The 56,923-nt window shown below is 68.9% G+C and carries 56 protein-coding genes and 1 tRNA gene (1 of these 57 running past the window's edge); 33 read left to right on the top strand and 24 right to left on the bottom strand.

The genetic code is table 11. From position 1 onward, the window contains the following. Positions 1-60: 60 nt before the first annotated feature. The 6 genes from CVV72_RS40500 to CVV72_RS40475 all read left to right on the top strand — a co-directional run bounded on the left by CVV72_RS40500 (position 61) and on the right by CVV72_RS40475 (position 6,987). A complete protein-coding gene (locus CVV72_RS40500) occupies positions 61-462 on the top strand; it encodes a nitroreductase/quinone reductase family protein (RefSeq protein ID WP_219150033.1) in 402 nt (133 codons plus the stop codon). A gap of 278 nt (positions 463-740) precedes the next feature. Then, on the top strand, positions 741-1,412 hold the full coding sequence (locus tag CVV72_RS40495; protein WP_034311162.1) for a FadR/GntR family transcriptional regulator: 672 nt from the start codon (positions 741-743) through the stop codon (positions 1,410-1,412). 4 nt (positions 1,413-1,416) lie between these two features. Beyond that, complete coding sequence (locus CVV72_RS40490; protein ID WP_219150031.1) at positions 1,417-2,859, top strand: amino acid permease; 1,443 nt, start codon at positions 1,417-1,419, stop codon at positions 2,857-2,859. After that, positions 2,856-3,809 carry an asparaginase gene (locus CVV72_RS40485; RefSeq protein ID WP_219150029.1) on the top strand — a complete coding sequence of 318 codons (954 nt, stop codon included), beginning with the start codon at positions 2,856-2,858 and terminating at the stop codon, positions 3,807-3,809. The genes CVV72_RS40490 and CVV72_RS40485 overlap by 4 nt, the downstream gene beginning before the upstream one ends. Before the next feature lie 10 nt (positions 3,810-3,819). Further along, a complete protein-coding gene (aspA, locus tag CVV72_RS40480; protein WP_219150027.1) occupies positions 3,820-5,208 on the top strand; it encodes an aspartate ammonia-lyase in 1,389 nt (462 codons plus the stop codon). A gap of 156 nt (positions 5,209-5,364) precedes the next feature. Continuing rightward, a complete protein-coding gene (locus CVV72_RS40475; protein ID WP_219150025.1) occupies positions 5,365-6,987 on the top strand; it encodes a CocE/NonD family hydrolase in 1,623 nt (540 codons plus the stop codon). Here the strand turns inward: CVV72_RS40475 and CVV72_RS40470 are convergent. Together CVV72_RS40470 and CVV72_RS40465 are read right to left on the bottom strand one after the other, a co-directional pair. Then, positions 6,984-7,745, bottom strand: coding sequence for a metallophosphoesterase (locus CVV72_RS40470; RefSeq protein WP_219150023.1), 762 nt, complete (start codon positions 7,743-7,745; stop codon positions 6,984-6,986). The two genes, CVV72_RS40475 and CVV72_RS40470, sit on opposite strands and share 4 nt — an antisense overlap. Positions 7,746-7,749: 4 nt before the next feature. Further along, positions 7,750-8,379: a GntR family transcriptional regulator gene (locus CVV72_RS40465; RefSeq protein ID WP_219150021.1), complete on the bottom strand. Its 630-nt coding sequence runs from the start codon at positions 8,377-8,379 to the stop codon at positions 7,750-7,752. A 46-nt stretch (positions 8,380-8,425) separates the two neighbouring features. Here CVV72_RS40465 and CVV72_RS40460 point away from each other — a divergent pair, with 46 nt between their 5' ends. Further along, positions 8,426-9,604 carry an aminotransferase class V-fold PLP-dependent enzyme gene (locus CVV72_RS40460; protein ID WP_219150019.1) on the top strand — a complete coding sequence of 393 codons (1,179 nt, stop codon included), beginning with the start codon at positions 8,426-8,428 and terminating at the stop codon, positions 9,602-9,604. On the opposite strand, the gene CVV72_RS40455 is transcribed toward CVV72_RS40460, so the two are convergent. Continuing rightward, positions 9,601-10,092, bottom strand: coding sequence for a DUF1453 domain-containing protein (locus CVV72_RS40455; protein ID WP_219150017.1), 492 nt, complete (start codon positions 10,090-10,092; stop codon positions 9,601-9,603). The two genes, CVV72_RS40460 and CVV72_RS40455, sit on opposite strands and share 4 nt — an antisense overlap. Before the next feature lie 63 nt (positions 10,093-10,155). Between CVV72_RS40455 and CVV72_RS40450 the strand changes: the two genes are divergently transcribed. From CVV72_RS40450 to CVV72_RS40440, 3 genes are read left to right on the top strand one after another with little or no spacing between them, the layout of a single operon-like run. Continuing rightward, positions 10,156-10,764, top strand: a complete 609-nt coding sequence (locus CVV72_RS40450; protein WP_219150015.1) for a TetR family transcriptional regulator C-terminal domain-containing protein — start codon at positions 10,156-10,158, stop codon at positions 10,762-10,764. Beyond that, entirely contained in the window at positions 10,761-12,257 is a 1,497-nt protein-coding gene (locus CVV72_RS40445; RefSeq protein ID WP_219150013.1) for an AMP-binding protein, read from the top strand. Before CVV72_RS40450 ends, CVV72_RS40445 begins: the two co-directional genes overlap by 4 nt. Before the next feature lie 41 nt (positions 12,258-12,298). Then, positions 12,299-12,718: a cupin domain-containing protein gene (locus tag CVV72_RS40440; protein ID WP_219150011.1), complete on the top strand. Its 420-nt coding sequence runs from the start codon at positions 12,299-12,301 to the stop codon at positions 12,716-12,718. On the opposite strand, the gene CVV72_RS40435 is transcribed toward CVV72_RS40440, so the two are convergent. Continuing rightward, positions 12,715-13,233, bottom strand: a complete 519-nt coding sequence (locus tag CVV72_RS40435) for a MarR family winged helix-turn-helix transcriptional regulator (protein ID WP_219150009.1) — start codon at positions 13,231-13,233, stop codon at positions 12,715-12,717. The two genes, CVV72_RS40440 and CVV72_RS40435, sit on opposite strands and share 4 nt — an antisense overlap. A 14-nt stretch (positions 13,234-13,247) precedes the next feature. On the opposite strand from CVV72_RS40435, the gene CVV72_RS40430 reads away from it, so the two are divergent. Beyond that, positions 13,248-13,751: a carboxymuconolactone decarboxylase family protein gene (locus CVV72_RS40430; RefSeq protein WP_219150007.1), complete on the top strand. Its 504-nt coding sequence runs from the start codon at positions 13,248-13,250 to the stop codon at positions 13,749-13,751. A 342-nt stretch (positions 13,752-14,093) separates the two neighbouring features. On the opposite strand, the gene CVV72_RS40425 is transcribed toward CVV72_RS40430, so the two are convergent. Together CVV72_RS40425 and CVV72_RS40420 are read right to left on the bottom strand one after the other, a co-directional pair. Next, entirely contained in the window at positions 14,094-15,053 is a 960-nt protein-coding gene (locus CVV72_RS40425; protein ID WP_219150005.1) for a GNAT family N-acetyltransferase, read from the bottom strand. A gap of 53 nt (positions 15,054-15,106) precedes the next feature. Beyond that, a complete protein-coding gene (locus CVV72_RS40420) occupies positions 15,107-15,640 on the bottom strand; it encodes a helix-turn-helix domain-containing protein (protein WP_219150003.1) in 534 nt (177 codons plus the stop codon). Positions 15,641-15,699: 59 nt separating this feature from the next. Here CVV72_RS40420 and CVV72_RS40415 point away from each other — a divergent pair, with 59 nt between their 5' ends. Next, entirely contained in the window at positions 15,700-17,028 is a 1,329-nt protein-coding gene (locus tag CVV72_RS40415; RefSeq protein ID WP_219150001.1) for an erythromycin esterase family protein, read from the top strand. A 168-nt stretch (positions 17,029-17,196) separates the two neighbouring features. On the opposite strand, the gene CVV72_RS40410 is transcribed toward CVV72_RS40415, so the two are convergent. The 3 genes from CVV72_RS40410 to CVV72_RS40400 all read right to left on the bottom strand — a co-directional run bounded on the left by CVV72_RS40410 (position 17,197) and on the right by CVV72_RS40400 (position 18,280). After that, positions 17,197-17,271 (bottom strand) — tRNA-Val (locus CVV72_RS40410). A 39-nt stretch (positions 17,272-17,310) separates the two neighbouring features. Then, the gene (locus CVV72_RS40405) at positions 17,311-17,772 is read right to left on the bottom strand and encodes a peroxiredoxin (protein WP_037342406.1); all 462 of its coding nucleotides are present in this window, start codon (positions 17,770-17,772) and stop codon (positions 17,311-17,313) included. Positions 17,773-17,848: 76 nt separating this feature from the next. Further along, positions 17,849-18,280, bottom strand: coding sequence for a DUF3052 domain-containing protein (locus CVV72_RS40400; protein WP_034311133.1), 432 nt, complete (start codon positions 18,278-18,280; stop codon positions 17,849-17,851). A gap of 402 nt (positions 18,281-18,682) precedes the next feature. Here CVV72_RS40400 and aceE point away from each other — a divergent pair, with 402 nt between their 5' ends. Together aceE and CVV72_RS40390 are read left to right on the top strand one after the other, a co-directional pair. Next, a complete protein-coding gene (gene aceE, locus CVV72_RS40395) occupies positions 18,683-21,478 on the top strand; it encodes a pyruvate dehydrogenase (acetyl-transferring), homodimeric type (RefSeq protein ID WP_219149999.1) in 2,796 nt (931 codons plus the stop codon). Positions 21,479-21,594: 116 nt separating this feature from the next. Beyond that, the gene (locus CVV72_RS40390; protein WP_007032785.1) at positions 21,595-22,806 is read left to right on the top strand and encodes an alpha-hydroxy acid oxidase; all 1,212 of its coding nucleotides are present in this window, start codon (positions 21,595-21,597) and stop codon (positions 22,804-22,806) included. Between the two features lie 73 nt (positions 22,807-22,879). Here the strand turns inward: CVV72_RS40390 and CVV72_RS40385 are convergent, their stop codons facing one another. Both CVV72_RS40385 and CVV72_RS40380 read right to left on the bottom strand, forming a co-directional pair. Continuing rightward, positions 22,880-23,518 carry a nicotinamide mononucleotide transporter family protein gene (locus CVV72_RS40385; protein WP_219149997.1) on the bottom strand — a complete coding sequence of 213 codons (639 nt, stop codon included), beginning with the start codon at positions 23,516-23,518 and terminating at the stop codon, positions 22,880-22,882. 206 nt (positions 23,519-23,724) lie between these two features. Then, entirely contained in the window at positions 23,725-24,462 is a 738-nt protein-coding gene (locus CVV72_RS40380; protein ID WP_219149995.1) for a hypothetical protein, read from the bottom strand. 390 nt (positions 24,463-24,852) lie between these two features. Between CVV72_RS40380 and CVV72_RS40375 the strand changes: the two genes are divergently transcribed. The 5 genes from CVV72_RS40375 to CVV72_RS40355 all read left to right on the top strand — a co-directional run bounded on the left by CVV72_RS40375 (position 24,853) and on the right by CVV72_RS40355 (position 29,913). Beyond that, the gene (locus tag CVV72_RS40375) at positions 24,853-26,067 is read left to right on the top strand and encodes a CdaR family transcriptional regulator (RefSeq protein ID WP_005164946.1); all 1,215 of its coding nucleotides are present in this window, start codon (positions 24,853-24,855) and stop codon (positions 26,065-26,067) included. Between the two features lie 382 nt (positions 26,068-26,449). Then, on the top strand, positions 26,450-27,328 hold the full coding sequence (locus tag CVV72_RS40370; RefSeq protein WP_255632821.1) for an ACP S-malonyltransferase: 879 nt from the start codon (positions 26,450-26,452) through the stop codon (positions 27,326-27,328). Beyond that, the gene (locus CVV72_RS40365) at positions 27,325-28,308 is read left to right on the top strand and encodes a beta-ketoacyl-ACP synthase III (protein ID WP_125673101.1); all 984 of its coding nucleotides are present in this window, start codon (positions 27,325-27,327) and stop codon (positions 28,306-28,308) included. Before CVV72_RS40370 ends, CVV72_RS40365 begins: the two co-directional genes overlap by 4 nt. Before the next feature lie 68 nt (positions 28,309-28,376). After that, positions 28,377-28,622, top strand: a complete 246-nt coding sequence (locus CVV72_RS40360; protein ID WP_004559006.1) for an acyl carrier protein — start codon at positions 28,377-28,379, stop codon at positions 28,620-28,622. A 40-nt stretch (positions 28,623-28,662) separates the two neighbouring features. Continuing rightward, complete coding sequence (locus CVV72_RS40355; RefSeq protein WP_125673102.1) at positions 28,663-29,913, top strand: beta-ketoacyl synthase; 1,251 nt, start codon at positions 28,663-28,665, stop codon at positions 29,911-29,913. Between the two features lie 220 nt (positions 29,914-30,133). Here CVV72_RS40355 and CVV72_RS40350 read toward each other — a convergent pair whose 3' ends face one another. From CVV72_RS40350 to CVV72_RS40335, 4 genes are all read right to left on the bottom strand, one after another. Continuing rightward, the gene (locus tag CVV72_RS40350; protein WP_219149991.1) at positions 30,134-32,494 is read right to left on the bottom strand and encodes a cation-translocating P-type ATPase; all 2,361 of its coding nucleotides are present in this window, start codon (positions 32,492-32,494) and stop codon (positions 30,134-30,136) included. Positions 32,495-32,559: 65 nt separating this feature from the next. Next, complete coding sequence (locus CVV72_RS40345) at positions 32,560-33,153, bottom strand: hypothetical protein (protein ID WP_219149989.1); 594 nt, start codon at positions 33,151-33,153, stop codon at positions 32,560-32,562. A 42-nt stretch (positions 33,154-33,195) separates the two neighbouring features. Further along, the gene (locus CVV72_RS40340) at positions 33,196-33,699 is read right to left on the bottom strand and encodes a DUF3145 domain-containing protein (RefSeq protein ID WP_091599164.1); all 504 of its coding nucleotides are present in this window, start codon (positions 33,697-33,699) and stop codon (positions 33,196-33,198) included. A 303-nt stretch (positions 33,700-34,002) separates the two neighbouring features. Further along, entirely contained in the window at positions 34,003-35,475 is a 1,473-nt protein-coding gene (locus tag CVV72_RS40335) for a S8 family serine peptidase (RefSeq protein WP_219149987.1), read from the bottom strand. Positions 35,476-35,667: 192 nt separating this feature from the next. Between CVV72_RS40335 and CVV72_RS40330 the strand changes: the two genes are divergently transcribed. After that, the gene (locus CVV72_RS40330; protein WP_219149985.1) at positions 35,668-37,098 is read left to right on the top strand and encodes a hypothetical protein; all 1,431 of its coding nucleotides are present in this window, start codon (positions 35,668-35,670) and stop codon (positions 37,096-37,098) included. Here CVV72_RS40330 and CVV72_RS40325 read toward each other — a convergent pair. Next, positions 37,095-38,468 carry an NAD(P)/FAD-dependent oxidoreductase gene (locus CVV72_RS40325; RefSeq protein WP_255632417.1) on the bottom strand — a complete coding sequence of 458 codons (1,374 nt, stop codon included), beginning with the start codon at positions 38,466-38,468 and terminating at the stop codon, positions 37,095-37,097. The genes CVV72_RS40330 and CVV72_RS40325 overlap by 4 nt on opposite strands. A gap of 173 nt (positions 38,469-38,641) precedes the next feature. On the opposite strand from CVV72_RS40325, the gene CVV72_RS40320 reads away from it, so the two are divergent. Then, on the top strand, positions 38,642-39,340 hold the full coding sequence (locus tag CVV72_RS40320; protein WP_255632416.1) for a histone-like nucleoid-structuring protein Lsr2: 699 nt from the start codon (positions 38,642-38,644) through the stop codon (positions 39,338-39,340). Positions 39,341-39,443: 103 nt separating this feature from the next. Here CVV72_RS40320 and CVV72_RS40315 read toward each other — a convergent pair whose 3' ends face one another. From CVV72_RS40315 to CVV72_RS40295, 5 genes are all read right to left on the bottom strand, one after another. Beyond that, positions 39,444-40,193: a lipoate--protein ligase family protein gene (locus CVV72_RS40315; RefSeq protein WP_219149979.1), complete on the bottom strand. Its 750-nt coding sequence runs from the start codon at positions 40,191-40,193 to the stop codon at positions 39,444-39,446. After that, complete coding sequence (locus CVV72_RS40310; RefSeq protein WP_219149977.1) at positions 40,190-41,575, bottom strand: NAD(P)(+) transhydrogenase (Re/Si-specific) subunit beta; 1,386 nt, start codon at positions 41,573-41,575, stop codon at positions 40,190-40,192. Before CVV72_RS40310 ends, CVV72_RS40315 begins: the two co-directional genes overlap by 4 nt. Continuing rightward, positions 41,572-41,871: an NAD(P) transhydrogenase subunit alpha gene (locus tag CVV72_RS40305; protein WP_007032801.1), complete on the bottom strand. Its 300-nt coding sequence runs from the start codon at positions 41,869-41,871 to the stop codon at positions 41,572-41,574. Before CVV72_RS40305 ends, CVV72_RS40310 begins: the two co-directional genes overlap by 4 nt. Beyond that, positions 41,871-42,977, bottom strand: a complete 1,107-nt coding sequence (locus CVV72_RS40300; protein ID WP_219149975.1) for a Re/Si-specific NAD(P)(+) transhydrogenase subunit alpha — start codon at positions 42,975-42,977, stop codon at positions 41,871-41,873. The genes CVV72_RS40305 and CVV72_RS40300 overlap by 1 nt, the downstream gene beginning before the upstream one ends. 180 nt (positions 42,978-43,157) lie before the next feature. Beyond that, positions 43,158-43,814, bottom strand: coding sequence for a TetR family transcriptional regulator (locus tag CVV72_RS40295; protein WP_219149973.1), 657 nt, complete (start codon positions 43,812-43,814; stop codon positions 43,158-43,160). 89 nt (positions 43,815-43,903) lie between these two features. Between CVV72_RS40295 and CVV72_RS40290 the strand changes: the two genes are divergently transcribed. The 5 genes from CVV72_RS40290 to CVV72_RS40270 all read left to right on the top strand — a co-directional run bounded on the left by CVV72_RS40290 (position 43,904) and on the right by CVV72_RS40270 (position 48,413). Beyond that, a complete protein-coding gene (locus CVV72_RS40290; RefSeq protein ID WP_219149971.1) occupies positions 43,904-44,995 on the top strand; it encodes a ferredoxin reductase in 1,092 nt (363 codons plus the stop codon). 13 nt (positions 44,996-45,008) lie between these two features. Next, positions 45,009-46,124 (top strand): acyl-CoA desaturase, encoded by a 1,116-nt coding sequence (locus CVV72_RS40285; protein WP_034311090.1) that lies wholly within the window; start codon positions 45,009-45,011, stop codon positions 46,122-46,124. Between the two features lie 10 nt (positions 46,125-46,134). Beyond that, positions 46,135-46,338 (top strand): hypothetical protein, encoded by a 204-nt coding sequence (locus tag CVV72_RS40280; protein ID WP_219149969.1) that lies wholly within the window; start codon positions 46,135-46,137, stop codon positions 46,336-46,338. A 159-nt stretch (positions 46,339-46,497) separates the two neighbouring features. Beyond that, a complete protein-coding gene (locus CVV72_RS40275; RefSeq protein ID WP_219149967.1) occupies positions 46,498-47,760 on the top strand; it encodes a sensor domain-containing protein in 1,263 nt (420 codons plus the stop codon). Positions 47,761-47,768: 8 nt separating this feature from the next. Continuing rightward, complete coding sequence (locus tag CVV72_RS40270; RefSeq protein ID WP_034311085.1) at positions 47,769-48,413, top strand: response regulator transcription factor; 645 nt, start codon at positions 47,769-47,771, stop codon at positions 48,411-48,413. A 57-nt stretch (positions 48,414-48,470) separates the two neighbouring features. On the opposite strand, the gene CVV72_RS40265 is transcribed toward CVV72_RS40270, so the two are convergent. Beyond that, complete coding sequence (locus tag CVV72_RS40265) at positions 48,471-48,761, bottom strand: hypothetical protein (RefSeq protein ID WP_255632415.1); 291 nt, start codon at positions 48,759-48,761, stop codon at positions 48,471-48,473. A gap of 316 nt (positions 48,762-49,077) precedes the next feature. Next, positions 49,078-49,608 carry a GNAT family N-acetyltransferase gene (locus CVV72_RS40260; RefSeq protein ID WP_219149965.1) on the bottom strand — a complete coding sequence of 177 codons (531 nt, stop codon included), beginning with the start codon at positions 49,606-49,608 and terminating at the stop codon, positions 49,078-49,080. A 31-nt stretch (positions 49,609-49,639) separates the two neighbouring features. Between CVV72_RS40260 and CVV72_RS40255 the strand changes: the two genes are divergently transcribed. The 3 genes from CVV72_RS40255 to CVV72_RS40245 are packed head-to-tail and all read left to right on the top strand — an operon-like array spanning position 49,640 to position 51,439. Continuing rightward, positions 49,640-50,203 carry an XRE family transcriptional regulator gene (locus CVV72_RS40255; protein ID WP_219149963.1) on the top strand — a complete coding sequence of 188 codons (564 nt, stop codon included), beginning with the start codon at positions 49,640-49,642 and terminating at the stop codon, positions 50,201-50,203. A 10-nt stretch (positions 50,204-50,213) separates the two neighbouring features. Beyond that, on the top strand, positions 50,214-51,023 hold the full coding sequence (locus CVV72_RS40250) for a DUF3626 domain-containing protein (protein WP_219149961.1): 810 nt from the start codon (positions 50,214-50,216) through the stop codon (positions 51,021-51,023). 5 nt (positions 51,024-51,028) lie between these two features. After that, positions 51,029-51,439 (top strand): secondary thiamine-phosphate synthase enzyme YjbQ, encoded by a 411-nt coding sequence (locus CVV72_RS40245; RefSeq protein ID WP_034311078.1) that lies wholly within the window; start codon positions 51,029-51,031, stop codon positions 51,437-51,439. Here the strand turns inward: CVV72_RS40245 and CVV72_RS40240 are convergent. Further along, positions 51,377-52,375 (bottom strand): ABC transporter permease, encoded by a 999-nt coding sequence (locus CVV72_RS40240; protein ID WP_219149960.1) that lies wholly within the window; start codon positions 52,373-52,375, stop codon positions 51,377-51,379. The two genes, CVV72_RS40245 and CVV72_RS40240, sit on opposite strands and share 63 nt — an antisense overlap. A 127-nt stretch (positions 52,376-52,502) precedes the next feature. Here CVV72_RS40240 and CVV72_RS40235 point away from each other — a divergent pair, with 127 nt between their 5' ends. The 4 genes from CVV72_RS40235 to CVV72_RS40220 all read left to right on the top strand — a co-directional run. Continuing rightward, positions 52,503-53,189 (top strand): HAD hydrolase-like protein, encoded by a 687-nt coding sequence (locus CVV72_RS40235; RefSeq protein WP_219154423.1) that lies wholly within the window; start codon positions 52,503-52,505, stop codon positions 53,187-53,189. A 103-nt stretch (positions 53,190-53,292) separates the two neighbouring features. Then, on the top strand, positions 53,293-54,207 hold the full coding sequence (locus tag CVV72_RS40230; RefSeq protein ID WP_219149958.1) for a hypothetical protein: 915 nt from the start codon (positions 53,293-53,295) through the stop codon (positions 54,205-54,207). Next, complete coding sequence (locus tag CVV72_RS40225; RefSeq protein ID WP_219149956.1) at positions 54,204-55,055, top strand: hypothetical protein; 852 nt, start codon at positions 54,204-54,206, stop codon at positions 55,053-55,055. Before CVV72_RS40230 ends, CVV72_RS40225 begins: the two co-directional genes overlap by 4 nt. A gap of 71 nt (positions 55,056-55,126) precedes the next feature. Continuing rightward, on the top strand, positions 55,127-56,923 hold the 5' portion of the coding sequence (locus CVV72_RS40220) for a bifunctional lysylphosphatidylglycerol flippase/synthetase MprF (protein WP_219149954.1). The gene runs 378 nt beyond the window's last position; 1,797 of the gene's 2,175 nt are visible here — the first part of the coding sequence; the start codon lies at positions 55,127-55,129; its stop codon lies beyond the right edge, outside the window.

Here is a 56,923-nt window from a genome sequence, read left to right as displayed (position 1 = left end):
CCTGGGCGTGGATGTGCAGACTGGCCAGCCGCCAAGATCAACCGAACGCCCGGAGAGTTGATGATCGACCTGCAGGCCATGAACGAGCGCGTGATCGCGGAGTTCCGCGCGAACGGCCGCCACGGCGACGGTCTCCCGACGTTGCTGCTCACCACCACCGGCGCCCGCACCGGACGACGGCACGTGACGCCGATGTTGTTCCTGGCCGACGACGATCGCTACATCGTCTTCGCCGCCAACGGTGGCGCTCCCAGGCATCCGGACTGGTACCGCAACCTGGTCGCGGAGCCGTCTGTCGATGTCGAGGCCGACGGAGAGGCCTTCACCGCGCACGCGGTCGAGATCACAGGAGCGGCTCGGGACCGTTTGTACGCGAAGCAGGCGAAGGCGTTCCCGCGGTTGGCCGAGCACCAGTCGAAGACCACGCGGCCGTTCCCGGTGATCGCGCTCCACCGCGTATGACGTTCGCGGCGGCGTCGGTCGCAGGCGAGTCCGTACTGGACACCGGTCTTGTGACACTGGCCACTCGCGCTCGGGAATCCCGTGTCCTCAGGGAGCTCCATGCCTGCGAAGGTGCCCTGTACGGGTTCCTCTTACCTCGCCGAAGGGCGCCTCGCAGGGTGGATCGGGGCGCTCGCCCCAACGCTTGACAAAGCGTTGGGCCGACCGCACGATCTCGTCTCATGAACCTGTCTGACAGCCAGACAGCCGGACACGGTGGTCCACGACGCGTCAGCGCGATGGAGGCCGTTCTGGCCCACCTTCGCGGTGCCATCGAGCGCGGCGAGTACCCCGTCGGCGAGAAACTGCCGTCGGAATCCGCGCTCGGCAAGGAGTTCGAGGTCAGCCGTTCGGTCGTCCGCGAAGCGTTGCGGGGGCTGCAGGCACTCGGGCTCACCGTGTCCAAAACGGGCAAAGGGACCTTCGTGACCGCCACCGGGCCGGTCGAGAACCCCACCTTCGGGACTTACTCGGCCCGTGACCTGTTCGAGGTCCGGCGGCACGTCGAGATCCCCGTCGCCGGTTACGCGGCCTTGCGCCGCAGCACCGACGACCTGGATCTGCTCGGTCACCTCGTCGAGCGGATGGATCTCGAAACCGACAACACCGCGTGGGTGGCGCTGGACTCGCTGTTCCACATCACCATCGCCCAGGCCTCGGGCAATCCGGTGTTCGGCAAGGTCATCGAAGAGATCCGGGACGCGCTGGCCCGGCAGTCGTCCTTTCTCAACCAATTGGGGGACCGTCGGACCCGCTCGAACACCGAGCACCGTGAGATCGTCACCGCCATCGCCGCCGGCTCCGAAGCCGACGCCGTCGCGGCGATGACCTCCCATCTCGAACACGTCGAGTACGCGCTCACCACCATCGTGCGGCCGGGCCACACGACGCAGCAGGACAAGGACGACTGACATCGTGACCGAACAGACCCTCAGCGCGGACGACAGCAAATCCGCGCCGGTGCTCGCCGACGCCGGTGACGCCGGCTACGACAAGGCGCTGAAACCCCGCCACGTCAACATGATCGCTATCGGCGGCGCCATCGGGACCGGCCTGTTCCTCGGCGCGGGCGGCAGGCTTGCGCAGGCGGGCCCGGCACTCGCGATCGTGTACGCGGTCTGCGGCCTTTTCGCGTTCTTCGTGGTGCGCTCGCTCGGCGAACTCATCCTTTACCGCCCCTCTTCCGGCGCCTTCGTTTCCTACGCCCGGGAATTCATGGGTGAGAAAGGCGCATTCGTCGCGGGCTGGATGCACTTCCTGAACTGGTCGACGACCGGTATCGCGGATATCACCGCGATCGCGCTGTACGCGCATTTCTGGTCGTTCTTCACCCCGATCCCGCAGTGGGTGCTGGCGCTCATCGCACTCGCGGTGGTGCTGGCGCTGAACATGGTTTCGGTGAAACTGTTCGGCGAGATGGAGTTCTGGTTCGCCATCATCAAGGTCGCCGCGCTGGTGACCTTCATGGGAATCGGGATCTTCCTGCTGGTCACCCAGCAGCCGATCGACGGCACCACGCCGGGCTTCTCGCTGATCTCCGACCACGGCGGGATCTTCCCCGCGGGCCTGCTGCCGATGGTGCTGATCGTCCAGGGTGTCGTGTTCGCCTACGCCTCGGTCGAACTGGTCGGCGTCGCCGCCGGCGAGACGGAGAACCCGCGCAAGATCATGCCGAAGGCGATCAACTCGATCATGTGGCGGATCGGGATCTTCTACGTCGGCTCGGTCGTCCTGCTGGCGATGCTGATGCCGTGGGACTCCTATTCGAAGAACGAAAGCCCGTTCGTCACCGTGCTCTCGCACATCGGGGTGCCGCAGGCGGGCAACGTCATGAACCTGGTGGTGCTGACGGCGGCCCTGTCCAGCCTCAACTCGGGTCTCTACTCCACCGGCCGCATCCTGCGGTCGATGTCGCTGGCCGGATCCGCGCCGAAGTTCACCGGTGTGATGAACAAGAACCACGTGCCCTACGGCGGGATCCTGCTCACCTCCGCGGTCTGCGTGGTCGGTGTCGGGCTGAACGCCGTCGTGCCGAGCCAGGCCTTCGAGATCGTGCTGAACTTCGCCGCCATCGGCATCCTCGGCACCTGGGCGATCATCGTGCTCTCGCATCTGCTGTTCGTCCGCAAGGCCAAGCTCGGCGAGGTCGAGCGTCCCTCGTACCGGCTGCCCTTCTCCCCCTACACCGAAATCGCGACGCTGATCTTCCTCGTCGCCGTCGTGGTGCTGATGGGCTTCGACGAGGTCGGCCGGATCACCCTGTACTGCCTGCCGATCATCGGGCTCGCGCTGGTGGCGGGCTGGTTCGGGGTCCGCAAGCGGATCAACATGGACGTGTTCGAAAAGACGAAGCTGTGATCCCGGAGACCCGCGTTCCCGCGCACGAGCCGCTGGTGCACCTCCTCCGCGACGGAATGGTCGAGGGGGTGCACCACGGTTCGGCCGTGGTACTCGCTCCCGACGGCCGCGTGCTGTTCGCCGCGGGTGACATCGAGGCGGCGTTCTATCCGCGTTCGGCGGCGAAACCCCTGCAGGCCACGGCGATGGCACGGCTCGGCGTCGACCTGAGCCCCGCCGGGTTCGCCGTCGCGGCGGCCAGCCATTCCGGCGAAGAGATCCACCTGACCGAGGTGGGCCGGACGCTCGACGGCGCCGGGCTCACCACGGAGGATCTGCGGACGCCGGACGACCTGCCGTTCGACCCGGTCGAGCGCGACGCGTGGGTCGCTTCGGGAAGGACGGCTTCGCGGGTTGCGCACAACTGCTCCGGCAAGCACGCCGCCATGCTCGCCACCTGCCGCCTGCACGGATGGTCCACAAAGGACTATCTGGATCCCGGCCATCCGCTGCAGCGCGCGATCGCGGAGTGCGTCGAAGACCTGACCGGGCAACGCGTCCCGAAGGTGGCCGTCGACGGCTGCGGCGCTCCCCTGTTCGCGGTCTCTCTGCGCGGGCTCGCCCGCGCGGTCGGCAAGATCGCCGCGTCGGCGCCGGGGACACCCGAATACCTTGTCGCCGAAGGGATCCGGAAGCATCCGGAGCTGGTCGCCGGCACCCGTCGCGACGTCACCGCGCTCATGCGCGCGGTACCCGGCCTGATCGCCAAGGACGGTTTCGAAGCCGTCCAGGTCGCCGCTCTCCCGGACGGGACGGCGATCGCGATCAAGATCGCCGACGGTGGCGACCGCGCGCGGCGCCCGGTGCTCGCCGCCACGCTCGCGCTGTGCGGTGTCGATCCGAACGTGCTGGAACCCACTCCCGGCCTGCGCGTGACCGGCGCGCTGGCCGAACTCGACCTCGCCGCCTGAGGAGCCTTCGATGCACCGCGTGGAACACGATCTGCTGGGGGACAAGGAAGTCCCCGCCGACGCCTACTGGGGTGTGCACACCGCGCGCGCCAGGGAGAACTTCCCCATCACCGGCACCACGATCTCCGCGTACCCGCATCTGATCGAGGCGCTCGCCTCGGTCAAGGAGGCCGCCGCCCAGGCCAACGCCGACCTGGGGTTGCTGGAGCCGGACGTCGCCGACGCGATCCGCCGGGCGTGCCGCGAGATCCGCGAAGGCGCGCTGCACGACCAGTTCGTCGTCGACGTCATCCAGGGCGGCGCGGGCACCTCGACGAACATGAACGCCAACGAGGTGATCGCGAACCGCGCGCTCGAACTGCTCGGACACGAGAAGGGCGACTACGCCCGCGTCCACCCGAACGAGCACGTGAACCTCGGGCAGTCGACCAACGACGCGTACCCGACCGCGGTCAACGTCGCGACGATCATCGCCGTCCGTGAACTGGCCGACGCGATGGTCGTGCTGGAGCGGGCTTTCGCGGCCAAGGCCGTCGAGTTCCGCGATCTGCTGAAGATGGGCCGGACGCAGTTGCAGGACGCCGTCCCGATGACGCTGGGGCAGGAATTCGGCACTTACGCGGTCATGCTCGGCGAAGACCGGCTTCGGCTCACCGAAGCGGTGACGCTGCTGCACGAGATCAACCTAGGCGCGACCGCGATCGGTACCGGGCTCAATGCCGCGCCCGGGTACGCCGAAGCCGCGGTCGCGCATCTGCGCGAGATCACCGGCCTGCCCGTGGTGTCCGCGGCGGACCTCGTCGAGGCGACGCAGGACTGCGGCGCGTTCGTGCACCTTTCCGGCGTGCTCAAGCGGATCGCGGTGAAACTCTCCAAGAGCTGCAACGATCTGCGGTTGCTTTCGTCCGGGCCGCGGGCGGGGCTCAACGAGATCAACCTGCCGCCGGTGCAGGCCGGGTCGTCGATCATGCCCGGCAAGATCAACCCGGTGATCCCCGAGGTGGTCAACCAGGTCGCGTTCGAGGTCATCGGCAACGACGTCGCCGTCACGATGGCGGCCGAGGCCGGGCAGTTGCAGCTCAACGCGTTCGAGCCGCTGATCCTGCACTCGCTTTCGGAGAGCATCACGCATCTGCGGTCGGCGTGCCTCGTGCTGGCGGAGCGCTGTGTCTCCGGGATCACCGCGAACGCGGACGTGATGCGGGGCTACGTCGAGAATTCGATCGGACTGGTGACCGCGCTGAACCCGAAGATCGGGTACGCGGCGGCGACCGAGATCGCCAAAGAGGCGCTCCGGACCGGGCGCGGGGTGGCGGAACTCGTCGTCGAGAAGGGGCTTCTGCCCGCCGAAGAGCTGGCGAAGCTGCTGAAGCCGGAGACGCTGGCCCGGCTCTCCTGAGACCCGCGGGGCGGTACCGGGCGGTCCGCCCCGCGCCAGGAAAGCGTCCTTCATCGCAGCTTTCGCGATGAAGGACGCTTTCCTTTCAGGCGGGTGCGGAGCCACGCGAGTACGGTCGTAAGCGGAAGGTGATCCTCCGCACGAAAGGCGGCCAGCGTGCTCGACCGACTTCTCGACCGGTACCTCGGGCTCCCGCCCGCCGAAGGCCCCCGCCCGTCGGTGACCAAGGCGATCCCCGTCCCGATGTCCGATGGCGTCCGGTTGCTCGCGGATCGCTACGCCGTCCCGGGCGACGAGCCGCGGCCGGTGGTGCTGATCCGCACGCCGTACGGCCGCAAGGGCCTGATGGGCAGGATCTTCGGCGAGACGTTCGCGCGGCACGGGCTGCAGACGGTCCTCCAGAGCACGCGTGGGACCTTCGGCTCCGGCGGCGAGTTCCGGCCGTTCCATCTGGAGAAGGAGGACGGCCTCGCCACCGTCGCGTGGCTGCGCGAGCAGCCATGGTGTGACGGCCGGGTCGCGATGGCCGGCGCGAGCTACCTCGGCCACACGCAGTGGGCCGTCGCGCCGTACCTCGACGAGCCGCTCGAAGCACTGTGTCTCGGCGTCACCGCTTCGGAGTTCGTGTCGACCTTCTATCCCGGCGGGATCCTCGCCGTCGACAACATGGTCTCGTGGTCGGCGCTGATCGGCCGCCAGGAAGGCCGGTTCGCCGGTCTGCCCAATCCCTGGCAGACGAACAAGACCCGTCGCGCCATGGCCCATCTGCCGGTTTCCGGGGCCGACGTGGCGGCCATCGGCAAGCAGGTGCGGTTCCTGCAGGACGTCTCCGCGCACGCCGAACCCGGCGACGACTTCTGGGCGCCGTCGGATCACAGCGCCGAGGTCGCCGCGCTCCGGACCCCGGTGTCCATGGTGACCGGCTGGTACGACCTGTTCATCTCCGCCCAGCTGCGCGACTTCAAGGAACTCGCCTCGGCCGGACGCGCACCGCGGATCACCATCGGACCGTGGGCGCACGGCGAGCCCGCCAGCCTGAAAACCCTGATCACCGACCAGATCGGCTTCCTGTCCGCCCACCTCCTCGGCGACCGCGCACCGCTGAGGCAGTCACCCGTGCGCCTGTACCTCCAGGGCTCCGGGCGGTGGCTCGACTTCGAAAGCTGGCCGCCGGAATCCGGCGCCACCCCGTACTTCCTGCGTCCCGGCGGGCTTTCCACCGCGGGACCCGTCGAGTCGAAGCCGGGAACGTTCACCTTCGATCCGGCCGATCCGACGCCGGCCGTCGGTGGCCCGCTGCTGTCGGGCGTGCGGAAACAGCAGGACAACAAGGACGTCGAGGCGCGGCCGGACGTGCTGCTGTTCACCGGTGACGTGCTGAAGCGCGATCTCGACGTCATCGGCGAGATCTCCGCTCTGGTGCACGTCCGGACCGACATCGGGCACGGCGACGTCTTCGTCCGCTTGTGCGATGTGGACCGACGTGGTGTCTCGCGCAACGTCACCGACGGGATCCTCCGTCTCCGGCCCGGCCAGCCGGAGTCCGATGTGGACGGTGTGGCCGCCGCCGAGATCCTGCTCGACCCGACGGCGTACCGGTTCCGGCGCGGGCACCGCCTGCGGGTGCAGGTCGCGGGCGGCGCGTTCCCGCGCTTCGCCCGCAACCACGGCACCGGCGAGCCGGTTTTCAGCGCGGTGGACGGGAAGCCCGCGCGGTTCGAGATCTTCCACGACCCCGCGCGGCCGTCCCGGCTCACGCTGCCGGTGTTCGAGGGTTAAGCCGGGACGACCCGATGATGCGTGGTCAGCCTGCCGTCGTCGTGCAGTACGTGGAACAGCAGCGACGGCGGCAGGTCGTAATCGACCGGCCCGCCTTCCCCCCAGGACCGCAGCCCGTTCCGCTCCCACGGGAACAGGATGCTCGACCCGACCGACGGCGCCGACCGCAGCGGCACTCCCGCGAACGTCGTCGACGCCGCGGCGTGGACGTGCCCGCAGAGCAGGGCGACCACGCGCGGGTGACGCGCGAGCACCTCGGCCAGCCGTTCCTCGCCGTACTGGCGCATCGCGTCCACCAGCGGCAGCCCGAGCGCGACCGGCGGGTGGTGGAAGGCGATGAAGGCAGGCCCGTCGCCGTCGCCGAGTACATCGTCCAGCCAGGCCATGGTCTCGTCGTCGAACTGCCCGTCGGGTTTGCCGGGGATGGTCGAATCGGCCATGACGAAGGTGACGTCGCCGACGGTGTGCGCCGCGTTGACCGGGGAGTCGCCCGGCGCCTGTCCGAGCAGCCCTTCGCGGAACGGGCCGCGCTTGTCGTGGTTTCCGGGGCAGACGAACAGCGGGACATCGGTCTTGAAGAGCTCGGCCGCGCGCCGGTATTCCTCCAGCGTGCCGTGGTCGGTGATGTCGCCGGTCACCAGGATCGCGTCGGCCGGTGTCGCCAGGTTTTCCAGGTACCGCATGACCCGTGCGGTGCGTTCGTCGGCGCGCTCCCCGCCGTCGAGATGGTTGTCGCTCAGATGTGCCGTCACGAACATCGTGTCACCCCATGTCTTCCAGATATGCCAACGTTTTCACCCAGTTCCGCACGAGCAGCTCCACCGCCGTCGCGAGGTCGGAGACGCGGATCGCCTCGGCGATCCGGTGGTGTTCGTCGATACTCTCCCCCGCGCGTTCGGCGCCACCGAAATAGCGCGCGTCATAGCGTTTCAACAGCGGCTTCGTCTGCTCGAGCAGGCGCAGCAGATGCGGATTCGTGCACCGGGAGACGAGCAGCGCGTGCCACTTGTCGTCCAAAGTGGACAGATCACCCTGCCGCGCGAGTTCCGCGGCCATCTCGGCGGTGATCCGGTCCAGTCCGCCGGTGAGCCCGGCGAGGTCCTGCGGCGAACTCCAGCGCAACGCGAGCGATTCGAGCTCGGCGACGAGCGGGTACAGCTGCCGGGCCTCGTCCGGGTCGAACGGCGGCACGAGGAAACCGCGCCCCGGCGCCGAGACGAGCAAGCCTCGGTCGGCGAGCCCGATCAACGCCTCGCGCAACGGGGTCCGGCTGACCCCCAGTTCGCGGGCGAGGTGCACCTCGTTGATGCGGCTGTCCGCGGCGATGCGGCCGTCGAGCACGCGGGCGGTGATCTCCTCCGCGAGGTCGCGCCGGAGCAGGTTCCTCGTCATCGGCGCAGTATTGCATGCACTTCGACCGTACTGTATTCAGTTAGGCATGACGGACTTCGATGTGCACCGCGCCCGCGCCGAGACACCGGGCTGCGCGGAGGTGGTCCACCTCAACAACGCCGGATCGTCGCTGCCACCCGCACGGGTGACCGACACCGTCGTCGGCTACCTGCGGGAAGAAGCCCTGACCGGCGGATACGAGCAGGCCGCGGCGACCGTGGAGCGGATGAACGGCGTCTACGCCTCGGCCGCGCGCCTCGTCGGCGCCGCCCCCGAAGACATCGCCCTGACCGACAACGCGACCCGGTCCTGGCAGGCGGTCTTCTACGCGCTCCCGTTCTCGGCGGGAGACCGGATCCTGACGGCGAAATCCGAGTACGCGAGCAATGTCATCTCCTTCCTGCAGATCGCGAAGCGCACCGGCGCCGTCGTCGAGGTGGTCGACAACGACGAGTCCGGGCAACTCGACGTCGAGGACCTCAAGCGCCGCGTCGACGGCGACGTCAAGCTGATCGCCGTCTCCCACGTGCCGACTCAGGGCGGGCTGGTGAACCCCGCCGAGGAGATCGGCGCGGTCGCGCGCGAGGCCGGGATCCCGTTCCTGCTGGACGCGTGCCAGAGCGCCGGGCAGATCGACCTCGACGTCGCGCGCCTGAACTGCGACGCCCTCAGCGTCACCGGCCGCAAATATCTGCGCGGCCCACGGGGCACCGGGTTCCTCTACGCGCACCCGCGGCTGCGCGAGCGCGTCGAGCCCGCGATGCTCGACCTTCACTCGGCGGCGTGGACCGCGCCCGAAACCTACGAAGTCGATCCGACGGCGAAGATGTTCGAGGTCTGGGAACGCGATCACGCCGCCCTGCACGGTCTCGGCGCGGCGATCGACTACGCCCTCGAATGGGGCTTGCCCGCCATCGAAGCCCGTGTCGCCGCCCTCGCGGCGAAACTGCGCGACGCGCTGCGCGAGATCCCCGGCGTCCGCGTCCACGACCAAGGCACGCGGCAGTGCGGGATCGTCACGTTCAGCGTGGCGAAAACACCGTCGCAGGAGGTGAAACAGCACCTGGCCACGGCGAAGATCAACGTCAGCGTCACGGAAGCGACTTCCGCCCAGTTCGATTTCGCCGAACGTGGATTGCCGCCGCTGGTCCGGTCTTCGGTGCACTACTTCAACACCGAAGACGACATCGCCCTCCTTGTCGGCGAAGTCAGGAAACTGGCTTAGCGGCGCGAAAGCAGCGACTCGGACGGCGGGGCGTACGGCAGCCCCGTCGTCTTCGCGCGCTTACCGAGCACCAACGCCTCCCCCAGCAGGCTGACGCCGATCGACAACGTCACCGGCCGGGCGTCGGGATGCGCCCCGGCCATCGTGGCCAGGAAGCCGATCCCGAAGTTCACCACGAGCGACAGCACCCAGACTCCGAACGTCCAGCCGGTGTAGCGCAGCCACAGCACGCCGTCGCGCTCGAACAGTTTCGTGGTGGCGGCGCGCACCGCGCCGAACCCGCATCCGACGGCGGACCCCAGCACGAGCCAGGCGCCGTCGGTGAAGGTGAAATGGTCCAGCTTGGCCAGGCCGTAGACCCCGATCGCGAGCAGCACCACCGGCGCCCCGAACACCTCGCGGGCGACCAGTGGTTCCCCGCGCAGCCTGCGCACCACGATCACGATCACGACGGCGACCACCAGCGCGATCAGCAACCAGGTCCTCATGAACTCCCCCTTTGTAGCATGACTGTGCCAAATAAAATAGCAAGCTCGTGCTATAAAGGCAACATGCCCAAGATCGTCGACCCCGACGCCCGGCGCCTGGAAATAGCCGAAGCCGTCTTCCGGGTGATCCAGCGCGACGGTCTCGCGCAGGCGTCGCTCCGGAGCGTGGCCGAGGAGGCCGGTCTCGCGATCGGTTCGGTGCGGCACTACTTCCGCGGCCACGACGAGCTGATCGTGTTCGCCATGCGCTCGCTCGGCGACCGGCTCGAGGCGAGGCTGCTCGGCCATCTCCCCGCTCTGCTCGACCCCGCGACCCCGCGCTCGCGGCGGCAGGAGATCACCGAAGAGCTGCTCGGCGAACTGCTTCCGCTCACCGAGCAGACCCGAGCCGAAACCGATGTCTGGCTGGCTTTTTCGGCCGCCGCGAAGAACCGGCCGGACCTCGCCGAGGAGGCCGCCCGCATGTACGACGGGGTCCGCGCCCTCGTCCGGCGGGTGCTCGACGGTGCGAACGAAGCCGGCGGTCTCCTCGAAGGCCTCGACCTGGCCGTGGAGACCGAACGGCTGGCCGCGCTGTTGGACGGGCTCGCGTTGTCGACGGGCCGGACGTCGCCGGAGCTGATGCGCACGGTGCTCCGGCGGCATCTGGAGACCTTGCGGTGCCCGGAATGAGCACGTTCTACGAGGTCGCCGCCCACGACCCCGGCCGAGTCGCGGTGATCGACGCCGACGGGCACGAGACGACCTTCGGCGACCTGTCGGCGCGCGCGAACCAGCTGACCCACGCCTTGCGCGCGCTCGGTCTCGGTGAAGGCGACGGCGTCGTCGCGATCATCCACAATGGACTCACCTATTACGAGCTCCTGCTGGCGACCTTGCAGGCGGGGATGTACTTCACCCCGGTGAACCACCGGTCCTCGCCGGCCGAGATCGCCTACATCGCGGCCAACAGCGGCGCCAAGATCGCCGTCGCGGACGCGGACATCGCCGCCACGTGCACCGCGGAATTGCAGGGCCTGCACCGGTTTTCGCGCGGAGAGACGCCCGGCTGGGCGGACTACGCGGCGTGGGGCGCGGACCGGCCGGCCACCACGCCGGAGCGGCGGACCGCGGGCCAGACGATGCTCTACACCTCCGGGACCACAGGGCACCCCAAAGGCGTCCGGCGCGCCCTGCCCGGGCGGCCGCCCGCGCTGCACCCGATCCACGCGAACGTCCTCGAACGCGTGGACGTCCGGCCGGGGCACGGCGTGCACCTGGTCGCCTGCCCGCTCCACCACGCGGCGCCGGGCATGTTCTCGACCGCGATCCTGCATCTCGGGCACACGCTCGTGCTGACGGACCGGTTCGACGCCGAGGAAACGCTGCGGCTCACCGAAGAACACCGCGTCACGAGCACCCACCTGGTGCCGACGATGTTCCACCGCATGCTGCGGCTGCCCGAGGACATCCGCGCGCGGTACGACCTGTCGAGCCTGACTTCGGTCGTCCACGGCGCCGCGCCGTGCCCGCGGGAGATCAAGGAGCGGATGCTCGCCTGGCTCGGACCGGTGGTCCACGAGTACTACGGCGCGTCCGAGGGACTGATCACGGCCGTGCACGCGCGCGATTGGCTCGCGGAGCCGGGTACGGTCGGCACCCCACTGGACGGCGTGCGGGTCAAGGTGCTCGACGACGACGGCGCGGAACTCCCCGCGGGCGAAACCGGGACGCTCTACTTCAGTTCCGCGCACACGAAATTCGACTACCACGACGACCCGGACAAGACGGCCGCCGCGCGCTCCGGGGAGTTCGTCACGGTCGGGGACGTCGGTCATCTCGACGCCGCGGGGCGGGTGTTCCTGTGCGACCGGCGGACGGACCTCATCCTTTCGGGTGGCGTGAACATCTATCCGGCCGAGATCGAGGCGCGGCTGCTGGGCCATCCCGACGTCGCCGACGTCGCGGTGATCGGGGAACCGGATCCCGAGTGGGGACAACGGGTCGTCGCGGTCGTGCAACCGGTCGAAGGGACGGCCGGGGACTCCGCGCTGGCGAAGCGGCTCGAAGAGCACTGCCGAGCCGAGCTCGCCGGGTTCAAGACGCCGCGCCGGTTCGATTTCCGCGAACGGCTGCCGCGGACCGAGAGCGGCAAGATGCTGCGGCGGACGCTTCGGGCGGAATGAACGGCCCTTTCGGGCAGTGCCGATCGCGGTACGGTTCGCCCATGCGCCTGCGGTCCGTGACCACACTGCTCGCCGCCCTCGTTCTCGCCCTGGCCGTCCCCGCGACGGCCGAGGCGACGCCCGGATCCGGCGTGACCGGGACGATCTTCCATCAGAAGACGGTCGGGGACACCGATTACGTGCTGCGCGAGGTCGTCATCCAGCCCGGCGGCTACACCGGCTGGCACTACCACGACGGCACGCTGCACGCGTACGTCAAGGCCGGAACGCTGACGCACAACTCGGCCGATTGCGGGCTCGACGGCTCGTACCGCAAGGGCGCCGTCTTCACCGAGCCGAGCGACACCGTCCACATCGGACGGAACCTCGGAACGACGCCGGTGGTGCTGGAGGTGCTCTACGTGCTGCCGCACGGAAGCCCGCTGTCGCAGGACGCGCCGAACCCCGGTTGCCCGTTCTAGGCGCCGAACCAGCCCGCGACGTCCAGGCGGAAGCCGTCCGCGGGCGCCATCGTGCGGAGGTCCGTCTCGAGCGCGCGGACCCTTTCGGCGCCCAGCGTGGCGACCCACTCCTTGCGCAGCTCCTCGAAGATCGCCGCCGTCCGGCCGAGTGAGTCGAACCCACGGGCGGTGAGCCGCACGACCTTGCGCCGCGCGTCGGCCGGGTCGTCGACGCGGGCGACGTAGCCGAGCTGCTCCAGCTTGTCGACGGTCTTGCCCGCCGCCTGCTTGCTGACGCCGAGCCGCCGCCCGATCTCGCTCGCCGTCGCGCCCTCGCGGCCGATCGCCTGCATGGCGAAGCCGTACGCCGGGCGGACGTCGGAATGTCCCTGTCCGGCCAGCTCGGCGTGCATCCGGTCGATGATCGAGCGGAAGCCCGCGAACAGCAGGAGCGGCAACTCGAAGCCGGGCGGACCGGAATCGCGCTTGCCAGGATCGACAACTTGGTTTACCTTTTCGTCAACCACGTTGACCATCTTAAGGGGAGCCCTTGTTCACCGACCACACCGTCGAAACCGCACCCGAAGCCTCGCGTCGCTCGATGAAAGCGACCATCCGGAAGTTCGGCCACCTCCCCACCGCCGTCGCCCGGCAGGCGTCGTCACCCGAACTGCTCGACGGATTCCTGAAACTGAGCGCGAGCTTCGAGCGGACGACACTCGAACCGCTCGCGCGGGAGACGGTCGTGATGACCGTGGCGACCCGCAACGGCTGCGACGTGTGCATCGAGATCCACACCGGCAAGCTGAAGGGTCTCCACGCGGACGACGACGTCATCGCGGCGCTTCGCTCCCAGGAGCCGGTGCCCGACGAGCGGCTGGAAGCCGTCCGGCAGTTCACGCTCGCGGTGCTCGAAACCGCCGGCGGTGTCGACGACGACACGCTGCGGACCTTCTTCGGGCACGGATACACCGAACGGAACGCCCTCGAAGTCGTCATGGGCATCGGGGCCTACACGATGTCGACCCTGGCGAACAGGCTCATCCGCGCCTAGTCGCTCTGCGTGATCGCCCCTCGCGGCCCGGATCACTCCAATGGCCGCCGATCTTGATGTATCTGGGCAGTCCCGACCGCCTCTTCTCTTGTGTAGCCGAAAGTTCGCCACCCGCGGCGCGGCGCACACCGGCGGTCTGGCCTGCCGAGGGGGCAGACCAGACCGCCGAAACCGAAACGTTCCACAGGTGTTGGGGGTGCGTGAAGGCCCCCTTCTCCCGGCCGAGCCGGGCGAAGGGGGCCTTCACGTGTCCTGAGCGCAATTCCCGGCATCCCACGCCACATGTGCACCAGCGGCCACCGTGCCGTGTACGGGCACCGATATCGAGTGGGCGACCCATCGTCAAACTTCGAGTGCCCAGCGGACGTAGCGCATCGTCGGCACGAAGCCCGCCTTCTCGAAGACCCCGGGCGCCCCGGCCGGATCGGCCGAGTCCACGTTCGCACTCACACGGTCGTAGCCCTGCTCGACGGCGGCCCGCAGCGCGTACCCCATCAGCGCGCTCGCCACACCCCGCCGCCGGTACTCCCGAAGCGTTCCGATCACCATGAAGTGCGCGTCGCGGACGCCGGTGGCGTCCGTGTCGGCTTCCCACCACAGGGTCACCAGCATCCCCACCGAGGCACCCGTCGCCTCCTCACGGAGCAGGAAGCTGACCTCGGGCCGGAAAGTCTGATTGGTGATCTTGTTCCGCCAGAGCTCGACGGGCATCGGCACCGCGCCCCAGCAGTCGCGGTAGGCCTCGTTCCTGACCGTCCGGAAGTCCTCGTCGTTCCGCTCCGACCACGGCTCGACCCGGAACCCTCGGGGGATCACAGGACCGTTCAAGCCGCCGAGCGAGTGCTCCATCCGCTGGAAGTAGCGCACCGGCACGAACCCCCGGGAGCGGACGAGTTCGGCCAGGCCCGCGATGCGCTCGGGCCGGTTGACGTCCACCACGAGTTTCGAGTCGGGGTGGTGCAGCGCGTGCACCGTCTTCGCGGCCGCCACACCCGCATCGACGAGCGCGCCGCCGATCCCGCGGCGGCGATACGCGGGATGGACTCCCCCGTCGAGGAAGACCCGATGGACTTCCTCCGCGGACGGTTTGAAGCGGATCTTCATGTAGCCGGCCATCACGTCACCGTCGAGGGCGGCGAGACTCGCCCGCTCCAGGTCCGCGTACGGGTCGATCAGCTCCTGAAGGGTGTCCTCCTCGGTGTAGTTCTCACCGATCCCGTCCACCGTCTCGATGGCGTTGAGGAGGTCGGCCGACGCCTTGGCGTCCTGCGGGGTGAGAGGTCGCCAGGTGAGGTCGCGCACACGCTCAAGGTAGCCCCGCACATGCGAGCTGTCGCTTCGTTTACGGCAGGACGCTACGAGGGGTCCGCGACAGGGAAGAAGATCGGGCTCAGCAAGTACGCGCGGCGCCCTTCACCGGGTGTGTTGCGCGCTCGCGCCGCGAGCAGGTCGCCCAGCGCGCCGACCATCTCTGCCAGTTCGTCCTCGTCGAGCCAGAGGACACCCTGCCGATAGCCGACCGAGTCGGCGACGGGGCCGGCGCCCTCCTGGTCGAGATAGGCATTGAACTCGGCCAGCAGCGTGGCGACGGCCGCGGCGAACCCTCGGCGGTGGTCGTCGAGCGACAGGGACGCGGCCGTGTCGCTGTCGATCGTCGCTCGCTCGCGGCGGAGCCGGTAGCTGCGTTCGACGGCGCCGTGCACCCGTTTCTCGTCCACCACCTCCAGCAATCCCGCGTCCGCGAGCAGTCCCACGTGCCGGTAGAGGGAGGTCTTGGGCACGTCAGGCAGGCGGGCACACAGCTCGGACGTGGTGTGGACGCTCTCGCCCGCCATCGCGTGCACGACGCGCATCCGCACCGGATGCAGGAGCAGGTCAACCGTTTTCACGAGTCCACTTTCCCATATCTGGTACCTTTCCCAAAAATGGGAATGCACGAGAGGGAGTCATGGGGACCATGAACCCGTCACGGCTGAGCGGCCGGGCGATACGACCATTGACCACTTTGGATCCGGCCGGTCCATGGGACGATCTCGGGTGGCTCGATCAGGCGATCGGCGACGCCCGCGTGGTGGCCATCGGCGAGAGCGCGCACTTCAATCGCGAGTTCTACCTGCTCCGGCATCGCCTACTGCGCTATCTGGTCGAGAGGCACGGATTCAGCGCCTACGCGATGGAGTCGGGCTTCCCCGAGGGAACGCTCGCCGACGCGTGGGTACGCGGAGGCGACGAGCAGCCCGGCCGGGTCCTGGCCACCGGGATCACCACGCTGATGGGCCTGTGCACCGAGATGCGCGCGCAGCTGGAATGGATGCGCGAGCACAACTTCGCGGCCCCGGACCAGGTCGGATTCCACGGCATCGACCTTCCCGGCTCCAGCGTGTCCCTGCTGCCGGGACTGGACGCGGTGACGGCCTACCTCGCCGAGGCCGACCCCGGACGGGACGCCGGCCCACGCCTCCGCGAGACGGCCGCGAGCCTCGCGGCGGTGTCGGTTTTCTCCGCCCACACGGCGTTCTCCGCGTACGCGCGTCTTCCCCGAGACGAGCGAGACGCGCTGACCGCGGGACTCGCCGATCTCCGCACTCGGATGACCGCGCGGCGCATCGGCTACATACGGCGGACGAGCGAGACCGCCTACAGGCGTGCCCTGCGCTCGCTGAACCTGACCATCGCTCTGGACGCGATGGTCAGGGAGATCTCACGCGACCCGGGAGGAGGTCTCGCCGCCGACATCCGCGACGCCGCGATCGCGGACACCGTCGAGGAGATCCTGTGCGCAGAAGACCGGATCGTCCTCGGCGCGCACAACAACCACGTGCAGCGCTGCCCCATGGCGATCCCCGGGGTGCTACCCGCCTCCACGACGATGGGCATGCACCTGACCGCACGGCTCGGCCCGGCCTACTTGGCGATCGGAACCACCTCCGCCTCCGGGAAGACCCTTGCTCTGGGCAGCGATCTCTCCACCGGTGAATTCTTCTCCGATCTCGAACCGCCCGAGCCCGGAAGTCTCGACGCGTTCATGGCCGCGAGCCATGACACGGCTTTCGCGGTCGACCTGCGGCAGCTTTCCCCGACCGACACGGAGGCCGTCCGGAGCGTCACCCGGCACCGCAGCGGCTCGTTCTACGGCGACTTGGCCCCTTTGGATGCCTTCGATCTCGTGGTGCACATCCCGCGGGTCACTCCCGCCGAGCCGGAGGACAGCGCCCTCGGGCACTCTTCCGCCGAAGTCCGGGAAGCATTCGCGCGGTGGCAAAGGACCAGCCGATGACCACACGAGGACAGGAGGGCGACCGGGCGGGAACTGCCGCGATGATCGGATCACCGAGGATCGCCGCAGCGCGGGCCTGGCGGGATGTGCCGGTGCGCCGTCACATCACCGAGAGCCCGGCTTGAGATCGACGGGGCCCTCGATGATCTCCGGGGGCCCCAACTCCGTTGGTGGGCGCAGTAGGGATCGAACCTACGACCGCTCGGGTGTAAACCGAGTGCTCTCCCGCTGAGCTATGCGCCCGGGAGGTGGCACCCGCGCACGGGTGCCACCGGTGAAGACTCAGGCCAGCGAGGCCACGGCCTTCTTCCACGCCTGCTGGTCGCGCGCCTCGCCGGGCTGGTTGACCTCGGCGAACCGCACGACGCCGTCCTTGTCGATCAGGAAGGTGCCGCGGGTGGCCAGACCGGCCGCCTCGTTGAAGACGCCGTAGGCCTTCGCGACCTCACCGTGCGGCCAGAAGTCCGAAAGCAGCGGGAACTGGTAGCCCTCCTGCTCGGCCCACGCCTTGAGCGAGAACGGGGTGTCCACGGACACACCGATGACCTGGACGCCCTGGCCGTCGTAGTCCGCGAACTCGTCGCGGAGCTGGCACAGCTCGCCGGTGCAGATGCCGCTGAACGCGAACGGGTAGAACACGAGCAGGACCGGCTTCTCGCCCTTGAAGGACGACAGCGTCACGGACTGCTTGTTGTAGTCGTTGAGCGTGAAGTCCGGGGCTTGCGATCCGACCTCGACGGCCATACCGGCGGTTTCCTCTCAAGAGCGAACAGGGGCCTGCGACGACAACCCTATCGTGTCGATCGCGCGCCCGGAGAGGTCACCGCTTGGTCTTGGACGACTTCGGCGAAACCAGCCGCGTGCCCGCCCACTTCGGGCCGGCGCTGATGTTGGCCGTCTGCGCCAGCCCGACCTGCGGCACCGCTTCGGCGATCTCACTCGGCTCGACATGCCCGGGCTGGCCCGTCTTGGGGGTCAGCACCCAGATCACGCCGTTCTCGTTCAGGGGGGTCCGGACCTCGATCAGCGTGTCACCGAGATCACCGTCGTCTTCGCGCCACCACAGCAGCACCACGTCGATGACCTCGTCGGCGTCCTCGTCGAGGATGTCGCCGCCGATCTGTTCCTCGATCGCCGCACGAAGGTCGTCGTCGACGTCCTCGTCCCAGCCGATCTCCTGGACCACCATGTCCGGCTTGATCCCGAGCCTTTCGGCGACGCTGCTCTGATCAGCGTCTCCCGCGGCGACCACTGCTGTCACTCCTCCAACTACGACGGAGCGTGGTGTCGCGTCGGCCTGATCGGCCGGGCGGGCACCACACTCGGGTACACGATGCCCGTTAGCGAACACTGGTGAAGCGTTCCGCGCAACCGTCCACACCGGATCTTGAACAACTCGTGTCGCGGCGTACGGACATTCAGCCCACTCTCACGGGGTCAATTCGGGCGCGCCTGGGCACCTCCGAACGCCCTGCTTTAGGGTGAGAGAGAAAACGCGCGCGCGAGTACAGGCGCGTGCGAGGCGTGTCGCAATCGGGTCCGCGAACGTTACCGATCAGTAGCGGTGACGAGAACGGAACCGGAGGACGACGATGGACGGCGAACACGCCCGCGTACGAGCACAACCAGCTACCACCTTTCGCAAGGAGACCCCTTGGCCCCGCAGAACGACGGCGCCTCCGGCAAGGAGACCCCGGCACGCGTCCGCGTCATCCGTGACGGATTGGCGGCGCACCTGCCCGACATCGACCCGGAGGAGACCGCCGAATGGCTGGACTCCTTCGACGAGGCGCTGGCCAGGGGTGGTCAGCAGCGCGCCCGGTACCTGATGCTGCGCATCCTCGAGCGGGCCAGGGAACGCCACGTCGGCGTCCCGGCGCTGACGTCGACGGACTACGTCAACACCATCCCCACCGAGAACGAACCCTGGTTCCCCGGTGACGAGGAGATCGAGCGCCGCTACCGCGCCTACATCCGGTGGAACGCCGCGATCATGGTGCACCGCGCGCAGCGTCCCGGCGTCGGTGTCGGCGGGCACATCTCGACCTACGGCTCGTCCGCGGCGCTGTACGAAGTGGGCTTCAACCACTTCTTCCGCGGCAAGGACCACTCGGGCGGCGGCGACCAGATCTTCATCCAGGGGCACGCCTCCCCCGGCATCTACGCCCGCGCGTTCCTCGAGGGCAGGCTGACCGAGAACCAGCTGGACGGCTTCCGCCAGGAGTTCTCGCACGCCGGCGAGGGCGGCGGCCTGCCGTCGTACCCGCACCCGCGGCTGATGCCGGAGTTCTGGGAGAACCCGACCGTGTCCATGGGCCTCGGCCCGATGAACGCGATCTACCAGGCGCGATTCAACCGCTACCTGCGCGATCGCGGCATCAAGGACACCAGCGACCAGCACGTCTGGGCGTTCCTCGGCGACGGCGAGATGGACGAGCCGGAATCGCGCGGCCTCATCCACGTGGCCGCCGGCGAGGGCCTCGACAACCTGACCTTCGTGATCAACTGCAACCTGCAGCGGCTCGACGGCCCGGTGCGCGGCAACGGCAAGATCATCCAGGAGCTGGAGTCGTACTTCCGCGGCGCCGGCTGGAACGTCATCAAGGTCATCTGGGGCCGCGAGTGGGACTCGCTGCTGCACGCGGACCGTGACGGCGCGCTGGTCAACCTGATGAACACCACGCCGGACGGCGACTTCCAGACCTACAAGGCCAACGACGGCGCCTTCGTCCGCGAGCACTTCTTCGGCCGCGACCCGCGGACCAAGGAACTGGTCAAGGACCTCACCGACGCCGACGTCTGGAACCTCAAGCGCGGCGGGCACGACTATCGCAAGGTCTACGCGGCCTACAAGTCGGCGCTGGAGCACCACGGCCAGCCGACGGTGATCCTGGCCCACACCATCAAGGGTTACGGCCTCGGCCCGTCCTTCGAGGGCCGCAACGCCACGCACCAGATGAAGAAGCTCACCCTCGACGACCTCAAGCTGTTCCGGGACGCCCAGCGCATCCCGATCAGCGACGAGGAGCTCGAGCGCGACCCGAAGCTGCCGCCGTACTACCACCCCGGCAAGGAATCGCCGGAGATCGAGTACATGATCGGCCGCCGCAAGGCACTCGGTGGTTTCCTGCCGGAGCGCCGCCCGAAGGCCTCGAAGGCTCTCGTGCTGCCCGGCGACAAGGTCTACGAAGGCATCCGCAAGGGCTCGGGCAAGCAGGAGGTCGCCACGACGATGGCGTTCGTCCGGCTCGTCCGCGAGCTGGCGAAGGACTCCGAGATCGGCAAGCGGATCGTCCCGATCATCCCGGACGAGGCGCGCACGTTCGGTCTCGACTCGATGTTCCCGACGGCCAAGATCTACAACCCGCACGGCCAGACGTACACGTCGGTCGACGCGAGCCTGATGCTGGCCTACAAGGAGTCCGAAAAGGGCGTCATCCTGCACGAGGGCATCAACGAAGCGGGTTCCACCGCGTCGTTCACCGCCGTCGGCACGTCGTACGCCACGCACGGCGAGCCGATGATCCCGATCTACATCTTCTACTCGATGTTCGGGTTCCAGCGGACCGGTGACGGCCTCTACGCGGCGGCCGACCAGATGGCCCGCGGGTTCGTGCTCGGCGCCACCGCCGGCCGCACCACGCTGACCGGTGAGGGCCTGCAGCACGCCGACGGGCACTCGCTGCTGCTGGCGGCGACCAACCCGGCCGTCGTGGCCTACGACGCGGCGTGGTCGTTCGAGATCGCCCACATCGTGCGGGACGGTCTTCGCCGGATGTACGGCGAGACCGGGCCGGACGGCAACGGCGAGAACATCTTCTACTACATGACGATCTACAACGAGCCCTACCAGCAGCCCGCCGAGCCCGAGAACCTCGACGTCGACGGCCTGCTCAAGGGGCTCTACAAGTACGCCGACGCGCCGTCGGGCGAGGGACCGGAGGCGCAGATCCTGGTCTCCGGCGTCACCATGCCGGACGCGCTCCGCGCCCAGCAGATGCTGGCCGAGGAGTGGGGCGTACGCGCGGCCGTGTGGTCGGCCACGTCGTGGACCGAGCTGCGGCGCGAGGCCGTCGAAGCCGATCACGACAACCTGCTCCACCCGGGCGACTCCCCGCGTGTGCCGTACATCACGCAGAAGCTGTCCGGCGCGAACGGGCCGGTCGTCGCGGTTTCGGACTGGATGCGCGCCGTGCCGGACCTCATCCGCCCGTGGGTGCCGAACGACATGCTGACGCTGGGCACCGACGGGTTCGGGTTCTCCGACACCCGCCCGGCGGCCCGGCGGAAGTTCCTGGTCGACGCCCAGTCGATCGTGGTCGGCACGCTGAGCGCGCTCGCGAAGCGCGGCGAGTTCGACCGGGCGAAGGTGGCCGAGGCGGCGCGGAAGTACCGCCTCGACGACGTCGCCGCCGCGGGCCCGCAGCTGTCGGACTCCGGCAGCGCCTAGCGATGCCATGAACGGTCCGTTCCTTGCGAATTTCGCAAGGAACGGACCGTTCATTGCGTTCGGGACCGGACGAGCTAGGGTGAGACATCGGATGTTTGTGGAGAAGGTGAGCGAGTGTGACCAAACGTCGACTGCCGAAGCCGAGTGAGCTGAAGCAGATCCTGCGGCCGAAGCCGATCGTGCTCAACCCGACCGACCGGCGGCTGGCGGGCGCGCACACGATCGCCGATTTGCGAATGCTCGCCCGCAAGCGCACGCCGCGGGCGGCGTTCGACTACACCGACGGCGCCGCGGAGCTGGAAGACAGCCTCCGCCGTGCCCGGCAGGCCTTCCGCAGCGTGGAATTCCACCCCAACGTCCTGCGCGGCGTGTCCGATGTGGACACCGGCAAGGAGATCCTCGGCAAGCGTTCGGAGCTGCCGTTCGCGTTCGCGCCAACCGGGTTCACCCGCATGATGAACCACGAGGGCGAGTCCGCGGTGGCCCGTGTCGCGCAGCGCAACGGCATCCCGATGGGTCTGTCGACGATGGCGACGACGTCGATCGAAGATCTCGCCGCGGCCGCCCCGGAGGCCCGCAAGTGGTTCCAGCTCTACGTCTGGCGTGACCACAAGGCGGGCGAAGATCTGATGAATCGCGCGTGGGCCGCCGGGTTCGACACGCTCATGCTGACGGTGGACACCCCGGTCGCCGGCGCGCGGCTGCGTGACGTCCGCAACGGGTTGACCATCCCGCCCGCGCTCACCCTCAAGACCTTCGTCGACGGCGCGATGCACCCCGCGTGGTGGTTCAACCTGCTGACCACCGAGCCGCTGACCTTCGCGTCGCTGAGCCAGTTCGACGGCACGGTCGCCGAACTGCTCAACCAGCTCTTCGACCCGACCCTGAACTTCGACGACCTCGACTGGGTCCGCCAGACCTGGCCGGGCAAGCTCGTGGTCAAGGGGATCCAGAACGTCGACGACGCGCGGGACGTGGTCAAGCACGGCGCCGACGCGGTGCTGCTGTCCAACCACGGCGGCCGTCAGCTCGACCGCGCGCCGACGCCGATCGAATTGCTCCCGGCGGTGCTCGACGAGATCCAGGGCGACGCCGAGGTGTGGGTCGACACCGGCATCCTCTCCGGCGGCGACATCGTGGCCGCGATCGCGCGGGGCGCGGACGCGGTACTCATCGGGCGCGCGTTCCTCTACGGCCTGATGGCCGGCGGCGAGCGCGGGGTTCAGCGGTGCGTGGACATCCTGCGCGCCGAGATGGTCCGGACGATGCAGCTGCTGGGCGTCCGCACCCTCGCCGACCTCAAGCCCTCCCACGCCACCATGCGCTGACCCCTCCGCGATTCGGCACCTGCTTGCGGTACTTGCGCGTGCAACTACCGCAAACAGGTGCCGAATCGCGTGGTCAGCGGGTCGCGGCAGTAGCGGGCGAAGCGGTACGGACCTGCTTCGCGGTGCGGTTCCAGCTCCACCAGCCGTGCACGACCAGCCCGGCGAACACGATGTAGACCGCCGCGGAGAAGTACAGGCCCGAAGAGAGCTGAAGCGGCACGCCGATCGCGTCGACGACCAGCCACACCAGCCAGAACTCGACGAGACCCGCGCCCTGTGCGGCGAAGGCGACCAGTGTGCCGACGAAGATCGCGGCGTCCGGCCACGGCGCCCACGAGGCGTTCAGCGCGTCGAGGACCAGCGCCATCGCGGTGGTGCCGATCGCGAACGCGCCGATCATCGCCAGCCGCTCGCCGAGCCTGCCCTTGCGGACGACGACGCCGTAGACCGGATCACTGCGGCGGGACCAGGCCCACCAGCCGTAGATCGAGATGGCGAGGATCGCGATCTGCCTGGTCGCGAGGCCGCCGAGATGTGCGGACAGGTAGACCGAGAACAACAGCACGGTGGCCCCGACCTGCACCGGCCACGTCCACAACGTGCGGCGTTGGGCCAAGAAGACCACGGCCAGCGCGAAGATCTGCCCCGCCAGCTCGGCGAAGGAAATCCACTGTCCGAGCACCGTGACACCGTTGTGCAGCAGGAAGTCCACGTCCGCACCCCTCTCCGTCTCCCGCTCCAACATGCTCCGTACCGACGCCATTCCCCAGAGAGTGTGAGGTGCGGAACAGGCGGACGGCTCGAGGGACGCTCACGGGGACGCGAAAAGGGCCCCTCGATCGCGTGTTCCGCGACGACGGGCCCTTCGACTCCACGCGGGCCCGGTGCCTTCCTCGATCACCGGGCCCACGCGGATGCTCAGGAATCTACGCGACCGATGCCCACAGGCGAAGTCGGCGGCTCCGAACGGACCTCCTGCTTGCCGTCCCCGGCCTCCAGCTGGCCCTGCAGGTTGGCCAGCCAGCCCTGCCAGCGGTCCTGCGCCGGCTTGATCAGGCCGCCGCCGAAGCCGACGACGATCACGCCGCCGATGGTGGCGAGCACGGCCACCAGGACCGGCCCCGTCACGGCCGTCGCGATGTTCACCTGGCCGAGTGCCGCGATGATGCCGAACGCCATGATCATCCAGTAGGCGATCGTGCCGAGCAGCCGTCCCGCGGGCCGGGTGGACAACGCCCCGGTCACCAGGTCGCGGACGACCTTCGCGACGGCGGCAGCGACGATCACCAGCACCAGTGCCACCAGGATCCGCGGCAGGAACGCGATGATGTCGTTGAGCAGCGCGCTGACCGGATTGCTCTCCCCGAATACGCCGAACGCGAGCTGCAACGCGATCAGGAGAATGAAGTAGTACACGAGTTTGACGAGGATCCCGCCCGCGTCGACATTCGCCTGTTTGAACGTTCCGGCGAGTCCGGTCTTCTCGATGAGCTTGCCGAAACCGATCTTCGACAGAACCAGGCCCAATGCCTTCGACACGGCTTTCGCGATCAGCCAGCCGATCAGCAGGATGATCAGGAAACCGAGCAATTTCGGTACGAAGGTGGCGACAAGGTTCCATGCTTGTCCCAGACCGTCTTTCAGCTGCTCGCCCACGGCGAACTCCCTCCTCTGCGCATCCGCGACCTACCCGGTGCGGCTTGCGAGGGATCGTTGAGCACGAGCACCGCACCGGCAACTCGGCGACCCACGATCGAGTGAGTGAGCTAGCGGGAAAAGATCGACAAGTCCCATACTTGTTCCACCGGTGGGGACCGGGGAGACGAGGCCGTCCGGCGCAGCGAAAAACGCTGGCGCCGGGCGGCCTCGAGTTTTATGCGAACGCCTTTCACCATTCATCGCGGATGACCGTCCACTTCGGACGCGGGCGGCGAAAGGCCGCGGGATGACGGCGCCCGTCGCCCGGCGGACCAGGCCGTGTCCGGCAAGTCCGTTCGCGAAGACCGTGAACACGGCTCGCCGGCCACGGCCTAGGATCGGCTGACCATGGCTGATGCGACCTCCGGACGGCGTGTGCCCAAGCACCACGGGCTGTCCGCCAAGACCCTCCGGCGGCTCGAACACGCCTCCGGCCGGCTCGCGAGCGCGAGTGTGGCGGTGATGGAGGAGCGGCTGAGCTGGTTCGCCAGGCTTCCCGCCGACCAGCGCGCGAGTGTCCTGCTGATCACCCAGGCGGGTGCCGCCGGTTTCGTCGACTGGCTCCGCGACGCGAAGGAGGCCCTCTCCCTCACCACGGAAGCCTTCCGCGAAGCACCGGCCGAGCTTTCCCGGTGGGTGAGCCTGCGGCAGGCGGTCGGCATGGTCCGGCTGGCGATCGAGGTGTTCGAGGAGCAACTGCCCGAGTTCGCCGCGAACGAGGCGGAACGCGCCGCGCTGATCGAGGGGATCCTGCGCTACGGCAGGGAGATCGCGTTCGCCGCCGCCAACTCCTACGCGGCGGCCGCCGAGGCGCGAGGCGCGTGGGACGCGCGGCTGGAGGCGCTGGTCGTCGACGGCATCGTCCGCGGCGACGCCGAGGAGGCGGTGCTCTCCCGCGCCGCCGCGCTCGGCTGGGACCCGGCCGCGCCCGCCACCGCGCTGGTCGGCACCCCGACGTCGGACGATCCGCCCGCCGTCGTCTTCGAAGTGCGCAGCCGCGCCGCGCGGGTCGGGCGTCCGGTGCTGCTCTCGGTGCAGGGCTCCCGGCTGGTCGTGGTCGTCGCCGGGCCCACCGACGGCAGCGTCAAGGACCGCGAGATCCTCACCAAGCTTTCGGTCGCCTTCGCCGAGGGCCCGGTCGTCGCCGGACCGACGGTGCCCACGCTCGCCGAAGCGCACCACAGTGCGACAGAGGCGCTTTCCGGCCTTCGTGCCGTCGTCGGCTGGCCCGGCGCGCCGCGGCCCGCGAGATCGATCGACCTGCTGCCGGAACGCGCGTTGTCCGGCGACCCCGAGGCCGAACGCCTGCTCGTCGAGCAGATCGCGCGACCGCTGGAGGAAGCGGGCCCGGCACTGCTGCGGACGGTGGAGACCTACCTCGACAGCGGCGGCGTCCTGGAGACCTGCGCGCGAACGCTGTTCGTACACCCGAACACCGTCCGGTACCGGCTGCGGAAGGCGGCCGAACTCACCGGCCGCCACGCCGCCGAATCGCGTGACGCCTGGGTGCTGAAGGTGGCGCTGACGGTCGGGCGGCTGGCCCGTGCCCGCGGTCTCTGGTAGCCGGTGACTCAGGGCCGCTTCGGCCGAGGCATGTCGCGAAAGCCACTTTCGGGACGTCTGGTGTCCCGAAAGTGGCTTTCGCGTCACCCGGATCCGGCGCCCGCGCTCGCCGAAACGGGCAAATCGCTCAGGCGGCCGTACGACCTCCGGCGAACCGGTTGGTAACTCTGCGCAGTGACGGAGTTCATAGGGAAAGCTGGTTGAACCCGACAAGGCTTTTGGGTTAAGCGCGGTGATCAGGAAGGGGCTTTTGGAGGGTTCCGACAATTACGTCGGCCGGACTTGGTGAGCGTCGGCATCACGACCATGGTGGCCGAGCGTGTTCTCTAATGGGGTGACAGTTGCAGTCCTCGCCCCCGGTCAGGGTTCCCAAGCCCCAGGCATGCTCTCCTCTTGGCTCGAGCTCGACGGCGCCCGCGCGCGCGTCGAAGCCTGGTCCGAGCGGGCCGGTCTCGACCTCGTCCGCCTCGGCACCGAAGCCGACGCGGAAGAGATCCAGGACACCGCGATCACGCAGCCGCTGATCGTGGCGCTGTCACTGCTGGCGTTCGAGCACCTTCAGCGTGAGGCCCCGGTCGCCGCGGACGCGCCGGTCGCCGGTCACTCCGTCGGCGAGCTGGCGGCCGCCGCCGTCGCCGGCGTGCTGAGCCCCGAAGACGCCGTCGCGCTGGCCGCCGTCCGCGGCGCGGAAATGGCGAAGGCCTGCGCGCTGGAGCCCACGAGCATGGCCGCGGTCATGCTCGGTGACCCGGAGCAGGTCGTCGCGTGGCTCGAGGGCCACGGGCTCGCCGCGGCGAACCGCAACGGCGCCGGTCAGATCGTCGCCTCCGGCGCCGCCGACGCGATCGAGAAGATCGTCGCCGAGCCGCTGGAGGGCACGAAGGTCCGCGCGCTCAAGGTCGCGGGCGCGTTCCACACCCCCTACATGGCACCCGCGCGTGAAGCGCTGGCGGCCCACGCTGCGAAGATCACCCCGGCGGACCCGACGCGTCCGCTGCTGTCGAACGCCGACGGCCAGGTCGTCACCAGCGGGGCCGAATACCTCGACCGGCTGGTCAAGCAGGTCACGAGCCCGGTGCGCTGGGACCTGACCATGGACGGTCTGGTCTCCGCGGGTGTCACCTCGACGCTCGAACTTCCGCCGGCGGGCACGCTGACCGGGCTGGTCAAGCGGCAGCTCAAGGGAACCGTGACCACCACGATCGCTCTGAAGACGCCGGCCGAGCTGGCGAAGCTTCAGGGGCAGGAGGACGCTTCGTGACCGACCGATCCACTTTGCGGCAGGCGCCGGGCGCCGCCGGGACCCGCATCCTCGGTGTCGGGAGCTTCCAGCCCGAGAAGATCGTGACCAACGACGATCTCTCGAAGATCATGGACACCAACGACCAGTGGATCCGGGAGCGGGTCGGCATCGTCGAGCGCCGGTTCGCCGAGAAGGACGAGTCGCTGGTCGACATGGCGGTCAAGGCGGGCACCGCCGCGCTGGCGGACGCCGGCGTGGACCCGTCCGAAGTGGACACGGTCATCCTGCCGAACTGCACGATGCCCACCCAGATCCCGAACGCCGCCGCACAGGTGGCCGACCGGATCGGCATCACGCATCCGGCCGCGTTCGATCTCAACGCCGCCTGCGCCGGGTTCTGTTACGGCATCGGCGTCGCCTCGGATCTGATCCGCGCGGGCAGCGCGAAGAAGGCGCTCGTCATCGGCGCCGAGAAACTCACCGACCACGTCGACCCGGTCGACCGCGCGAACGCGATCATCTTCGCCGACGGCGCCGGCGCGGCGGTGGTCGGCGCGGCCGACACCGCGCAGATCGGCCCGGTCGCCTGGGGCAGCGCGGGCGAGCACGTCGACCTGATCTACATGCGTGACGACAAGTGGATCTACCAGGAGGGCCAGTCGGTCTTCCGCTGGGCGACCACGCAGATCGCGCCGATCGCCATGCAGGCACTGGAACTCGCCGGGCTCGAACCGTCCGATGTGGACGTGCTCATCCCGCACCAGGCCAACCTGCGTATCGTCGAGGCCATCGCCAAGAAGCTGCGTGCCAAGGGCGCCCGCGAGGACATGGTCGTCGCCGACGACATCAGGTACTCGGGCAACACCTCGTCCGCGTCGATTCCGCTGGCGCTGGACCACATGCGCAAGGCAGGCACCGCCAAACCGGGCGACGTCGTGCTCGCCGTGGGCTTCGGGGCCGGACTCTCCTACGCGGGCCAGGCCTTCGTCTGCCCGTGATGAATACTTCCCCTGCGGACACCGTGTCCGCAGGGCAGCCGAAAGCATCACCGAGAAGGGAACAACCAGTGGCAGACAACGCAGAGATCCTCGCCGGCCTCGCCGAGATCGTCGAAGAGGTCGCCGGTGTGGCGCAGGACGACGTGACCGCCGAGAAGTCCTTCGTGGACGACCTCGACATCGACTCGCTGTCCATGGTGGAGATCGCTGTCCAGGCCGAGGACAAGTTCGGCGTCAAGATCCCGGACGACGAGCTGGCGAACCTGAAGACCGTTGGCGACGCGGTGAACTACGTGTCGGCCAACTCCAAGTAAGTCCGACTTCTTGATTGGCGCCGACCTTGGGGAGACTCCAATGAGCAACATCGACGTCGTGATCACCGGGATGGGCGCGACCACGCCGCTCGGCGGGGACGTCGCGTCCACGTGGGACGGCCTGCTCGCCGGGGCGAGCGGGATCCGCCGTATCGAAGCCGACTGGGTCGACGAACTCGAACTGCCGGTGAAGATCGGCGCCATGCTCGCCGTCGACCCGTCCGAAGTCCTGCCGCGGGTCCAGGCCCGGCGGCTGGACCGCTGTGAGCAGGTGGCGCTCATCGCCGCCCGGCAGGCTTGGGCGGACGCGGGCTTCGAGCAGCCGACCGACGAGCATCAGGATGTGGAACCCGAGCGCCTCGGGGTGACCATCGGTACCGGTGTCGGCGGTCCGGTCACCCTGATCTCCCAGAACGACCTTCTGCACAAGCAGGGACTCCGCAAGGTCTCCCCGCTGACCGTGCCGATGCTGATGCCGAACGGCCCCGCCGCGCACGTCGGGATCGACCTGAAGGCGCGTGCCGGCGTGCACTCGCCCGCGTCGGCCTGCGCGTCGGGCGCGGAAGGCATCGCCGCCGGTTACGAGATGATCCGCTCGGGCCGGGCCGACGTCGTGGTCGCCGGTGGTGCCGAATCGTGCATCCACCCGATCACCCTCGCCGGTTTCGCGCAGGCGCGGACGGTGTCCACCCGCAACGACGACCCGACGAAGGCGTCCAGGCCGTTCGACGTGAACCGTGACGGTTTCGTCCTCGGCGAGGGCTCCGGCGTCGTGATCCTCGAGCGGGCGGACCGCGCCAAGGCCCGCAACGCGCGGATCTACGCGCAGCTGAGCGGGTACGGGATCACTTCGGACGCGTACCACATCACGGGCAACCACCCGGAGGGCGTCGGCCAGATCGCCGCCATGCGGCAGGCGATGACGATGGCCGGGGTCTCCCCTGCCGACGTCGGCCACGTCAACGCGCACGCGACCTCGACGGTCGTCGGCGACGTCGGCGAGGCCGCGGCGATCCGCAACGCCGTCGGCGAGCATGTCGTGGTGACCGCTCCCAAGGGCGCGCTCGGCCACCTGGTCGGCGGTGCGGGCGCGGTCGAGGGCATCGCCACGATCCTGGCGATCTACCACGGCCTCATCCCGGCGACGCTGAACCTCGAAGACCTGGACCCGAAGGTGCAGCTCGACGTCGTCTCCGGTGAGGCGCGCAAGGTCGAGCTGGGCGCGGCGATCAGCAACTCGTTCGGCTTCGGCGGGCACAACACGGCGCTGCTGTTCACCCCGGCGGCCTGATTTCAGTACGTGAAGGCCCCCTTCACTGCGTCTAGCGTAGTGAAGGGGGCCTTCACGTACTTCCTGGGTCACGTCTCCTGGCGCTTGACCGGTCAGCAGGCCGATGGGTGTCGCGAAAGCCACTTTCGGAACACCAGACGTCTCGAAAGTGGCTTTCGCGACACCTTCTCCTCAAGGCGTGGCCGTCTGACGCGGTGAAGGGGACTTCGAGACTCCCCGGTCATGCCTCCTGGCGCTTGACCAGGTACCGCCCGGCCCACCAGGCCACTTCCACCAGCACGATCCCCACACCGGCGCAGGCGAACGCCGACAGCGTGTACGCGCTCACGCTCGGGTCCAGCGCGAAGAACTTCTGCGTGAACGGGATCAGGAACAGCGCGAGCGTCAGCACGACCATCCCGCCGATCAGCAGGATCTTCCACCACCGATACGGCCGTGCGACGATCCCGAGCACCCACAGCGCGATCGTGATGAGCGTGATCAGCGCGGTCGTCCCCGCCTGGATCTTGTCCACTTCGGACTGTCCGGAACCCTTGTACACCAGCAGGTAGCTCACGAACGTCGCGGTGGCGATGACCAGCCCGGCCGGGACGGCCATCCGCATCACCCGCCCGACGAAGCCGGTGCGGGCGCGTTCGTTGTTCGGCGCCAGCGAGAGCACGAAGGCGGGCAGGCCGATCGTGAACCAGGCGGTGATCGTGATGTGCCGGGGCAGGAACGGGAACGGCACCTGCGCGATGCCGACCATCAGCGCCAGCAGTACCGAGTACACCGTCTTGGTGAGGAACAGGTTCGAGACGCGTTCGATGTTGCCGATCACCCGCCGCCCTTCGGCGACGACGTGCGGCAGGGTGGCGAACTTGTCGTCCAGGAGCACGATCTGCGCCACCGCGCGGGTGGCCGGGCTGCCGGCTCCCATGGCGACGCCGATGTCCGCGTCCTTCAGGGCGAGGACGTCGTTCACGCCGTCGCCGGTCATCGCGACGGTGTGCCCCTTCGACTGCAGGGCACCGACCATCGCGCGTTTCTGCAGCGGGGTCACGCGGCCGAAGACGGCGCGTTCCTCGACGGTGTCGGCCAGCTTCTCCGCGTCGTCCGGCAGTTTCCGCGCGTCGACGGGCTTGTCGGCCCCCGGCAGGTCGAGGGTGCCCGCGACGGCGCCCACCGAAATGGCGTTGTCGCCGGAGATGACCTTGACCGCGACGTCTTGATGCGCGAAGAAGTCCAGCGTGTCCTTCGCGTCCGGACGGACCTTCTGTTCCAGCACCACGAGCGCCACCGGTTCGATCTCGCCGGGGCCTTCGGCCGCGTCGACGGCCCGCTCGGCACGGCCCAGCAGCAGGACCCGCAAACCGCGTGAACCGATCTTCTCGGCCTCCGCCCGGTGCTCGCCCTCGGGCAGCAGGACATCGGCCGCGCCGAGCACCCAGTCGCCGTCGGGACCGAACGAAGCACCACTCCATTTGCGCGCCGAAGAGAACGGCATGGTCGTGGAGACCCGCCAGCCCGGATCGGTCCGGTGCGCCTCCGCGATCGCCTGGAGGCTCGCGTTCGGGCGCGGGTCCGCGGCGGCGAGCGCGGCCAGCACGTCGTCCACCGGATGGCCCGGCGTGATCTCCCGGACCTCGGAAAGCCGCATCGCGTTCTCGGTGAGCGTGCCGGTCTTGTCCGCGCACACCACGTCGACCCTGGCGAGTCCTTCGATCGCCGGGAGCTCCTGCACCAGGCACTGGCGCTTGCCCAGCCGGATGACACCGACCGCCAGCGCGACACTGGTCATCAGCACCAGGCCCTCGGGCACCATCGGCACGAGCGCCGCGACCATGCCGCGCAACGCGTCCGGCCACGCCTGGTCGCCCGCGAGCTGGTTGTAGATCGTCAGCGCGCCCGCCGGGATGAGCAGGTACGTGATGAACTTGAGGATCTTGTCGATGCCCTGGCGCAGTTCCGACTTCACCAGGGTGAACTTGCTGGCCTCCGCGGCCAGCTTCGCGGCGTAGGACTCGTCGCCGATGATGTCCGCGCGATAGGTGCCGCTTCCCGCGACGACGAAGCTGCCGGAAAGCACCTTGTCGCCGGGCTGCTTGACCACCGGATCGGATTCACCGGTCAGCAGCGATTCGTCGACCTCCAGCGCGTCGGCCGTCAGCGCCGGGCCGTCGACGACGATCTTGTCGCCCGGCCCCAGCTCGACGAGATCTCCGAGTACGACGTCTTCCGGGGCGATCTCGCTGCTCCGGCCGTCACGGCGGACCGTCGGCTTCGCCTGCCCGACGATCGCGAGCCGTTCCAGTGTCCGTTTCGCCCGGAGTTCCTGGATGATGCCGACCGCGCTGTTGACGATGATCAGCCCGCCGAACAACCCGTCGATGAAGTACCCCGTCGACAGGATGAGCACGAACAACACGCCGTAGATCGCGTTGATCCGGGTGAAGACGTTCGCGCGGATGATTTCGCCGGTCGTCCGGCTGGTCTTCGTCGAGACCGTGTTGGTCTGGCCCGCGGCCACCCGCTGGGCGACCTCTTCGCTGGTGAGCCCCCTCGAGGCGTCGGTCAGCAGGGCCGGCTGATCTATTGCCATGCCCGCGACTCTATTCCGCCCGGCTCCCGCCCGCGTCAGCCTCGGGGACGATGTCGCCCCTTACTTCAGCATCTTTCGTGTTCGGGGTTGGTGCCACCGTCGGTCGTGTCGACGCGCCACGATCCGCTCTCCAGCCGCAGCGGCAGCACCAGCCGCCAGCGGATGCACCCCTCCGGCAGGTACAGCGGCGCGTCTTCGACGTCCTGCGTACTGGTGAAGGCGACGAGCACCCGGAGCAGGGTCGGCGTGCTCGGCTCGATGCGGTAGACGAGGATGCTGCCGTCCCGTGTGGACTGATAGTCCTTCTTCCACTCCGCCGCGGTCTTGGTCTTGGCCCGGTCACGGGTGACCACCGATGTCCACTTCGGATAGTCGCGGTCGTTGATGGAATCGAAGTATCCCTGGAGCACCCGCCGGACGCCTTGGTACTGCGGATGCGCGAAGACGTCCGGAGTCACCTCGACGACGGGTGAGCCGGGCTGCTGCTCCGGGGCGACGGACGTCGGCGACTCGCTCACGACCGGCTCGGTGGGCGCGGCCTCCGGGCGCGTGTAGAGATCACGTGCCAGCAACCCCACGGCGACGGTCAGGGAGATCACGACCACGAGAACGGGGATCAGCCACCGCTGGCGAGAGAGGGGGCGAGGCTGGGCGGTCACCCTGAAAGGTTAGCCGCCCGCCTCTTCCATCATCACCGGCGTCTACCCGACTTGGTGCAGCCAGGTGACCGGGGCGCCGTCACCGGCGTGCCGGTACGGTTCGAGCGCTTCGTCCCAGTTGGCGGCGAGGAGTTCGTCGAGCTTGTGCGCCAGCGATTCGCCGGTGCGGACCTTGCTCACCAAGGCACGCAACTGGTCCTCGCCCACGACGATGTCGCCGTTGGCACTGGTCCTGCCGTGCCACAGGCCGAGGCCCGGAGCGAAACAGAACCTCTCTCCGTCGACCCCCGCACTGGGCTCTTCGGTGACTTCGAACCGGATCATCGGCCACGCCTTGAGCGCGGACGCCAGCTTTCCGCCGGTGCCCGAAGGCGCACGCCAACCACATTCGGCGCGGAGCTGTCCTGGACTGGCGGGCTGCGCCGTCCACTTCAACTCGACTCGGGCACCCAGGGTGCCCGAAATGGCCCACTCGACGTGCGGACACACCGCAGACGGCGACGAGTGGACGTACACCACGCCACGGGTGTTGCCACGGGTGCTCACTGCTGACCTCCGCTACTCGACGAGGGGCGTCTTCCCCTACGACCTCGCGAGCTGCGCTGGTCAGGTGGCTCGTGCCGCCTCCCGGTACGCGTGAGCACATTGTGCACCCCAACTGTGCTGTTTGGCCACATGAACACCACAAGTCGCACCTGATTGGGACGCACGACTCGCGGGAAGGCCCCCGTCACCTCACTCACCCGAACGCGAGGGTTAACCCTGGTCTCCGCGATGGCGTCGGTCCGTGAAGGCCTCCTTGAGGGGCTCTGGGTCCCTCAAGGAGGCCTTCACGGACTTGGGGACGGCTCAGCCCTGGGCGCCGAGGGACTTCGCCGCGGCGAAGGTGTCCACCAGGCCGGTGCCCTTGTCGAAGCTCGACGTGTACGGCCCGGCCGCCACGTACGGCGCGCCATGGGCGAACTTGTATGCCGTGCCCTTGATCGCGGCCTCGATGTCACCGGGGCTCGCGTTCGGCGCGACCTGGAACAGCTGCGCGACGATCCCGGTGATCTGCGGCGCCGCCATCGAGGTGCCGCTGATCACGTTGTAGGTGCCGAGGTCCAGGAGGCCCGGTCCGTTCTTGGGCTGGAGGCCCTGCGTACAGATCGGCTGCGTCGGACGGCACGCCGAGAGGATGTTCTCCCCCGGCGCGGAAACGTCGGGCCAGCTCGCCTGCTCGGTCTTGAGACCGCGCGAGGAGAAGTCGGACACCGTGCCGTCGCGGGTGCCGGTGCCCTGGTCGTTGAACGACGCCGCCGACAGCACTCCCGGCGTCTGGTCCTGTCCCGGCGGGTTGGAGAGGTTCGCCGAACCGTCGCCGCCGTCGTTCCCGTTCGCCCACACCGTGACGACGCCTTCCGCGGCGAGCGCGCGCTGCAGTTTCACCGTCGCCGAATTCGGGTCGAAGGCGCCGCCACCGCTCGGGCCGTAGGAGTTGTTGGTCACCTTGATCGGCGGGCACACAGATGCCGCGACGCCCGCGCCACAGGGTGCCTTATGGTTCTCCAGCACCCAGTTCAGCGCCGCGTCCGTGCCGAGCACGAGCAGCGCGGCCCCGGTCGAGACGGAAACGATCTTCGAGCCCGGCGCCGAGCCGCCGACCTTGGTGCCGTCGCTCAGCGTCAACTGGTTCCCGGCGGCGATCCCGGTGACGTGCGTGCCGTGGCCGCCCAGCGCGAGCGTGTCGGTGTCGACGGAGGTCGGGACGTCGACGATGCAGTTCGTGGCGGGGCCGTTCAGGCAGAGGCTCTTGAGGTTGCGCACCACCCGTGTCTTGCCGTCGGCGCCTTTGAAGGCCGGATGCGTCGGGTCGACGCCGGTGTCGATGATCGCGACCGAGACGCCCCTGCCGTCCACGGGAGCGCCACCGGCGTCCTTGAGCTGCGTCTGGGTCTGCAGGCTTCGCGTCGCCGTGGTGCCGGCGCTGCCGTGCGCCTTGAGCTTCTCGTTGCCTTCGACGTAGGTGACCCCGGCGGCCCCGCGGACCGCGCGCACCTGGTCCGCCGTGCCCCGGACGGCGACGACGCCGATCTTCCCGAACGAGGTGATCTTCTCGAGCCCGGCCGCGCGGGCGGCGCGTTCGGCGGTGGCGATGTCGCCGGCGTGCACGAGCGCGGTCATCCCCGTGGCGCCGGTGGCTGTCGAGAGCAGCCGGGAGAGCCCGGGGGCGACGGGTGCGAGCGGTCCCGCGGCCTGCGCGGGGACCATCCCCGCGGCCGGGACGGCTAGCAGGGCGACGACTAGTGCTGCACGTCGACGCCAGTGGCGAAATGCGGCCATGGTGATTCTCCTGGTGACAGAGGGCAGGGAACTGTCACCTACCAACGAGTACCACCCGGACGGGTGACGGTGCGCACGCGCATTACCACTTTTCGGAGCAACATCACCTCGCTACCTGCGACGTGTCTCTCCGTTGCTCCAGATGGAGGCGCTAGTTTGTGCACCGAGACCGACGAGATGGGGAGGGGTTCGGTGCGACTCGTTCGCCTCGCTCAGCAGCCGTCCCGGGTGGCCGAGGACGTCCGCGCCGCACTGGCTTCGCTCGGCCGCGGCAGCAACGTCGTCGGCGGGGTCGCCCTGATCGGTGCCAGCCCGGTCGACGGCAGGCCCGTCGAAGCCGTCGTGGTCATGCCGAAGGGTGTCCTCATCGTCATCGGCGTCGACCTGCCGGATCCGGCGCTGAAACTCGAAGCCCCGCTCGGCGGGCCGTGGAAGGCCGACGGCTGGCCGCTGGTCCACGGCGACACCTCGATCAACCCGGCTACGGACGCGCTCTCGCTGTCCGCCGCGTGCACCCACAAGATCGCGGACGTCGCCCCCGGCGCCGGGCCGATCGGCACGATCATCGCCGTCGGCCCCTATGTGGAGACGGTCGACCAGCCCGCCGCGGATCTCGCCGGCTCGGTCCGCGTCCTCTACCCGACGGCGACGACGATGCTCGCCGCGACGGTCTCCCTGGCCGGCGCGCCGCACCCCCGCTCGGTCCAGCAGGCGCGGGAACTGATCGCCGCGCTCGCTCCGGACGCGCCGCCGATGCCCGAAGAGGTGTTGCTCGGGGAAGGGTTCAGTGCCTACTCCGACGACGAGCCGACGGTGATCCGCGAGAACCCGCTCGTCGCGATCGCGCCGACCGTCCCGGTGCGACATCCGGGGAAGAAACCCGCGAAATCGGCAGTCCCTCCCCCATCGCCCGTCGAGCCTGGTCAGCAGGCCGTCGCCGTGAAGCCGGTTCCCCCGGCCCAGCCGATCCCGCCGGAGGCCGCTCCCGCCGAGCCGGGGCCGAAGAAGCCACATCAGTCCAAGACGGTGAAATGGCTCCCGGTCGCCGCGATCGGCCTGCTCATCGTGCTGCTGGTCGCGGCCATCAGCGTCGCTTCCAGTGGCGACGACACCGCGTCCACCCAGCCTCCCCCGCCGCCGGCCCCGGCGACCAGTCCGCCGCCGTCGCCACCGAGCAGCAGCGCGGTGGAGAGCATCCAGTTCACGCCGCGGGCGTCCGCCGCGGATCAGAAATGCGCGTCGCACGCGTACGGCGACGTCCAGTCGAGCCTTCAGCAGACGAGTTGCTCCGCGGTGAAACGGGCCAGCTTCGCCGGCTCCATCGACGGCCGGGCCGCGGCGGTGACGATCGCCGTCGTGGAATTCCCGAACACCCAGCAGGCGACCGCGTTCAAGGCCACCGCCGACACCCCCGGTGGGGGCGGCATCCTCGACCTCGCGACCGAGACCAACCAGTGGCAGGGCGAAGCGCCGGTGTTCGAGGGCGCCGCCTACCAGAGCGGCCTGGACGGGAAGTCGGTCCGGCTGGTCCAGGTCGTGTGGGTGCCGGGACCGTCCACTCCGGACGACCCCGGCCTCGTTCGCGGCGCGAAGGCCGCGCTCGAACTGCCCGTGAACGGTTAAAGCCCGTACGCCTCCAGAAGCCGCAGCCACACCTCGCTGATCGTCGGGAACGACGGGACCGCGTGCCACAGCCTCGACAGCGGGACCTCGCCGACGATCGCGATCGTCGCCGCGTGCAGCAGTTCCGCCACGTCCTGCCCGACGAAGGTCGCGCCGAGAAGGACACCGCGTTCGGTGTCGACGACGATCCGCGCCTTGCCCGCGTACCCGTCCGCGTGCAGTGACGAACCGGCCACCGCGATGTCGATGTCGACGACGCGGTGCGGCTTGCCCTCTTCCGGCCCGGCGAGCCCGACCGAAGCGACCTCCGGGTCGGTGAACACCACCTGCGGGATGGCGTGGTGATCGGCCGTGGCGCTGTGCGCGCTCCACGCGGCGGAGTCGACGGGTTCGCCCGCGGCCTGCGCGGCCACCGCGTCACCCGCGGCCCTGGCCGCGTATTTGCCCTGATGGGTCAGGGGCGCCCGGCCGGTGACGTCGCCGACGGCGAACAGCCAGCCACCGTCCACAGCGGACACCCGGCCGTTGTCGTCCGTCGTGAGCGGTGCGCCCGCTTCGAGCCCCAGCGTCTCGACGCCGAGTCCGTCGGTCGCCGGGCGGCGGCCGGTGGCGACGAGCAATTCGTCGACGACCAACCGCTCACCACCTTTCAAGGCCAATTCCTTACCACCGTCCACAGCGGACACGGAGTCGAGACCGGAGCCGGTGTGCACGGTGACCCCGGCTTCCCGGAGACCCGCGATGACGGCGTCGCCCGCGAACTCCGGCAGCCGGGGCAACGGACGTTCGCCCGAGATGATCAGGTGGACTTCGGCGCCGAGCGTGGCGAAGGCCTGCGCCATTTCCACACCGACGACACCGCCGCCCAGTACGCCGAGGCGGCCAGGAACCTTCTCCGCCGAGGTCGCCTCACGCGAACCCCATGGGGAAACGGTGTCCAGCCCGGGGATCGACGGCGTCCGCGGGACGCTGCCCGTGGCGACGATCACGGCGTGCCGCGCGGTCAGCACGTCACCGCCGTCGACCGTGATCTCCCGCTCACCGGTGATCCGCCCGTGGCCGCGGATCGGGACGATCCCGGCGCCTTCCGCCCACTCGACCTGTCCGGTGTCGTCTCCCTTGCCGGTGAACCAGTCCCGGCGCGCGAACACCGCGGCCGGGTCGACCGCGTCGCCCACCGGGACGCCGGGGACCCGCTTGGCGGCGGCGAGGAGGTTCCCCGGCCGCAGCAGCGCCTTGCTCGGAATGCAGGCCCAGTAAGAACATTCGCCGCCGAAGCGTTCGTGTTCGACGAGCGCGACCCGGAGGCCGCCCCGCGCTGCCCGTTCGGCGGCGACCTCGCCGACCGGGCCGCCTCCGATCACGATCACGTCAAAATCCTGTGCTGACATGCATTCAGCGCACACCACCGCGCAGCTTCGCGCAACCTGCCGCTATCCTCGTGTCGCTGCGTGAGTCATCAGCCGCGGGTCAGGTTTCGCCGTGCCGGTTACGCAGTAGAACGATCGAGCGCGGGAGGTTTTTCATGGCCAGGAACACTGCTGTGCATTTGCTGGATGATCTGACCGGCGAGGCGGCCGAAGAAACGGTCGCTTTCGGTTTGGACGGAATCGCTTACGACATCGACCTTTCGGCCGACAACGCCACCGCACTCCGGGACATCCTGCGTGCCTATGTGGAGAACGGCCGCCGGATCGGCGGACGCAAACTGCGGCCGCGGGTCGTGCAGCGGCCCAAGGGTGCGCGCGTGGCCAAGTCGACCCCGAAGACCGCGGCCACCGCCGCGAAGACGGCCGCGAAGCCGGGCCGCAAGCCCGCCGCGAAGGGTGTCGCCGGCCGTAAGCCCGCTGCCGCCAAGGCCGCTCCCAAGACCGCCGCCGCGAAGGCCACCGCCGCCAAGGCGGAGACCAAGGCTCCGGCCAAGACCACGGCGAAAGCCACTGCCGCCAAGGCGAAGTCGGCCCGCAGCACAGCGGCGAAGGCGACCTCGGCCAAGGCTCCGGCGGGTCGCGCGAAGACCGCGGCCGCGACCAAGACCACGGCCAAGGCGACGCCGAAGGCCACGACCAAGACGACGGCCGCGAAGGCCGCTCCGAAGGCCGCTGCCGCGAAGACGACGGCCACCAAGGCCGCTCCGAAGGCCGCTGCCAAGGCTCCGGCGAAGAAGACCGCCGAGCCGAAGAAGACCACGCGCGCCGCCCGCAAGGTGCCCGCCGTCACTTTCTCCGCCACGGAGAAATAGTTCCCAGAAAGACAATCGGGCCCTCTTCGCACAATTGCGTGAAGAGGGCCCGATCGCGTTGGGGCTCGTGAGTGGTAATGATGGTTAGAACCGTCATTACCACTCACGAGTCCTTTCTCTGAGCGCCCTTGGCATGCCATTCCTGGTAGTGGTACCGCGTGTGCTGGAGCGAGCGATGCCGCTCCAGCTCCTCGGCCGAGGGCTTCCGGGTGGTGAGTTCACCCAGTTGCGCGGCCGCCGCCACGCGGACCGCGGCAGTGACTTCGGCGACACCTTTGCGCAGGCCATGCTCGGCGAGCGACGCCACCGGGCTCCGATGCGAGTCGAGCGGCCGAGGATCCGAGGGGGCCGAAGTGAGGTATCGGCCGACCCGTTCGGCCGCGGTCGAAACGAGCAGCGTGGAATGCGCGAGCAAGCCCGTTCTCGTCCGGAACACGGCGAAACCGCACAGCTTCGCGTCACCGACGAACAGACCGCGGTCACCGAGCCGCGACGGCAGCCCGAGTTCGGCCACCGTCGCGGTCATCAGTTCCCCGAGTGCGTCCAAGGGCCTGACGGACTTCTCCGACAAACCCAGCCCCGGCAGCACGAGCGTGATGTTGAGATTGCCGGGATCGTGGAACACGGTGCCGCCACCGCTGGCCCGGCGCAGCACCGGGACGCCGTCAGCCGCGCAGACGTCGGCCTTGACCTCGCGTTCGATCTTCTGCCCCCGCCCCACGACCACACAGTCGGTGTTGCGCCAGATCCACAGGACCGGCGCCTCCGGTGCGGCACGCAGGAGGGCTTCGTCGAACGCGAGGTTGTCGGCCGGGTCGTCGAACGAGGCGACGACTTCCGAGGGACCGATCACAGTGCTTTGAGTTCCTCCACGATCTCGCCCACCGACGATTTGGCGTCGCCGAAGAGCATGCTGGTCTTCGCATCGTAGAAGAGCTCGTTGTCGATACCGGCGAAGCCCGAGCTCATCGAGCGCTTGAGCACGATCACCGACCGGCTGTGGTTCACCTTGAGGATCGGCATCCCGTAGATGGGCGAGCCCGGATCGGTCTCCGCGGCCGGGTTCGTGACGTCGTTCGCGCCGATCACCAGCGCGACGTCGGTCTGGGCGAACTCGGAGTTGATCTCGTCCATCTCCTTGAGCTGCTCGTACGGGACGTCGGCCTCGGCGAGGAGCACGTTCATGTGCCCCGGCATCCGGCCCGCCACCGGGTGGATGGCGTACGCGACCGTGATCCCCTTGGCCTCCAGCAGTTTCGCCATCTCGCGGACCACGTGCTGCGCCTGGGCGACGGCCATGCCGTAACCGGGCACGACCACGACCTTGTTGGCGTACGCCATCTGGATCGCGGTGTCGGACGCGCTGGTGCTGCGGACCGGCCGGACCTCGCCGGATCCGCCGCTCGCGACCGCCGAGCCGCCACCGAACCCGCCCGCGACGATGGCCGGGATCGACCGGTTCATCGCCTTCGCCATCAGGTTCGTCAGGATCGAACCCGAAGCTCCGACGATCATGCCCGCCACGATCAGCGCGGTGTTGTCGAGCGCGAGCCCCATGGCCGCGGCCGACAATCCGGTGAGCGCGTTCAGCAACGAGATGACGACCGGCATGTCCGCGCCGCCGATCGGCAGCACGACCACGACGCCGAGCACGCCCGCCGCGACCAGCAGGCCGATCATCAGCAGCTCGGCGTCGCCGCCGACGGCGATGACGACCGCGAACACGATCGCGGCGATCAGCACCAGGGCGTTCACCGGCTGCTGCAGTTTGCCCAGGGTGATCGGGCGGCCGGAGATGAGTTCCTGCAGTTTCCCGAACGCGATGTTCGAACCCCAGAAGGACACCGAACCGACGATCGCGGCGAACAACGACGCGATCGCGACATACGCGGGCTCGTGCGCGTACCCCTCGGTGGTGCGGAACTCGACCCACGCGATGAGCGCGACCGCTCCGCCGCCGACGCCGTTGAACAGCGCCACCATCTGCGGCATCGCGGTCATCTTGACCTTGCGCGCGGACGGCACGCCGACGACGACACCGATCGCGACACCGAGCGCGATCAGCAGCCAGTTGCCCATTCCCGGGGTCAGCAGCGTCGCGATCACCGCGATGCCCATGCCGACCGCGGCGATCCAGTTGCCGCGCACCGCGGTGCGCGGGCCGGTCAGGCCCATGAGGCCGTAGATGAACAGCGCGAAGGAAATGATGTAGAGGACGGCGATGAAGGTCGTCACTTGTCACCACCGTCTTCCGGCTTCTTCGCCTTGAACATCGAGAGCATCCGGTCGGTGACGAGGAAGCCGCCGACCACGTTGATCGTGCCGAAGGCGATCGCGATCACCAGCAGGATCTTGTTCAGTACGCCGTCGACCCCGAGGCCGAGCACGATCAGCCCGCCGAGCAGGACGATGCCGTGGATCGCGTTGGTGCCCGACATGAGCGGGGTGTGCAACGTGTTGGGCACCTTGGAGATGACCGTGAAGCCCACGAATCCGGCGAGTACGAGGATCGCCAAACTGCCTACGAGCATCACTCGCCTCCTTCTTCTTTTCCGGCCACGCAGGCCCCGGCGACGATCTCGTCGGAGAAGTCGAGCGCGAGCTTGCCTTCCTTGTCGACGAGCAGTTCGAGCAACTCGGTGACGTTGCGCGCGTAGAGCTCGCTGGAATGCGCGGGCATCTCCGCGGCGAGGTTGAGCGGCGAGCAGATCGTGACGTCGTGCTCGACGACCTCCTCGCCCGGTTTCGTCAGTTCGCAGTTGCCGCCGGACTCTCCGGCGAGGTCGACCACGACACCGCCGGCGGGCATCCCCTTCACCGCGTCGGCGGTGACGAGGACCGGTGCCCGGCGGCCCGGGACGAGCGCGGTGGTGATCACGACGTCGAACCTCGTGATCGCCTCGGTGAGCCTGCGTTGCTGTTCGGCCTTTTCCTCGTCGGTCAGCTCGCGGGCGTACCCGCCCTCACCGACCGCCTCGATACCGAGGTCGAGGAATTTCGCGCCGAGCGACTTCACCTGCTCGCCGACCTCCGGCCGGACGTCGTACCCGGTGGTCTGCGCGCCGAGCCGTTTCGCCGTCGCCAAGGCCTGCAACCCGGCGACGCCGGCGCCGAGCACGAGCACCTTCGCGGGTGGGACGGTCCCGGCGGCGGTGGTGAGCATCGGGAAGAACCGCGTGAGTTTCTCCGCGGCCAGCAAGACCGCGCGATAGCCCGCGACGCTGCTCTGCGACGACAACGCGTCCATCGCCTGCGCGCGGGAGATCCGCGGGATCGCCTCGACGGCGAAGGCGCGCACACCCGCCGATTCGAGCGCCGCTATCCCGTCGGGATCGCCCCTCGGATTCAGGAAGCCGATGAGAATGGTGCCCTGTTTGAGCTTCGCGACTTCGGCCGCGCTCGGAGGCGCCACCTTCACCACGATGTCGGCATCCCACGGATCGCCGATCACCGCTCCCGCCTGCTCGAAGGTCTCGTCGGCGAGCAGCGCGCCGGCGCCCGCGCCGGGCTCGACCACCACCCGCAGTCCGCGTCCGGAAACGCGCTCGATGAGTTTCGGTACCAGCGCGATACGGCGTTCGCCTTGTCCGGTTTCCCGGACCACACCGACCGTGAGCTGCTCGTTCTCTGCCGCCACAGGCGACCTCCTCGCTGGAGAGGACCACACGAACCCGCACTTCTTACCACGCCCGGCCGACAACTTTCCTGGCTGAACGTATCCGGACGGCATCTTTCCGTGACATCGCTCATCACGATCGATCCAGCCATCGATCCAGGTGCGCGACGTCATAAGGGGTTCAAGGCAGCGCTTTCCGCATCATGGAACGCTGCGCCAGTTCGGCACCCCCAGGAAGATCAGCCGCAGCCGCCGTTCGGCCGTTCGCCCGATCTCGTCGTCACGCGAAGGCGCTTCGAGCAGCTCCAGCACCGTCGTGAGCATGGTCGTCACGATCAGGTCGGCGAGCAGATGGAGATCTTCGGTGCTCCATTCGCGGAGAGTGTCGAAGCGCGCGAGGTCGACGGCGAGTTCGCTGACGAAGAGCCTGAGTTCGAACGCGATCGCCTGCCGGACCGGTCCCGTGCCGCCGTACCGCTCCCTGGTCAGTAAATGGAAATGGTCCTCGTGCGCCCGCACGTGCTCGCGGAGGATGCGCACGGACGTCCTGATCATGTCGTTGTACGCGGCCGGTTTGGTGCGTGCCGACCGGATCATCGTGCGCAGCGTGCGCATCGACTCCTCGACGAGCGCGACGCCCAGTTCGTCCATGGACGCGAAATGGCGGTAGAACGCCGTCGGCACGATCCCGGCCTGCTTCGCCACCTCGCGCAGACTGAGCCCGGAGAACCCTCGTTCCGCCACCAGGTCCAGTGCGGCGTCCAGCAGCGCCTGCCGTGTGCGCTGCTTGCGCTCCTGCCGGGAAACGGGCTCCGTTGTCACGACGGACAGCGTAATCGCCTCCGCGGTATCACCCACGTCACATCACCCTCCTCTCGCGTTGACAAGCGCGAGTATCGCCACTTCACTATTCAGTGTACAAGCGTTCACTGAATTTGGGAGAAGTGATGACGGCACTGGTACCGCGCAGGGCCAGGCGGCTGGCTTCGCTGGCCGAGGCCCTGCTCACGCCCCATGGCATGGACCGCTACCTCGAACTCGTCGATCCGATGCTGGTCCGCCGCGAGATCCGCGGCCTGGTCACCGGCGTCCGACGGCAGACACCCGACACGGTCACGCTGACCATCCGGCCGAGCCGCGCCTGGCGGGGACACGCCGCGGGCCAGTACGTGCGGGTGACCGTCGAGATCGACGGCGTCCGCCGGACCCGCTGCTACTCACCCGCCGGTTCGGAGCACGACGGATCACTGGAACTGACCATCAAGGCCGATCCGCAGGGCCTCGTCTCGCGGCACCTGAACCGCACGGTCACCATCGGCTCGGTACTCGGACTGTCCACTCCGGACGGTGAGTTCACCCTCCCCTCGCCGAGGCCCCGGCGGATCCTGCTGCTGAGCGGAGGAAGCGGGATCACCCCCGTCCTGTCGATGCTGCGCACGCTGGCGGACGAGAAGCACGAGGGCGATCTCGTCTTCCTGCACTACTCCAACGGCGCCGAAGACGCGCTCTACCGCGCCGAACTCGCCGACCTCGCGCGCCGCCTGCCCGGCCTGCGGGTGGTACACGCGTTCACTCACGCCAAAACCGGCGGTGACCTCCACGGGTTCTTCTCCAAGGAGCACCTCGCCGAGGCCGCGCCGTGGTACCCCGACGCCGAAACCTTCCTGTGCGGTCCGAAGCCCCTGATGGATTCGGTCCGCGAGGTCTTCGAGGCCGACGGTCTCGGCGCACATCTGCACACCGAGGAGTTCACGCCGCCGGCGCTCACCTTCGACACCGAAAACGCCGAAGGGCAGGTGCGGTTCGCGCGCAGCGGCCGCGAATTCGCCAACTCCGGGAAACCGTTGCTGGAGCAGGCCGAAGACGCGGGCCTCAGCCCGGAACACGGCTGCCGGATGGGCATCTGCTTCTCCTGCACGCAGATCAAGACCTCCGGCTGCGTGCGCAACGCCAAGACCGGCGAGACCTCCAGCGAAGAGAACGAAGAGATCCAGCTCTGCATCTCCGTCCCGGTCGGGGACGTCGAGATCAACGCTTAGAAAGGAGCCCGTGATGACCGGCTTGCAGGACAAGCTCACCCCAGCCCAGGTCGAGGAGTTCGGCCGCGAACTGGACGAGATCCGGCAGCGGATCGTCGCCGATCTCGGCCAGGCCGACGTCGACTACATCCACAACGTCATCAAGACCCAGCGCGCGCTCGAGGTCGCCGGCCGCGGGCTGCTGTTCGCCGGGTTCTTCCCGCCGGCGTGGGTCGCCGGGGTGACCGCGCTCTCGGTGGCGAAGATCCTCGACAACATGGAGATCGGCCACAACGTCATGCACGGCCAGTACGACTGGACGCGCGACCCGGCGCTGAGCTCGCAGAAGTTCGAATGGGACACCGTCGCGCCGTCGGAGAACTGGCGCCACTCCCACAACTACATCCACCACACGTACACCAACATCCTCGACAAGGACCGCGACATCGGCTACGGCGTCCTGCGCATGGACACCGCGCAGAAATGGCACCCGTACTACCTGGGCAACCCGGTGTACGCGACGCTGCTCGCGCTGTTCTTCCAGTGGGGCGTCATGCTGCACGACCTCGAGTTCGACCGCGTCGTCAAAGGCGAGCGCAAATGGTCGGACAACAAGGAGGTCGGCCTGAAGATGCTCAAGAAGGCCGGTCGCCAGGTCGGCAAGGACTACGTGCTGTTCCCGCTGCTGACCGGTCCGCTCGCGCCGCTGACCTTCCTCGGCAACGCCACCGCGAACCTGACCCGCAACCTGTGGGCGTTCTCGATCATCTTCTGCGGGCACTTCCCCGCCGACGTCGAGAGCTTCACCGAGGAGGAGACCGAGAACGAGTCGCGGGGCCAGTGGTACCTGCGGCAGATCCTCGGCTCGGCGAACATCACCGGCGGCAAGCTCTTCCATATCATGACCGGGAACCTCTCGCACCAGATCGAGCACCACCTGTTCCCGGACATCCCGGCGCGCCGCTACCCGGAGATCGCGGGCGAGGTGCGGGCGATCTGCGAGAAGTACGGCCTGCCGTACAACACCGGCCCCCTGCACAAGCAGCTGTTCTCGGTGGCCAAGAAGATCGTGAAACTGGCCCTTCCGTGGAACGGCGAGCCCCGCACACCGGCTACCGTGGAGAGCGACAAGACCCTCCGAGCGGCTTAAGGTGTCTGACATGGTCGGTCAGTTCGAAAGCACCAAGGACGTGGTCCAAGAGGTCACCGAGTCCGCGGCCACGCATATCGGCAACATCGCGACGATCATCACCGGCGCGATCCGGGACATCGCCCGCGAAACCGGTGACTGGCTGACGGACGTCATCGAGATGCGTGAGGCGTCGCAGCGGGCGCAGGCGGACGAGAGCCGCCAAGACGACTAGCGGCACCGTCCTGGCGGCAGGACCTGCGGAACCCGGCCAGGTCAGGTCGCGAAAGCCACTTTCGGGACGTCGGACGTCGCGAAAGTGGCTTTCGCGACATGCCGAAGATTACGGAAAACCGGATGGGCACGAGGCGGGTGGCCACGGCAGGCTGAAGCCGTGCTCACCCGCCTCGCTCCGCCTCGACGCGTCCTCAGCGCACAGCTGAGCCGCGCGTACCGGGCCGAGCTGGCCTGGGTGATCATCGGCGCGCCGCTGACCCTGGTGTCCGTGGTGCTCGTCGTCGTCGGGCTGCTCCTCGGCGCCGGCCTGAGCCTGCTCACGATCGGGCTGCCGGTGCTGATCGGCGTTCTGGCGGGTGCGCGCCTGATCGGCGTCGCCCACATCGGCCTGGCGCGTGTCCTTCTCGGGACGAGGGTCACCCCGCCTGCCCGGTGCGAACCACGGCCAGGGCTCTGGAACGGCGTCAAAGGGCGGCTCGGCGATCCGCTCGGCTGGCGGTCGATCGCCTATCTGCTGATCCGGCTGCCGCTGTCGTCGATCGAGTTCTTCCTGGTCGCCAGCCTGTTCGTGTACGCCGTGAGCACGCTGACCTATCCGCTGTTCTGGTTCACCCTGAACGGCGAGGCCATGCCGACGTTCGACCTCCGCGTCGACACCTGGTCCCTCACCCTTCCGCTCGCCCTCACCGGGCTGGCCGTGCTCCTGTCGATGCCGTGGGTGGTCCACGGTCTCGCCGAATTCGACCGCCTGCTGGTGCGCGGGGTCCTGGGCGCCGAGGACCTCTCCAAACGCGTCCGCGACCTCGAACGCAGCCGCGCGACCGCGGTCGACGACGCGACGCGGCGGCTGCGCCGGATCGAGCGCGACCTGCACGACGGCGCACAGGCCCAGCTGGTCGCGCTGGCGATGAAGCTCGGCATCGCGAAGGACGAGCTCGCCGGCGGCGGTGACATCGAGCAGGTCACCGCCCTGGTCACGGCCGCGCACGCCAACGCGAAACAGGCCCTGGTCGAACTGCGCGACCTCGCCCGCGGCATCCATCCCGCCGCGCTCGACGCGGGCCTCGACGTCGCTCTGTCCACTTTGGCCGCGGGCTCGGGCATCGACGCGCGGATCACCGTGGACCTGCCGGACCGGCCTTCGCCGTCGATCGAGACCATCGCCTATTTCACCGTGGCCGAACTGCTGACGAATGCCGCCAAACACACTTCCTCCGCGATCGAGGTCGACGTGGGTATCGTCGGCGAAGACCTGCGGCTCGTGGTGCGCGACGCCGGCGAAGGCGGGGCCCGGCCGGTACGCGGCGGAGGGCTCGCCGGGATCGCCGAGCGGCTCGCGACGGTGGACGGCGGGCTCGACATCGACAGCCCTCCGGGAGGGCCTACGGTGATCAGCGCGGAAATACCGATACGGAAATAGGGGGCGGCGTGCGCGTCGTGATCGCGGAGGATTCGGCAATCCTCCGGGCGGGGCTCGTCGAACTGCTGAACCTTCGGGGGCACGAGGTCGTCGCGGCCGTCGCCGACGGGGACAGCCTGTGCGCGGCGGTGCGCGAACACCGCCCCGATGTGTCCATTGTGGATATCCGGATGCCGCCGACGCACACCGACGAAGGACTGCGCGCGTCCATCGCGCTGCGCGCGGAACTGCCGGGATGCGCGATCCTGCTGTTCTCGCAGTACGTCGAGACTCAGTACGCGACGGAACTCCTCGCGGATCGCGCGGGCGGTGTCGGTTATCTACTGAAGGACCGAGTCGCGGAGGTGTCGGACTTCCTCGACGCCCTCCAGCGGGTGGCCGACGGCGAGACCGTGCTCGACCCCGAAGTGGTCAGCCAGCTGTTCACCGCCACTCGGAAGACGGACGCGCTCGCCGGACTGACCCCGCGGGAGCGTGAGGTGCTGGGACTGATGGCCGAAGGACGGTCGAACTCGGCCATCGCGGCGGCGCTGTTCCTTTCGGCGGGCTCGGTGGAGAAGTACGTGTCGAGCATCTTCGGCAAGCTGGCGCTGCCCCAGTCCGAAGGGGACAACCGACGGGTTCTCGCCGTGCTGCGGTATCTGGAGTCCTAGAGTCTCGCGACGACGTCGGTGAGCGGTTGCCTCGTGTCGATCTCGATGGTGGCCGCTTCACGCAGCGACGGTTCGATCTCTTCGGCGTCCGCGATGCAGGACGATGTGGTCGAACCTCAGGTAGCAATCCTGCTGGTTCCAGACGGCCCCGGCGAGGAAGAGCGGCTCCCGGGTGCGTTCGTGCTCGGCGATGACAACGTCGATGCGGTCTTCGCGCCACTGGCGTTCCTCGTCTTCGGCTTCGGCGATCCAGTCGCCGGTGTCGGTGTCGACGGTGTGGAACCCTTCCGCGCCCGGCCCCAGGACCCACTGTGTGGATTTCGGTGCGTTGGATGACCAGAAATCCACACGGTCCCCGCGTGACCGGTCCGGTCACGACGGCCAGACCGCCGGAGATGCGAGGGGTGTGTGGAAATAGAGACGTTGAACGTCTCTATTTCCACACACCCCTCACCTGCGGTAGCCCTCACGACCCGCGCGAGAACCGGGCGCACAATCGGGCCGAGAGACCACTCGCACCGGAGTCAGCCCGCAAGTCAGTCCGAACCCTGCCGTCCAGGGCGGCCATCTCATCGCGAAGCCGGCGAAGACACCCTGCGCGACAGGGGTTCGATCACGCTTACCCCTCAATAGCCCGCATCGTCACTCCCGCGCCCGGTCACGCCTACCGCGGCTCCACCGGCACGCCATCCACCTCCGGCAGGCACAGCTGCACCCACGCGACATCCCGCCAGGCCCCGTGCTTGTACCCGATCCTCCGGTACGTCCCCACCGGCTCGAAGCCCAGCGCGCGATGCAGCCCGGCGCTCGCGTCGTTCGGCAGCACCATTCCCGCGCAGAAGTTCCGGAAGCCGCGCGACGCCAGCTTGTCCAGCAGCGCCTGATAGAGCGCGCGCCCGCCACCGGTCCGCCGTCGGCCGAGCTCCAGATAGATACTGACCTCGCACGACCAGCGATAGGAGGGACGGCCGCTGAAGGGGCCTCCGTAGGCGTAGCCGGCGACACGGCCTTCGTCGTCTTCGAGCACAAGCCATGCGTGCGCTCGCTGCGCCTTGGCGATGCGCTCGGCCATCTCGTCCGGCTTGGGCGGCTCGGTTTCGAACGAGATCACCGTGTCGGTGACATACGGCGCGTAGATCTCCGCGCACGCCGTCGCGTCGGCTTCCGTCGCTTCCCTGATCACCATGGCGACCATAGTAGCTGAGACTGCCACTATAGTGAGCAGCATGTCGGATCCCTTGTCCGCGTCGCTCGCCGCGACGCTCCAGTCCGCGAGACTCGACCAGAACCTCTCGGCCAACGCCCTCGCCGAGATGTCGGGCGTGTCCAGGGCGATGATCGGCAAGATCGAACGGGGCGAGGCGCAGCCGACGGCGGTCCTGCTCAGCAGGCTTTCCGCCGCGCTCGGGATGACGTTGTCCGAGCTGATCGCGCGCGCCGAACACGGCGACCGGCGGCTCGTGCGCGCCGCCGAGCAGCCGACCTGGACCGACCCCGACACCGGGTACGTGCGGCGCGCCGTCTCGCCCACGCTCGGCGGGCCACTGGAACTGGTCGAGGTCGTGCTGCCCGCGGGCGCCGAAGCCGCCTTCCCCGCCCACACCTATGCGCTGACCCATCACCAGATCTGGGTGCTCGACGGGCATCTCCGCTTCCGAGAGGGCGACGTCGAACACAAACTCGACGCCGGTGACTGCCTCCAGCTCGGCACCCCCAAGCCGTGCGCCTACGTCAACCCGACCGGCGAACCGGTCCGATATCTGGTCGCCCTCGCCCGGCGGAACGCCTGATAATCGGCTGATGAATCGGCGGGCCCTCGCGTACGTCGCGGCGAAAGCACGCGGCGGGCACGCGGCCGGGCTGCCGGTGACCCTGCACTTCCATCCCGACAGGTCCACAGTGGACGGACGGCCGCTGCTGGCGGCGATGGCCGAGGACGGGTTCTACCGCAATCAGTTCGAAACCGGGACGAGCAATGGAGGACTGACCGCGTATCCCGGCGGAGACCGCTGGCACTGGGAGAGCCGGATGTTCGGCGGCGCCTACGACGACGCTCCGCCCGCCGAACGGCCGAAGTACGGCGCCCTGAACTTCCGCCGCCGCGCGGTCGGCGGCGCGCCGAGATTCGGGTCCGCCCATTTCCGGATGGCCGCGCACACGGTCGCGCGGACGACGTTCTGCTACCCGGACAGCGTGCTGAACCCGGCGGATTTCGGCTGCGGCACCAGGGTTTCCGCGCTGATCGCACTGGCGGACCAGTGCGACGCCGATCTTCTCGACGACTACGTCGAGGCTCACGTCCACGGCCCGGTCGATCTCACGAAGGACGTCGAAGCCGTCGTTCTCGACCCGAGCCACCGGGGCACCGACGTCGAAAAGGCGGCGTCGAGACTCGGCTGCCCGGTCGAATGGCATCCCGGTTTCCGCCTGTCCACCGAAGAACTCGAACGGCACCCCGGGTATCGCGGTCCCGAATTCGTCGAACTCGGCCTGGCGCTGGCCGAGGACGGCTACCTCGACCCGCGTGTCCTCGGCGAAGCCCGCGGTGTCGACCAGCAAGCCCTCAAACGTGTCTGGCACTACGTCGCGCGCTTCGGGGCACTACCGTGAAGAGCATGTATTCCACGGAGATCGAGGTGCGCACCGGCAGCGTGGCCGTGGTGCACGACCTGACCAAGGACGCCGAGGCCTTCCTGCGCGACGCGGACGCCGAGGACGGGATCCTGCACGTCTTCGTCCCGCACGCGACGTCCGGGCTGGCGATCCTCGAAACCGGCGCCGGCAGCGACGAGGACCTGCTCACCGCGATCGACGAACTGCTCCCCCGCGACGGCCGCTGGCGGCACCAGCACGGCAGTCCCGGTCACGGCCGTGACCACGTCCTGCCCGCGCTGCTGCCGCCGTTCGCGACGATCCCGGTGCTCGGCGGGGTGATGACGCTGGGCACCTGGCAGTCGGTCTGCCTAGTGGACACCAACCTGGACAACCCGGTCCGGCGTGTCCGCTTCAGCCTTCTGGAGGGTTGAGCGGCCCGGCCACAGCGCCGGCACCAGCCCCGCCGCGAGGAGTCCGGTGAGCACCCACACCCCGGTCGCGACGTCCGGCGCGCCGGGCACGCCCTGCAGCAGGCTCCGTAGCCCTTCCTCGACGAAGCGGAACGGCGTCCAGGACCACAGCACCGCGCGGTACGCGGGGTTCAGCAGCTCCGGCACCTGACCCGCGACGGCGGGCGCGATCAGGTACAGCGGGCCGAGGATCGCCATCGCCCGCACGCCGAGCAACCGCAGCAGCCCGGTCTGCAGCGCGGCGAACCCGGTCGAGGCCAGGAAAAGGAAGCCGAGGACGTCCCAGCCGAGCGGGAGCGCGGAGTCCCACAGCTTCAGGAATCCGGCCAGCACCCCGGTGACCAGCACGCCCGCCGAAACGATCTGCGTGAAACGCGCCGCGGCTCCCACGTCCCGGCCGATCCGCCGTCCGGCGAGGATCAGCACGGCGCCCGCGGCCAAGCAGCCGACCCAGGCGAGCGCGCTGAGCGCGAGCGGCGCGACCCGGCCCGCCGCGCTCGCGGGATGCAGCGTTTCGACCTTCGGCGTCCCGCCCATCGCCAGCGCGGCACCGGTCAGCGCCTGTTGCGCGATCTGCGTTCCGGACGGGTTCACCGCGCCGGACACCACGACCGTCGACGGCAGTTCGAGAACGCCGTAGACCTCCTTGTCCTCCAGCAGTTTCCGGCCCTCCTCGGGTGAGGTCACCCGCCACGAGACCTGGTCTCCGCCATGGGACGCGATTCCCTTCGCGGCCGTCTGGAGCGGCCCCGGGGGCGCGGCCACCGCGACGGGCAGCCCGTCGGGCGCGACGGTGGCCTGCGCACCGAAGGTGAGAAAACCGAGCACGACGGCGACCAGCGCACCGGCCAGCGCGGCTAGTAAGGCGAAGGCCCCGGCGGGGCGACGGTTCGACATGACCGTCCTCCATTTATTCGTCATCTGTTGAATTAGCTGCCAAGGTAGGCGCCCCGCCCGCAGAAGTCAACAGACGTTGAATTAGCTCACCGGTACCGTCGGCCGCGTGACTACTCCGCATCGGCTCGTGCTGTGGGACATCGACCAGACCCTCGTGGACCTGCGCGGCGTCGGCGCCGCCTGGTACACGACCGCGCTCGCCGAGGTCGCCGGCGTCGAGCTACGGGCGATGCCGAATTTCGGCGGCCGCACCGAACGCGCCATCAGCGCCGACATCCTGACCTCGCACGGCGTCGAGCCCACCGAGGAGAACGTTCGCAAGCTCTGGCTCGCGCTGATCGCCGTCTCCGAAAGCCACGCCCCGACGCTGGCTTCGAGCGGCCGGGCGCTCCCGGGCGCGAAGGACGCGCTGAACGCCTTCGCGACCCATGGCGGCATCGTCCAGACACTGGTCACCGGGAATCTGCCGGAGATCTCCGTGCACAAGCTGACCGCGTTCGACCTGCACGAGCACGTGGACTTCGAGATCGGCGGCTACGGCTCGCTCTCGGCGCACCGCCCCGATCTGGTGCCCGCCGCCGTCGGCCACGCTTCGGCGAAACACGGCACCGAGTTCGCGCCCGCGTCGGTCGTCGTCATCGGCGACACCCCGGACGACGTGCGGGCGGCGCTCGACAACGGCGCCGTCGCGGTGGCCGTCGCGACCGGGCAGTTCAGTGCGGAGGAACTCGCCGACGCGGGCGCGCACACCGTGCTCGGAGACCTGTCCGATCTGGCAGCGGTGCGTGCGGCCGTGCTCGGGGACGTTAACTAGGCGGTGTCCGGTAAGTCTGTTCGATGGGCTTCGTGATCCAGGTGGTTCCTGGCGGTGCGGAGACCGCGAACAGGACTTGCAGGACACCGCCTAAGCTCGTTTCATGGCATACCCAGGCGGTGGCAACGGCTGGCCGGAGCAGCAACCACAACAGCCCTATCAGCAGCAACCCCCGCAGCAGGGCTACCCGCCCCAGTACGCCCAGCAGCCGTACCAGGGTTACCAGCAGTTCCCGCAGCAGACGTACCAGGGTTTCGCGCCGGAGCCGCCGAAGAAGGGCAACAAGGGGCTGTGGATCGGCCTCGGCGCGCTGGTCCTGGTCATCGCCGTCGGTGCCACGCTTTTCTTCGTGCTGCGTGACGGCGAAGAGCCGCAGCCCCAGGCCGGGCCGCCGCCTTCCTCCGCGCCGGTGCCGCCGTCGTCTTCGGCGTCGAAGCCGCCGTCCTCGAGCAGTGGCGCCCCGAAGGACAACAAAGTGCCCTCGACGACGCCCGGCTGGCAGGGGATCCTGTCAGTGAAGGACAAAACCGCGTACGACCTGCCCCCGTCGGGCTGGGAGACCTCGCCGGGCTATGTCACCGGGAACACCGAGCGCGACTTGAAGATGGTGATCCACGAAGCGATGAGGTACAAGCTCGGCGCCTGCCCCGACGTCAGCGGTTCGCACCGGGGACTGGTCGGCTTCGCCACCGCGGACCAGATCCCCGTCGAGAACGCCGCCCGAGGCGCTGTCCGGCTCTGGATCCAGTCCGCCACCGGCAAGGCCGACGTGCCGCTGCCCGAACTCAAGCAGATACCCATCGCCGGCGGCACGATCCAGGCGCTCAGTTCCTCCGCTTCGTTCACCCCGAGCGAAGGCGAAGGTTGCCGGGCTCCGAGCGTGAAGGTCACTTCAGCGGCCTTCAAGGTCGGTGAGCAGACCATCTGCTTCGTGATGGTCCTCGACCAGGGCACCCCGGACGCCCTGCCCGAAGCGGACGCGCAAATGATCCTCGCGAGTTTGAGGCCGCAGCAATGACCGGCCCCGGTGGGCGGAGCGACGAACCTCGGCCGTGCTTCGTCGATCCGCTCACCGGGCAGCCGCTCGAAGCCGAAGCAGAGCAGACGAGGCCTCTTCCGGTCGTCTTGGACGCCGTTCCGTCCCGCCGTCGCCTCCGCCTCAGGCCGGCGCTGGGGATCCTCGGGCTGGCCGCCGTCCTCGCCGTCGGCGCGACGGCCACCTACCAGGCCAAGACCGCGGCTCCACCGCCGTCCGCCCAGGACCTCGTCCTGCCCGATCCGGCACCCGCCACGCGGATCCGGCCCGTGATCGCGGGCTGGCAACCGGTGGTGTCCGACGATCACCCGTTCGTCTACGACGTCCCGCCCGACTGGAAACTCGAAGAACCCGACGTCGCCATCGGCTACGAGACCCCGGCCGGGGACCTCGTCACCCTGCAGGGGGTCGCGCGGTTCCGCCGCGCGTTCTGCCCCAGCACCGATCTCTCGGCCCGCGCGACGGCGGGATTCACCACCATCGACGAGGGCGAAGTCGGCGGTCTCGCCCAGGCCGCCGAGGAAACGACGCTGCGCTGGGCCGAAGCGGCGTACGGGCGTTCCCCGAAAACGGAGGTCGGCGAAACCGGGCCGGTGCCGGTGCTGGACGGCGGGGCGACCGCCACCGCCGTGACCACCACCGTCGTCCCCGCCCCGGGCGGGCCGTGCCCCGCCCCGTCGGTCGCGATCACCGCGATCGCCCTCCCGCTGCGCGCGCTGCCCGGATCAGGCCGCTACCACGTCCTCCTGGTACTGGCGGACCAGGAGATCCCCGGCGCGATAGCCAGCGGTGTCGTCCTCAAGATGGGTGAGAGCATCCGTCGCGAGTAGCACTCCCCTAAGGGAAAAATGGGTCCCGTGCCGGATGTGTCCGGGCACCTCCCGCACCTAGTTTGAGTTCCATGCCAAAAGGGGGAAGCGGGACGGCCGCGCCGGGCCGGACGCGCAAGATCATCACGGTGCTGAGGCGCCGGCTGCCGTTCACCAGCCTCGTCACGCTGACCATGCTCGCGCTCGCCTTGGCCACGGGCGCGCTCTGGTCGGCCGCCGAGGACCGCGCGGTGTACCCGTACATCGCGTATGGGCTGCCGTCGCTCGAATCAGGCCGGTGGTGGACCTTGTTCACCGGACCGCTGTTCGCGGTCGTCCCGCTGTACTACCTGCCGATGGTGCTCAGCTTCGCGTTGTTCGCCGGGTTCGCGGAATGGCGGCTCGGCACCCGGCGGGCGATGGCCGTCACCATCGGCGGCCAGTTCGTCAGCGTGCTGGTGGCGGTCCAGTTCCTGGCGCTGAGCCGCAACTCCGGCTGGGAATGGGCGGAGCGGGTCGCGGGCAGCCTCGACGTCGGGTTCTCCGGCGGCGCGCTCGCCGCGGTCGCGGTCGCCAGCGCCACCCTGCGTCCGCCGTGGCGGCTGCGGTTGCGCGCCGGGCTGTGCGTCTACGCCGGGGTCGCGATCATCTTCGTCGGCACGCTCGCCGACCTCGTGCACTTCTTCGCCCTCGTCCTCGCCCTGCCGTTCGGCCGGAAGTTCCTCGGCGCCAAGGACTCCTCGCGCGAACGGCGGCCCAGCCTGCGCGAGTGGCGGTTCTACGTGATGGCCGGTCTGCTGGTCCTGACGGTCGCCGAACTGGTGATGTCCTTCGTGCCGGGCAACGGCCCCTTCGGTTCGTCCGAAGAGCTTTCGCTGTCCACCTGGGAAGTCGTCGTCCTGTGCCTGATCGTGGTGCCGATCCTGAACGGCCTGCGCAAGGGCAGCCAGGTCGCCTGGTGGTGCGCGATGATCCTGACCTCGTTCGTCATCCTGCAGGTGATGGTCTACGGCGGGGTGCTCACCCTGGCGGAGATCTTCGGCGAGGACGCCGGCGTGGTGGATCCGCCGCTGTTCTTCGTGGACAACCTCCTCTGGACGGTCGAATTCGCCCTGCTGGTCTCTTCGCGCGGCGCCTTCCGCGTGCCGTCGCGGCGGAAGTGCCGCCGTCTCGGCCGGATGGGCAACCCCGCGCTGGCCCGCACGCTGCTCAGCCGCCACGGCGGAAGCACCCTTTCGTGGATGACGACCTGGCCGCAGAACTCGTACTTCGTGGCCGCGGACGGCAAGTCCTACCTCGCTTACCGGCGGCACGCCGGGGTCGCCATCGCGCTCGGCGACCCGATCGCCCCGGACGGTGCCGCCGACCGGACGATCGCCGAGTTCATCACGATGTGCGAGAACACCGGTCTCGTGCCGTGCCTGTTCTCCGCCACCGGCGAAACCACCGCCAAGACCGAAGAACTCGGCTGGAAGCAGGTCCAGGTCGCCGAGGACACCCTGATCGAACTGGAGACCCTCGAGTTCCGCGGCAAGCGCTGGCAGGACGTGCGGACCGCGCTCAACCGGGCCAAGAAGGACGGCATCGAGTTCCGGCTCGTCCGGCTCGCCGACCAGCCGCGGGCGGTGATCTCGCAGGTCCGCGCGATCTCCGAGGAGTGGATCAGCGACAAGGGCATGCCGGAAATGGGCTTCACCCTCGGCGGCGTCGACGAGGCGATGGATCCCGAGACCCGCGTGGGTCTCGCGGTGGACGCCGACGGCGTGGTCCACGGCGTGACGTCGTGGCTGCCGGTGCACACCGGCGCGGGCGCGATCGGCGGCTGGACACTCGACGTCATGCGCAAACGCGCCGACGGTTTCCGCCCGTCGATGGAGTTCCTGATCGCG

The sequence above is a fragment of the Amycolatopsis sp. TNS106 genome (assembly GCF_019330265.1).
GTDB lineage: Bacteria > Actinomycetota > Actinomycetes > Mycobacteriales > Pseudonocardiaceae > Amycolatopsis > Amycolatopsis lurida.
The sequence above is the reverse complement of the archived record's forward strand: the minus strand, read 5'-3'. Positions and strand labels throughout refer to the sequence as shown.

Coding starts and splice junctions, on each gene's coding strand:
- CVV72_RS40500 (WP_219150033.1), top strand. CDS start 61: ATGATCGACCTGCAGGCCATGAACGAGCGCGTGATCGCGGAGTTCCGC.
- CVV72_RS40495 (WP_034311162.1), top strand. CDS start 741: ATGGAGGCCGTTCTGGCCCACCTTCGCGGTGCCATCGAGCGCGGCGAG.
- aspA (WP_219150027.1), top strand. CDS start 3,820: ATGCACCGCGTGGAACACGATCTGCTGGGGGACAAGGAAGTCCCCGCC.
- CVV72_RS40470 (WP_219150023.1), bottom strand. CDS start 7,745: ATGTTCGTGACGGCACATCTGAGCGACAACCATCTCGACGGCGGGGAG.
- CVV72_RS40465 (WP_219150021.1), bottom strand. CDS start 8,379: ATGACGAGGAACCTGCTCCGGCGCGACCTCGCGGAGGAGATCACCGCC.
- CVV72_RS40460 (WP_219150019.1), top strand. CDS start 8,426: ATGACGGACTTCGATGTGCACCGCGCCCGCGCCGAGACACCGGGCTGC.
- CVV72_RS40455 (WP_219150017.1), bottom strand. CDS start 10,092: ATGAGGACCTGGTTGCTGATCGCGCTGGTGGTCGCCGTCGTGATCGTG.
- CVV72_RS40450 (WP_219150015.1), top strand. CDS start 10,156: ATGCCCAAGATCGTCGACCCCGACGCCCGGCGCCTGGAAATAGCCGAA.
- CVV72_RS40445 (WP_219150013.1), top strand. CDS start 10,761: ATGAGCACGTTCTACGAGGTCGCCGCCCACGACCCCGGCCGAGTCGCG.
- CVV72_RS40440 (WP_219150011.1), top strand. CDS start 12,299: ATGCGCCTGCGGTCCGTGACCACACTGCTCGCCGCCCTCGTTCTCGCC.
- CVV72_RS40435 (WP_219150009.1), bottom strand. CDS start 13,233: ATGGTCAACGTGGTTGACGAAAAGGTAAACCAAGTTGTCGATCCTGGC.
- CVV72_RS40415 (WP_219150001.1), top strand. CDS start 15,700: ATGGGGACCATGAACCCGTCACGGCTGAGCGGCCGGGCGATACGACCA.
- CVV72_RS40405 (WP_037342406.1), bottom strand. CDS start 17,772: ATGGCCGTCGAGGTCGGATCGCAAGCCCCGGACTTCACGCTCAACGAC.
- CVV72_RS40375 (WP_005164946.1), top strand. CDS start 24,853: ATGGCTGATGCGACCTCCGGACGGCGTGTGCCCAAGCACCACGGGCTG.
- CVV72_RS40370 (WP_255632821.1), top strand. CDS start 26,450: ATGCTCTCCTCTTGGCTCGAGCTCGACGGCGCCCGCGCGCGCGTCGAA.
- CVV72_RS40355 (WP_125673102.1), top strand. CDS start 28,663: ATGAGCAACATCGACGTCGTGATCACCGGGATGGGCGCGACCACGCCG.
- CVV72_RS40350 (WP_219149991.1), bottom strand. CDS start 32,494: ATGGCAATAGATCAGCCGGCCCTGCTGACCGACGCCTCGAGGGGGCTC.
- CVV72_RS40335 (WP_219149987.1), bottom strand. CDS start 35,475: ATGGCCGCATTTCGCCACTGGCGTCGACGTGCAGCACTAGTCGTCGCC.
- CVV72_RS40305 (WP_007032801.1), bottom strand. CDS start 41,871: ATGCTCGTAGGCAGTTTGGCGATCCTCGTACTCGCCGGATTCGTGGGC.
- CVV72_RS40290 (WP_219149971.1), top strand. CDS start 43,904: ATGACGGCACTGGTACCGCGCAGGGCCAGGCGGCTGGCTTCGCTGGCC.
- CVV72_RS40285 (WP_034311090.1), top strand. CDS start 45,009: ATGACCGGCTTGCAGGACAAGCTCACCCCAGCCCAGGTCGAGGAGTTC.
- CVV72_RS40280 (WP_219149969.1), top strand. CDS start 46,135: ATGGTCGGTCAGTTCGAAAGCACCAAGGACGTGGTCCAAGAGGTCACC.
- CVV72_RS40260 (WP_219149965.1), bottom strand. CDS start 49,608: ATGGTCGCCATGGTGATCAGGGAAGCGACGGAAGCCGACGCGACGGCG.
- CVV72_RS40255 (WP_219149963.1), top strand. CDS start 49,640: ATGTCGGATCCCTTGTCCGCGTCGCTCGCCGCGACGCTCCAGTCCGCG.
- CVV72_RS40250 (WP_219149961.1), top strand. CDS start 50,214: ATGAATCGGCGGGCCCTCGCGTACGTCGCGGCGAAAGCACGCGGCGGG.
- CVV72_RS40245 (WP_034311078.1), top strand. CDS start 51,029: ATGTATTCCACGGAGATCGAGGTGCGCACCGGCAGCGTGGCCGTGGTG.
- CVV72_RS40240 (WP_219149960.1), bottom strand. CDS start 52,375: ATGTCGAACCGTCGCCCCGCCGGGGCCTTCGCCTTACTAGCCGCGCTG.
- CVV72_RS40230 (WP_219149958.1), top strand. CDS start 53,293: ATGGCATACCCAGGCGGTGGCAACGGCTGGCCGGAGCAGCAACCACAA.
- CVV72_RS40225 (WP_219149956.1), top strand. CDS start 54,204: ATGACCGGCCCCGGTGGGCGGAGCGACGAACCTCGGCCGTGCTTCGTC.